This window comes from Rhizobium sp. R711, assembly GCF_002211365.1.
In the GTDB taxonomy this organism is placed as follows: Bacteria; Pseudomonadota; Alphaproteobacteria; order Rhizobiales; family Rhizobiaceae; genus Rhizobium.
In genome coordinates this window covers 1-57,671 of record NZ_LOKZ01000018.1, presented here as the reverse complement: position 1 = coordinate 57,671, position 57,671 = coordinate 1, and the positions used below count along the sequence as shown (strand labels likewise).

The 57,671-nt window shown below is 57.8% G+C and carries 49 protein-coding genes and 3 pseudogenes (1 of these 52 running past the window's edge); 29 read left to right on the top strand and 23 right to left on the bottom strand.

Annotation, left to right across the window (positions count from 1 at the left end; genetic code table 11):
- The 5 genes from ATY80_RS17535 to ATY80_RS17515 form a co-directional block, all read right to left on the bottom strand.
- A protein-coding gene (locus tag ATY80_RS17535; protein WP_088693639.1) for an SRPBCC family protein crosses the window boundary here: on the bottom strand, positions 1–492 show its 5' portion. Its footprint begins 12 nt before the window's first position; the window shows 492 of its 504 coding nt (coding positions 1–492); its start codon is at positions 490–492; its stop codon lies beyond the left edge, outside the window.
- On the bottom strand, positions 485–832 hold the full coding sequence (locus ATY80_RS17530; RefSeq protein ID WP_088693638.1) for a metalloregulator ArsR/SmtB family transcription factor: 348 nt from the start codon (positions 830–832) through the stop codon (positions 485–487). The genes ATY80_RS17535 and ATY80_RS17530 overlap by 8 nt, the downstream gene beginning before the upstream one ends.
- 627 nt (positions 833–1,459) lie before the next feature.
- Positions 1,460–2,161, bottom strand: coding sequence for a response regulator transcription factor (locus tag ATY80_RS17525; protein ID WP_088693637.1), 702 nt, complete (start codon positions 2,159–2,161; stop codon positions 1,460–1,462).
- A gap of 136 nt (positions 2,162–2,297) precedes the next feature.
- Complete coding sequence (locus tag ATY80_RS17520; protein ID WP_245306857.1) at positions 2,298–2,900, bottom strand: DNA starvation/stationary phase protection protein; 603 nt, start codon at positions 2,898–2,900, stop codon at positions 2,298–2,300.
- Between the two features lie 42 nt (positions 2,901–2,942).
- Positions 2,943–5,822 (bottom strand): winged helix-turn-helix domain-containing protein, encoded by a 2,880-nt coding sequence (locus tag ATY80_RS17515; protein WP_088693636.1) that lies wholly within the window; start codon positions 5,820–5,822, stop codon positions 2,943–2,945.
- 218 nt (positions 5,823–6,040) lie between these two features.
- On the opposite strand from ATY80_RS17515, the gene ATY80_RS17510 reads away from it, so the two are divergent.
- On the top strand, positions 6,041–7,006 hold the full coding sequence (locus tag ATY80_RS17510; RefSeq protein WP_210190815.1) for an N-acyl homoserine lactonase family protein: 966 nt from the start codon (positions 6,041–6,043) through the stop codon (positions 7,004–7,006).
- A 31-nt stretch (positions 7,007–7,037) separates the two neighbouring features.
- Here the strand turns inward: ATY80_RS17510 and ATY80_RS17505 are convergent, their stop codons facing one another.
- On the bottom strand, positions 7,038–9,332 hold the full coding sequence (locus ATY80_RS17505; protein ID WP_088693646.1) for a PAS domain-containing sensor histidine kinase: 2,295 nt from the start codon (positions 9,330–9,332) through the stop codon (positions 7,038–7,040).
- A gap of 387 nt (positions 9,333–9,719) precedes the next feature.
- On the opposite strand from ATY80_RS17505, the gene ATY80_RS29025 reads away from it, so the two are divergent.
- The 8 genes and pseudogenes from ATY80_RS29025 to ATY80_RS17465 all read left to right on the top strand — a co-directional run bounded on the left by ATY80_RS29025 (position 9,720) and on the right by ATY80_RS17465 (position 18,873).
- Entirely contained in the window at positions 9,720–9,881 is a 162-nt protein-coding gene (locus tag ATY80_RS29025) for a hypothetical protein (RefSeq protein WP_189637191.1), read from the top strand.
- Between the two features lie 267 nt (positions 9,882–10,148).
- Entirely contained in the window at positions 10,149–11,474 is a 1,326-nt protein-coding gene (locus ATY80_RS17500) for an MFS transporter (RefSeq protein WP_088693634.1), read from the top strand.
- Entirely contained in the window at positions 11,474–13,885 is a 2,412-nt protein-coding gene (locus tag ATY80_RS17495) for an ATP-binding protein (RefSeq protein ID WP_088693633.1), read from the top strand. The genes ATY80_RS17500 and ATY80_RS17495 overlap by 1 nt, the downstream gene beginning before the upstream one ends.
- Before the next feature lie 301 nt (positions 13,886–14,186).
- Entirely contained in the window at positions 14,187–15,047 is an 861-nt protein-coding gene (locus tag ATY80_RS17485; protein ID WP_088693632.1) for an enoyl-CoA hydratase/isomerase family protein, read from the top strand.
- 155 nt (positions 15,048–15,202) lie between these two features.
- Positions 15,203–15,649, top strand: a pseudogene (locus ATY80_RS17480) (aldehyde dehydrogenase (NADP(+))); the annotation flags it as partial.
- 704 nt (positions 15,650–16,353) lie between these two features.
- The gene (locus ATY80_RS17470) at positions 16,354–17,394 is read left to right on the top strand and encodes an alpha/beta hydrolase (RefSeq protein ID WP_088693630.1); all 1,041 of its coding nucleotides are present in this window, start codon (positions 16,354–16,356) and stop codon (positions 17,392–17,394) included.
- 19 nt (positions 17,395–17,413) lie between these two features.
- The gene (locus ATY80_RS29640; RefSeq protein WP_245306855.1) at positions 17,414–17,767 is read left to right on the top strand and encodes an aldehyde dehydrogenase family protein; all 354 of its coding nucleotides are present in this window, start codon (positions 17,414–17,416) and stop codon (positions 17,765–17,767) included.
- Positions 17,707–18,873: an aldehyde dehydrogenase family protein gene (locus tag ATY80_RS17465; protein ID WP_245306854.1), complete on the top strand. Its 1,167-nt coding sequence runs from the start codon at positions 17,707–17,709 to the stop codon at positions 18,871–18,873. The genes ATY80_RS29640 and ATY80_RS17465 overlap by 61 nt, the downstream gene beginning before the upstream one ends.
- A gap of 543 nt (positions 18,874–19,416) precedes the next feature.
- On the opposite strand, the gene ATY80_RS17455 is transcribed toward ATY80_RS17465, so the two are convergent.
- Both ATY80_RS17455 and ATY80_RS17450 read right to left on the bottom strand, forming a co-directional pair.
- Positions 19,417–19,881 (bottom strand): nuclear transport factor 2 family protein, encoded by a 465-nt coding sequence (locus tag ATY80_RS17455; protein WP_088693645.1) that lies wholly within the window; start codon positions 19,879–19,881, stop codon positions 19,417–19,419.
- 14 nt (positions 19,882–19,895) lie between these two features.
- Positions 19,896–20,570 (bottom strand): type 1 glutamine amidotransferase domain-containing protein, encoded by a 675-nt coding sequence (locus ATY80_RS17450; protein WP_088693629.1) that lies wholly within the window; start codon positions 20,568–20,570, stop codon positions 19,896–19,898.
- 318 nt (positions 20,571–20,888) lie between these two features.
- Between ATY80_RS17450 and ATY80_RS17440 the strand changes: the two genes are divergently transcribed.
- Positions 20,889–21,569, top strand: coding sequence for a response regulator (locus ATY80_RS17440; protein ID WP_088693628.1), 681 nt, complete (start codon positions 20,889–20,891; stop codon positions 21,567–21,569).
- Between the two features lie 233 nt (positions 21,570–21,802).
- Here ATY80_RS17440 and ATY80_RS17435 read toward each other — a convergent pair whose 3' ends face one another.
- The gene (locus ATY80_RS17435; RefSeq protein WP_088693627.1) at positions 21,803–22,897 is read right to left on the bottom strand and encodes a nitronate monooxygenase family protein; all 1,095 of its coding nucleotides are present in this window, start codon (positions 22,895–22,897) and stop codon (positions 21,803–21,805) included.
- Between the two features lie 269 nt (positions 22,898–23,166).
- On the opposite strand from ATY80_RS17435, the gene ATY80_RS17430 reads away from it, so the two are divergent.
- The 3 genes from ATY80_RS17430 to ATY80_RS17420 all read left to right on the top strand — a co-directional run bounded on the left by ATY80_RS17430 (position 23,167) and on the right by ATY80_RS17420 (position 25,374).
- Complete coding sequence (locus tag ATY80_RS17430) at positions 23,167–23,892, top strand: SDR family oxidoreductase (protein ID WP_088693644.1); 726 nt, start codon at positions 23,167–23,169, stop codon at positions 23,890–23,892.
- On the top strand, positions 23,886–24,356 hold the full coding sequence (locus tag ATY80_RS17425) for a RidA family protein (RefSeq protein WP_088693626.1): 471 nt from the start codon (positions 23,886–23,888) through the stop codon (positions 24,354–24,356). The genes ATY80_RS17430 and ATY80_RS17425 overlap by 7 nt, the downstream gene beginning before the upstream one ends.
- 67 nt (positions 24,357–24,423) lie before the next feature.
- Positions 24,424–25,374 carry an enoyl-CoA hydratase/isomerase family protein gene (locus tag ATY80_RS17420; RefSeq protein WP_088693625.1) on the top strand — a complete coding sequence of 317 codons (951 nt, stop codon included), beginning with the start codon at positions 24,424–24,426 and terminating at the stop codon, positions 25,372–25,374.
- A gap of 692 nt (positions 25,375–26,066) precedes the next feature.
- On the opposite strand, the gene ATY80_RS17410 is transcribed toward ATY80_RS17420, so the two are convergent.
- The 4 genes from ATY80_RS17410 to ATY80_RS17395 all read right to left on the bottom strand — a co-directional run bounded on the left by ATY80_RS17410 (position 26,067) and on the right by ATY80_RS17395 (position 29,637).
- Entirely contained in the window at positions 26,067–26,864 is a 798-nt protein-coding gene (locus ATY80_RS17410) for a nuclease-related domain-containing protein (protein WP_189637189.1), read from the bottom strand.
- A 225-nt stretch (positions 26,865–27,089) separates the two neighbouring features.
- Complete coding sequence (locus ATY80_RS17405; protein WP_088693622.1) at positions 27,090–27,677, bottom strand: NADPH-dependent FMN reductase; 588 nt, start codon at positions 27,675–27,677, stop codon at positions 27,090–27,092.
- 38 nt (positions 27,678–27,715) lie between these two features.
- Positions 27,716–28,744 carry a D-cysteine desulfhydrase family protein gene (locus tag ATY80_RS17400; RefSeq protein ID WP_088693621.1) on the bottom strand — a complete coding sequence of 343 codons (1,029 nt, stop codon included), beginning with the start codon at positions 28,742–28,744 and terminating at the stop codon, positions 27,716–27,718.
- Positions 28,745–28,827: 83 nt separating this feature from the next.
- Complete coding sequence (locus ATY80_RS17395; protein ID WP_088693620.1) at positions 28,828–29,637, bottom strand: SDR family oxidoreductase; 810 nt, start codon at positions 29,635–29,637, stop codon at positions 28,828–28,830.
- Between the two features lie 495 nt (positions 29,638–30,132).
- On the opposite strand from ATY80_RS17395, the gene ATY80_RS17385 reads away from it, so the two are divergent.
- Positions 30,133–30,801, top strand: coding sequence for a VOC family protein (locus tag ATY80_RS17385; protein ID WP_088693618.1), 669 nt, complete (start codon positions 30,133–30,135; stop codon positions 30,799–30,801).
- 2 nt (positions 30,802–30,803) lie between these two features.
- Here the strand turns inward: ATY80_RS17385 and ATY80_RS17380 are convergent, their stop codons facing one another.
- From ATY80_RS17380 to ATY80_RS17370, 3 genes are all read right to left on the bottom strand, one after another.
- Positions 30,804–31,061 (bottom strand): 4-oxalocrotonate tautomerase family protein, encoded by a 258-nt coding sequence (locus ATY80_RS17380; protein WP_088693643.1) that lies wholly within the window; start codon positions 31,059–31,061, stop codon positions 30,804–30,806.
- Between the two features lie 110 nt (positions 31,062–31,171).
- Positions 31,172–31,885: an SDR family oxidoreductase gene (locus ATY80_RS17375; RefSeq protein ID WP_088693642.1), complete on the bottom strand. Its 714-nt coding sequence runs from the start codon at positions 31,883–31,885 to the stop codon at positions 31,172–31,174.
- 117 nt (positions 31,886–32,002) lie between these two features.
- Positions 32,003–32,956 (bottom strand): LysR family transcriptional regulator, encoded by a 954-nt coding sequence (locus tag ATY80_RS17370; protein WP_088693617.1) that lies wholly within the window; start codon positions 32,954–32,956, stop codon positions 32,003–32,005.
- A 235-nt stretch (positions 32,957–33,191) separates the two neighbouring features.
- Between ATY80_RS17370 and ATY80_RS17365 the strand changes: the two genes are divergently transcribed.
- From ATY80_RS17365 to ATY80_RS17335, 7 genes are all read left to right on the top strand, one after another.
- Entirely contained in the window at positions 33,192–33,827 is a 636-nt protein-coding gene (locus tag ATY80_RS17365) for an MEDS domain-containing protein (protein WP_189637188.1), read from the top strand.
- A gap of 1 nt (position 33,828) precedes the next feature.
- A complete protein-coding gene (locus ATY80_RS17360; protein WP_088693615.1) occupies positions 33,829–36,219 on the top strand; it encodes a PAS domain-containing protein in 2,391 nt (796 codons plus the stop codon).
- Positions 36,216–36,587 carry a response regulator gene (locus tag ATY80_RS17355; protein ID WP_189637187.1) on the top strand — a complete coding sequence of 124 codons (372 nt, stop codon included), beginning with the start codon at positions 36,216–36,218 and terminating at the stop codon, positions 36,585–36,587. Before ATY80_RS17360 ends, ATY80_RS17355 begins: the two co-directional genes overlap by 4 nt.
- Positions 36,588–36,732: 145 nt before the next feature.
- Entirely contained in the window at positions 36,733–39,387 is a 2,655-nt protein-coding gene (locus tag ATY80_RS17350; RefSeq protein WP_088693614.1) for a PAS domain-containing protein, read from the top strand.
- A 467-nt stretch (positions 39,388–39,854) separates the two neighbouring features.
- A complete protein-coding gene (locus tag ATY80_RS17345) occupies positions 39,855–41,150 on the top strand; it encodes an epoxide hydrolase family protein (RefSeq protein WP_088693613.1) in 1,296 nt (431 codons plus the stop codon).
- Positions 41,151–41,212: 62 nt separating this feature from the next.
- Positions 41,213–41,761 (top strand): hypothetical protein, encoded by a 549-nt coding sequence (locus ATY80_RS17340; RefSeq protein ID WP_189637186.1) that lies wholly within the window; start codon positions 41,213–41,215, stop codon positions 41,759–41,761.
- 13 nt (positions 41,762–41,774) lie between these two features.
- Positions 41,775–42,431 carry an isochorismatase family cysteine hydrolase gene (locus ATY80_RS17335; RefSeq protein ID WP_088693611.1) on the top strand — a complete coding sequence of 219 codons (657 nt, stop codon included), beginning with the start codon at positions 41,775–41,777 and terminating at the stop codon, positions 42,429–42,431.
- 287 nt (positions 42,432–42,718) lie between these two features.
- Here ATY80_RS17335 and ATY80_RS17330 read toward each other — a convergent pair whose 3' ends face one another.
- The 4 genes from ATY80_RS17330 to ATY80_RS17320 are packed head-to-tail and all read right to left on the bottom strand — an operon-like array spanning position 42,719 to position 44,190.
- Positions 42,719–42,988: a hypothetical protein gene (locus ATY80_RS17330; protein ID WP_088693610.1), complete on the bottom strand. Its 270-nt coding sequence runs from the start codon at positions 42,986–42,988 to the stop codon at positions 42,719–42,721.
- Complete coding sequence (locus ATY80_RS29635) at positions 42,989–43,591, bottom strand: IS630 family transposase (protein WP_141105569.1); 603 nt, start codon at positions 43,589–43,591, stop codon at positions 42,989–42,991.
- Positions 43,512–43,940: an IS630 transposase-related protein gene (locus ATY80_RS29630; RefSeq protein WP_245306853.1), complete on the bottom strand. Its 429-nt coding sequence runs from the start codon at positions 43,938–43,940 to the stop codon at positions 43,512–43,514. The genes ATY80_RS29635 and ATY80_RS29630 overlap by 80 nt, the downstream gene beginning before the upstream one ends.
- A 28-nt stretch (positions 43,941–43,968) precedes the next feature.
- Positions 43,969–44,190, bottom strand: coding sequence for a hypothetical protein (locus ATY80_RS17320; RefSeq protein ID WP_141105568.1), 222 nt, complete (start codon positions 44,188–44,190; stop codon positions 43,969–43,971).
- Between the two features lie 82 nt (positions 44,191–44,272).
- Between ATY80_RS17320 and ATY80_RS17315 the strand changes: the two genes are divergently transcribed.
- Entirely contained in the window at positions 44,273–44,551 is a 279-nt protein-coding gene (locus tag ATY80_RS17315) for a hypothetical protein (RefSeq protein ID WP_141105567.1), read from the top strand.
- Between the two features lie 171 nt (positions 44,552–44,722).
- Here ATY80_RS17315 and ATY80_RS17310 read toward each other — a convergent pair whose 3' ends face one another.
- Both ATY80_RS17310 and ATY80_RS17305 read right to left on the bottom strand, forming a co-directional pair.
- The gene (locus ATY80_RS17310; RefSeq protein ID WP_088693607.1) at positions 44,723–45,319 is read right to left on the bottom strand and encodes a redoxin domain-containing protein; all 597 of its coding nucleotides are present in this window, start codon (positions 45,317–45,319) and stop codon (positions 44,723–44,725) included.
- A 37-nt stretch (positions 45,320–45,356) separates the two neighbouring features.
- Positions 45,357–47,117 (bottom strand): MOSC and FAD-binding oxidoreductase domain-containing protein, encoded by a 1,761-nt coding sequence (locus ATY80_RS17305; protein WP_088693606.1) that lies wholly within the window; start codon positions 47,115–47,117, stop codon positions 45,357–45,359.
- Positions 47,118–47,523: 406 nt separating this feature from the next.
- Between ATY80_RS17305 and ATY80_RS17300 the strand changes: the two genes are divergently transcribed.
- The 7 genes and pseudogenes from ATY80_RS17300 to ATY80_RS29015 all read left to right on the top strand — a co-directional run bounded on the left by ATY80_RS17300 (position 47,524) and on the right by ATY80_RS29015 (position 54,267).
- Complete coding sequence (locus ATY80_RS17300; RefSeq protein WP_088693605.1) at positions 47,524–48,702, top strand: HlyD family secretion protein; 1,179 nt, start codon at positions 47,524–47,526, stop codon at positions 48,700–48,702.
- Positions 48,695–50,248 (top strand): MFS transporter, encoded by a 1,554-nt coding sequence (locus ATY80_RS17295; RefSeq protein ID WP_088693604.1) that lies wholly within the window; start codon positions 48,695–48,697, stop codon positions 50,246–50,248. Before ATY80_RS17300 ends, ATY80_RS17295 begins: the two co-directional genes overlap by 8 nt.
- A 312-nt stretch (positions 50,249–50,560) precedes the next feature.
- Positions 50,561–51,513, top strand: a pseudogene (locus ATY80_RS17290) (aldo/keto reductase).
- Between the two features lie 34 nt (positions 51,514–51,547).
- Positions 51,548–51,922: a hypothetical protein gene (locus tag ATY80_RS17285; protein ID WP_088693603.1), complete on the top strand. Its 375-nt coding sequence runs from the start codon at positions 51,548–51,550 to the stop codon at positions 51,920–51,922.
- Positions 51,923–51,972: 50 nt separating this feature from the next.
- Positions 51,973–52,581 carry a TetR/AcrR family transcriptional regulator gene (locus tag ATY80_RS17280; protein ID WP_088693602.1) on the top strand — a complete coding sequence of 203 codons (609 nt, stop codon included), beginning with the start codon at positions 51,973–51,975 and terminating at the stop codon, positions 52,579–52,581.
- 282 nt (positions 52,582–52,863) lie between these two features.
- The gene (mug, locus tag ATY80_RS17275; protein ID WP_245306852.1) at positions 52,864–53,421 is read left to right on the top strand and encodes a G/U mismatch-specific DNA glycosylase; all 558 of its coding nucleotides are present in this window, start codon (positions 52,864–52,866) and stop codon (positions 53,419–53,421) included.
- 600 nt (positions 53,422–54,021) lie between these two features.
- Complete coding sequence (locus ATY80_RS29015) at positions 54,022–54,267, top strand: hypothetical protein (protein ID WP_189637185.1); 246 nt, start codon at positions 54,022–54,024, stop codon at positions 54,265–54,267.
- Positions 54,268–54,286: 19 nt separating this feature from the next.
- Here ATY80_RS29015 and ATY80_RS17265 read toward each other — a convergent pair.
- A pseudogene (locus ATY80_RS17265) lies at positions 54,287–57,264 on the bottom strand (Tn3 family transposase).
- Between the last annotated feature and the right edge of the window lie 407 nt (positions 57,265–57,671).

Genomic DNA, 57,671 nt, shown 5'->3' with positions numbered 1-57,671 from the left:
GCTGGAAAGCAATTCGTCGAGCTGCTCCAACTGCTCCGGCAATGCGGCAGCCGAACCCTGTAGTGCTTCCTCAAGCGCCTCCTTGGACGGATAGACTTCGTGGAAATTCAGTAGTGTCCTCCCGCCTTGGTCCTCGAAGGTCACGGTCGTGATCGCGCCCTCGTCGCCCTCGTCGTTGGTCCAGACGATGCGCTCGTTCGGCACCACCTCGAGATACTTGCCATAAAAGACCATGGTGTCCGAACCGCCGGCGCCGAATTCCAGCCGATATTTGCCGCCGGTACGGACGTCCATATCGCACGACACGAGCGAAACGCCGGATACCGATTTTGGCACCCACCAACGCTGGAACAGCTCGGGCTGGCTCCAGGCCCTGTAAACCGTGCTCGGCGGCGCATTGAATGTTCGCGTTACGACGAGTTCGCGATCCCCTCTGCGCTCGACTGACGTGCGGTTCTGCGCACCACCTGCACTGTTAGCCTGCTCAGTCATCGCTTCCCTCCGGTTTCATTTCGCCGATGATTTCGTCCAATGCTTCGAAGCGGGCCTCGAACAGCTTGCAACGCGCCTCGATCCACTCGGCCTCCGCCTTGAGGCCGCGCTTCCCAAGCGTGCACGTTCTCACCCGTCCGACCTTCTGCGTGACGACGAGCCCCGCCCGCTCGAGAACCTGGACGTGCTTCTTCATGCCGGTCAGCGTCATCTGGAACTTATCCGCGAGACTGGTGATCGACGCCTCCCCTCGCCCAAGCTGATCTATGATCCCGCGGCGGGTCGCATCGGACAGCGCTGCAAACGAGAGATCGAGGGGAGGACTTAGATACTGAACCATCTAGTTCATTGTATAACTTGCTCGCGCAGAAAGCGCAAGCGTCGCGAACTTTCCATGCCGTAGACAGATCATCCGAGGTCATTGCACCGGGCGGCGGCAACAAAAAAACGTCTGCCGCGTGTCAGGTGCGGGCCTTGGCCGGTAACGCGAACTGAGCCGGCCGGAAGCCGATAACCTGCCGCCCCGTCCCTCATGTCTTCTATGCTCGCCTTGAACCAACCCGAACCGCCGACACGCGACCCTTTTTGGAAGAGTAGCTGGAGTTATTCGCGATTTGCAGAATATGCGCGTGAAATCGATTAATCTGGCCACCTGAGGTGATTGAGACAAGTCTTCGCTGCTACATCTCTCGCGAAGGCAGCTTAATGAAGCCAGCTGCAATACGAGGCACGAGAGTCAACAGGGCACTGCTATATCGCCGGCTCCGCTAGTACACTATGCTGGACGCACGGTACGGCTAGCATATAGGTCCTGGAGTTGTTGTTGCTTCAAAGCATCTTGCTTAGGCGCGATACCAAAGGTTCGGGAATATTCTCGACTGAAACCCCGGAAAATTCCAGTTCCCGCTGGCCCAAATTCGGGGAGCACTTCACATAAGTGGAAAACTCCAGGTCTGAATGGCCTAATTTAACGGGGGCACGTCAGGTGACCGAGCCTGGAATTTTTCCCATCGGCATCAAGCTTGGCCGCCATGTTGACTAGCTCGGGAAGTGAGCGGGCGTTCATTTTCCTCATCACTTGCCCTCGATGTGCCTTTACAGTGATCTCGCTGATACCGAGTTCATAGGCGACTTGCTTGTTAAGCAGCCCGGAGATCACGAAACTCATTACCTCTGTCTCACGGCGGCTGAGAGATGCGAAACTTTCGCGCAGTATGTCTAGCTCTGCCTCCAGTTCTTCATATCTGGTGCTTGCTTCCAAGGCGCGTTCGATCGCGTCGATCAATGCCTCATTCTTGAAAGGCTTCGTTAGGAAGTCGACAGCCCCAGCTTTCATTGCTCGGACCGTCATCGGAACGTCGCCACAGCCGGTCACGAAGATAATCGGCAATCCACTTCGGCTTTCCGAGAGCAATTCCTGCAACTTCAGTCCGTTGAGATCGGGAAGATTGACATCGAGGATAAGGCAATGCGGAGCAAGCGGCTTCGGTTGCGAAAGGAAGGCACCGGCCGAACCGAAAAGCTCGGGTTGCCACCCGGCGCTAAGGATCAGCATCTCCAGAGACTCCAGGATAGAGATATCGTCATCGACTACAAATACTACCGGACGCGTAATTGTCGATGGAGCCGCATGCGCATAGAAGGCTGCATTCGTTGAGAGATTGTACATTGCGATACCTCCTTGTTTATGCCCTTGAGGGGAAACAATTGGTGGAACCCGAACAAGCGTCGTGCGCAGACAGATCCGTGCCTACCAACATCACCAGTTCAGAAAACTAGACGATCATCCGCGGGGGCAACCTTTCTTATTCGCCATTTTCATCCTGCATGATCGAAAGCAGAACCCAGGCGCGACCTTCAGCGTCATCGGTACAGTCGGAGATCAGATTCAGACTGACAAAGTCCCCATTGTCGTTGCAGAGTTCATATGCCTCCCGAAGCAGATCGACAATTTGACGATTATCGTCGAGGAGTTCTGTTATCATTTGCCGCGGCTCCAGATAGTGTTGGTCGTTGTCCAACAAGCGTTGGAGGCGGGCGACGTGACCGACAGACCGGAGTGTCGTCGCTCCCAATTTGCGTACTCGCGCTGCCATAGGCTCCACCGCGGCTAGAATTTCGGCGGATTGTTCGTCCAGCAGCAGATGGTAGTCGCGAAAGTGCGATCCTGAGACATGCCACCGGAAATTCTTGGTCTTCAGATAAAGTGCAAAGAAGTCTGCGATGAGCGCTGTGAGCGCGGCGGCAATATCCCTTGTCTCAACGGCCTTCAGCCTGCTGCTTTTTTTCCCCGAGGCAACAATCCGCTTCGGTTCTGACCATACCTCCTCCACAGCCGTTCCTCCAACTATACGCGGATCCAATGGAGTCAGTTGTAGCGCATCATTGCAGGACTTTCCTTGAAGCAAACCTGAAGAATCCTGAAGGAGAATTTTCGCTACGGACTGCGATCAACCGTCGCCGCCTCGTCCATCAATCTCCGGCGATGACAGAGATCCGAGCAAGAGGCGAGCCGCTAATAGATCCGCTGTATCAAACCCTTCGGTGAAACGATCATAAACCGGCGCGAGGACTCGGCGCGCCAAATCACGCCGGTTCTGTCCAATATGCAATCGTGCCAGACTCATTGAGGCTCTGAGTTCCCAAGTCAGAGCGCCTTGCACTCGCGAGAGACTTATCGCCTTGTTGAAGCACTCCTCTGCCACCCAATGTGGTTGGGGAAGGGATTGAAGGGCGAGTTGACCTTTGATGCGCAGCAGTTCGCCCACATAGTAAGTCTCTCCGCCCCGTTCCGACCATGCAAGTGCACGGTCGATCGTCGCTGACGCTTCGTCCGTTCGATTGAGTCCAGCCAATCCAGTTGCCAGTGCACCCAGGAACTCCGGATACCACACCGTCCATCCTGTGCTGTCGCAATGATTGAGTGCTGTCGTCAGCAGCGAGACGCCTTTGTCCAGGTCGCCACGCTGGATATGCAGCTTCGCATTCAGGCAATGTGCGGCATTGACCCAGAACGCCGCGCTTCCAGCGGACGCCAAACCCAGTAACCTCTGTACCGCGTGTTCGGCGGCATCGAGATCGCCAGCCATAAGTGCAACCGGGACCGCCGCCAGGCGAAGTACCTCATAGATCAAGGGGCGGCGGTTCGCCGCAGATTCAATACTCTCTCGTGCAGTGACTAGTGCCTGATCAAAAAGCCCTTGCAATGCTAGCACGCGCGCCTGCATCGCCTGCGCGACTGCGTGCTGATCTAGCTGGAGCCAGATCGTGTACCGTTGATCTTTCAGAATCACGTAGTTCCCAAGAACACGCTCCAAATGGCGCCGCGCCTGGCTCTGATCGTCTCCAAAGTGAAGTGCGCTTCCAAGTAGCCGATCAGTAATAAGCGTGATGGCAGGATCGCCGGTCCGTTCGGCAGCGCGCCCGAATTGCAATGCGACCAACCCCGCCATTCGCGATTGCCCGGTATTCAAATGCAGGATCCACAAGGCCCACAAAGCCAACACTTGAACCTTCACATCATCGATCTCTCTGGCACCCTCGAGTGCATTGGATAAAGCCGCCCCACAGCGCTCGGCAGATCTCATCGTAAACATCAACGTGAGCCCGAGAGCGAGATGAAGATGAATTCTGACCGATAAATCGATATTCAGTTCCGGCTCGAGACGGTCAAGCGCGAGCTCCGCGCGGTCGCAACATTCGACCATCAGTCCGAGATACGTCCACACCGGCACATAGGCGACGGTCAGCGCGATTCCGATCGCCACGTCCCCGCCTGAGCCGAAAGACCAACTAAGCGCCGCTCGGACGTTGCTAATCTCCCTCTCGTTCCGGGCCATGTCCTCCTTGGCTGGATCCAACGTCAAGCCAATAGTGGTCGGCGTTATCAGATCACGAAAATACTCGGCATGCCGCCGCGATGCTTGATCAGCTTCATCTTGTTCAACAAGCTTCTCGATCGCGTAGACCCGGATCGTCTCGAGAAGGCGCCATCGGCCACTAGAAATAGATGATTCCAGGGTCACCAGCGATTTCGATACGAGATTTGCGATGCTGTCGGTGATCTCCGAGAGATTCGCCGCGGTCCCATTAAGAACGGTCGCTGCCGCATCGAGCGTAAACCCGCCTGCAAAAACCGCCAGGTGGCGTAGCAGCCGCCTTTCGTTCTCCGGGAGCAGCTCATAGCTCCAATCGAGCGTTGCGCGAAGGGTTTGGTGCCTCGGGAGCGCTGTTCGTCGCCCCCCAAACAATAGGCCAAACCGATCATCAAGATGTTTGGCAACTTGTATGGTTCCAAGAACGGCGGCCCGTGCAGCCGCGAACTCGATAGCCAGAGGAATTCCGTCAAGATGTCGACAAATAAGAGCGACGACAGCAAGGTTGTCGGCCGCCTCCGTGAAGTCCACATCCAAAGCCTTAATCCGCTTTACGAATAGCTCGACCGAGCTGCATTGGAGGACATCGTCTGGGCCAGCCTGATTGTCCTGTGGCACGTCTAGCGGCGGCACGCGGTACACTTGCTCACCCGCAATCCGTAGTACTTCGCGGCTTGTCGCTAAAACAGTGACGTGCGGGCACATTCGTACGACTGTTTCCGCAAACTCGGCGGCTGCGTCCACTACGTGCTCGCAATTATCTAAAACAAGGAGAAATTTTCTTCCACCGATTCCGCGTGCCACAGCGGTAGCAGAAGTCTCGCCGCCTAGTCTTACTCCGATAACACCAGCGACAACGGAGGGAACCAACGAAGCGTCTGAGAGCGAGCCTAGCTCCACGAGCCAGCCTTCACCTTGAATGGTAGGAATTAGGGTCCGCGCCGCTTCCAGTGCAAGCGCGGTTTTTCCGATTCCGCCGGGTCCAGTCAACGTCACCATTCGGTAGGCTGACAAGAGATCTTGCAAGTATCGCATTGCAGCAGACCGCCCCACCACGTCTGACATGGCGGCCGGAAAATTGGAAACGAACGGCTGAGTTGGTACTTCATTATCCAGCGCCGATACATATTCCTGCCGTCTTAGCCACGTTCCCAGCAACTGGTAGCCCCGACCCTTGGACGTCTTCAACATTCCGCGATCTTGGCCAAGCGCTTTTCGGACTGCCGAGACATGAACTTGAAGAGTATTTTCCTCGATAATCATACCCGGCCAGACGGCTGCCATCAGTTCATCTTTACTGACGACCCTCCCCGCCGAGTGAACCAAGACCTCGAGGAGATCAAACGCGCGGCCGCCAAGTGCAATAACAATCCCGCTTTCACGCATCTCGCGCCGTCCGAGATCGATCTCCAGCCCTTCACATTCAAAAATCAATGTTGCCTTTTGAGCTGCCATGCGGTTCCCCAAAATTATTTATTTTCACGAAGAAGAAGCGACGATGTTGATTCCTTGAGAGTTCTTATGCTGACAAGTTTTTCGGATAGTCCGGCACCTCATCCTCGGAAGAAAGTTCAATAAGCAAACGTTCGGCCTTCCATACCTAAGTGCAATTACGCGTCACCGAGGGCTTGGCTAACATTCGTCCATCACTTCGCATGTGGCGAGCCATTTAGATGTACATCACGAATGTTCCGACTACCGCGGTTCCACAGTGGAACCACAACCTCTTTTTGCTGCTAGATCGGAGACAGATAATGAAACTTCGTTTTGCAATCACTCAAGTTATTTTCCTCGCGCTCTTCGCAACAGCAGACGTCCCGCAATTGTCAGCGACGGAAGCAGAAAATCATGCTGCGACGATCGATCGGCTCTACCGGGTCGACTGCGGCCATTCCCTTGCGAATGACGAGTCTGTCTGGACGCCCGGCGAGAACAAGGGCAAGTCAATTGAATTCTCCTCGACATGTTATCTAATCCAGCGGGGGACCGAATACCTCATGTGGGACACTGGGGTCCCCGAAGCGACGATCGGCGACCCCAAGGGGTGGTCCACACTTCCCAGCCTTATTGTATATCACCTCGACAAGACGATTTCCTCGCAGCTTGCTCAAGTTGGACTGAAGCCAGCCGACATCGACTACGTCCTCGTGTCTCATACGCACGGTGATCATATCGGAAACGTTGGTCTGTTTCCGGACGCCACGGTTGTGATGCAGAAGGCGGAATACGAATGGATCAATTCGCCTCCACCTTCGGACCCGAACCTCAACACGCTTGTGCAGCTAGCTCGGAAGCTCCTCGGACACCCTCTCCGTCTTGAACTCGTGACTGGAGACGTCGACCTGTTCCGCGATGGCAGCGTCAAATTGCTGTCGACGCCGGGCCACACCCCAGGAAGCCAGTCGCTGATGGTCCATTTGGCCAAGACTGGTTACGTCATTCTGTCGGGGGACGTGGCACACCTAGAGGATAATTTCGAGCGGGACATCGTCCCCGCGCTGAATGTCGATAAGCCCGAATCCATCTCGTCCATGGACCGGATCAAGCAAATCATGAACGAATACGATGCGCAGCTCTTTATCAACCACGACAAGCATCAGGCCGACGGGCTCAAGCTTTTGCCTGATTTCTATGACTGACACTGGATTGACCTGTCGGCGCCGAAACGCTTCACTTCGAGGCGTTCGGTTCCATCCGAGGGTCTCCACCCTCTCGTACAGGAATCGAAAAGGCGAAAGTTGCGCCATGTGGGTCGTTCGCTTCGGCCCAAAGATGACCGTCATGGCTCTCAACGATCGCGCGGCTGACGGAGAGTCCTACTCCCATGCCATTCGATTTTGTCGTGAAGAACGGGCTGAACAATTTCTCGGACATGGCAGAATCGAAGACAGGCCCTGCATCCTTCACCGATAAGCGGACGCGATCTGCGTCTTCTCGGACCGTGGCAATCTCCATGTCCTTTGAGCGACCAACTGTGCCGTTCATCGCCTCGACGCCATTCTTGATGAAGTTAAAGATAACCTGTTGCAATTGCACGCGATCGCCTCTCACCAGCGGCAGATCTGCGGCGAACCGTGTCCTCAATCTTACGCCATTTTTCCGTAGGTCGCCGTGAGCAAACCCAATCACCTCCTGAGCAATCGCGTTCAGATCCACTGTTTCCACGACCGGATCGCTCTTGCTATAGAGAGCGCGAATTCGTTCGGTGACTTCCGAAGCACGGTTTGCATCTCGAATTGTCCGCCTGACAGTTTCCCGCGCGCTTTCAAGCTGGGGAGGTTCGCTGCTCAGCATGTGAAGCCCGGCGCTAGCGTTGACCAGAATGCCAGAAAGTGGCTGGCTGAGTTCGTGTGCAATGGCAGCCGTAAGCTGCGCCATGCCCATGACTCGAGTCATATGAGCCAATTTCACCTGGGCCTCGCGCAGATCATCCTGGGCAATCTTCCAGTCATGGATATCGACATTGATGCCGAACCACTCAACGCCGCCAGAAGCATCCACGAGCGGATTCCCGCGGCAGATGAACCACCGGTATTCTCCGTCGAAACGACGAAGTCTCGCCTCGCACTCCCCGGGCTCCTTGGTCTCCGCCATTTCCTGCCAGGTTGCCGTCAACTCCGGCAGATCCTCCGGGTGTACCGCCGAAGCCCATCCCCACTCCCGTGCTTCATCCATTGAAAGTCCGAGATAGGTCCGGAAATTGCGGTTGGCAAAGTTACCGCCTCCGTCGGGCCGCGCAGACCAAACCATCCCAGGGATTGTGTCAATGATCAGTTGTAGCCTTCTCTCACTGGAAGCCATCTCTTCCTGAGCGACCTTCCGATCATGGATGTCGATGAGGCTGCCATACCACATGAGGATGTTGCCATCATCATCGAACATAGGAAGCGCCCTGACATCAACCCAGCGGTAATCCTCGTCCACGCGGCGGCGGTACAAGACCTCGACATTGTAGGGTTCACCGGTGGCCACGGAGTGCTGCCACGTACGGATGATCCCGGCAACCTGGTCTGGATGGAGCCCTTCGGCCCACCAAAAGCCGTCCGTAAGATCGGACGCTTCTACGCCCATGAAGTCCAGGCCCTTCTTGTTGAGATATCTGATGGCTCCGTCAGGTGTAGCACTCCAGAGCGCCTGAGGAATGGTTTCGGTAAGCTGGCGCAGGTGGATCTCGCTCGATTGCAAAGCTACGGCCGCACGCTTCCTCTCCTCGATATCTATGTTCAGACCATACCAGCGAACGACGGCACCGCTACTATCCACAAGTGGATTGGTCCGAAAGAGAAACCAGCGATACTCGCCGTCGAACCGACGAAGTCTTGCTTCGGCCTCGCCTCCCTGTCCGGAGGAAAGCATTTCTATCCAGGCGGCTACAAGTCCATCAAGGTCGTCGGGGTGGACGGTGACTGTCCATCCCGTACCTTGAAGGCTCGCCGCATGGTGACCAACGTACCTCAGATAGTGGTCATTGAAGTACTGCGCGGATCCGTCCGGCCCCGCCGACCATGCCAATCCTGGGATCGAAGCTATTACCTCTGTGAGGATCACCTCTCTCGCGGCAGTTGGCCGACTGTCCCCTAGCAGGGTCACAGGCCTTTTCTTAAATCCGGCGCTTGCCTGAAGAACAGCATGGGAAATGATCCGGCGCTCAATCTCAGTCGGAAAACCATTTCGGCAGACGCCAATGACCAGCTCGCCGATAACCCCATCGTGGTCTAGCGGCGTGACAAAGAGGGGCAGCCTTAAATCACCGATGTCCAATTTTTCAGCGTATCGGGAGTTCCCGAGAGCCGCTTGCTTCAATCCCGCTTCGATTTCACTCGCGTTGAGATCTGGCGAACATTGCAGAAGCTCGATAGAGCCATCCTGGGCGTGGCTTCGGAGAGCCACTGCGACGAAATCGACACCCAATCCGCGGAGCGAGGAATCAAGAAGCGCCTCGGCAACGAGGATCTCATACTCCATCTGCGATGAAATCCCCGACATAGGTTGTTGCCCTGCGCACGTTGGATTGCCGAAACGTACAATATCCTATGGCTCGGGCGCCAGCAATTTCACAGCATGCTATCTCGCCTGTCGGCGGGCCATTTTTGGGTCGCACACGAAGACATGTTCTGTCGGAGCCAGATCGTTTGGCCCGATACCATTGGATGACTTGTCGCACGCTTGATCCACTTTTAACTCGCAACATTAGCTTCATTGCGAGAGGGTCCGATGGAAGGCTCCGAACCTCATGCCATGCCGACCAGCGTGTCGTCGAGTACACAGCTGATATGTTCGCGACTGCTTTGCGCGGCCAATTCCAATATTCCCTGTGACTCTAAGGAAGGATTCGGCAAAGGAGGCGGTGGTATGGCGCCCGGCGCGCAGGCCAACTCGGCGATTGCGTCGCTAATACTTTTCGGATCAAGTGCTACCCTCTCGCTTGGTGCTCTGGCCAACATGTTCGACAATATGTGGGCAAAGATCATACGAGAGCTCGTGACGCGACTGCAGACAGGTCTGGGGCTGTAGCCTCGAGAGATACGATCAGTTCACACCCGATGGAAGTGCACATCTGTGTTCGTGTCACGTGTCCTGTGTCAGGACGCGCACAGGCCGCTGGAGGATATATGCCAGGTTAAGCGGCGGTGGCCTTGTCGCTCGCCCTCGACGCCGTCCATTGCACCATGGTGTAGCTCGGCCGAAGTTCTGCCATCAGAGATCAGAGGCAATACCATAGTATAGTGTGCTTGGTGCAAGATTGCGGTAAATTCAACCTCCTGATGGTGAGTACCACCCATGCTTCCAGTCACCGGACGCGAGGCGCTTCCCATCACGTGTGCTGCAAATACTCGGGAAGGTTTATCTGCGGACGATACGGCGAGAATTGACGGAAAAATGAACTGGGGCGGTCTACAAAGTCATCAGACTATCCGCTGGGCGGTCGCCTACGGCTTGTTCGGCGCACCTCGCTCAGGAGCGTCGATAGCCTTCGCATTGGCAGCACTCTCGATCACAGGGAACCCCGCTACTGGGGCAACGGCGCTCGCGGCCATGACAACCGCGCAACTTGTCGGAGCCTTGCCAATTGCCCGGTTGGGGCGGGGTGCGAACTCAATCGCATTCTTCAAGGCTCTCATCTTTATTCGGACGGCAGCACTGTTCGCTTGCGCTATTGCGTGTGGAGTGGGCGCGCCGTTCGCAGTTTTCATCGCTGCGGCAGTGGCCGCCGGCGTCGTCCAAGGTGCGGCCTTCGGCTATCTGCGTGACAGCGCAAACTATCTTGTGGTGCAATCACAGATGACAAGAGCCCTTGCCTTGGCAGCTCTGGCGTCGGACCTCACCTTCCTCGTCACCCCGATTTTGGCAGCCAGTCTTGGATCGGTATCCGCATCATTCTCAATAGCTGCAATCGCAATACTCGGTGGCGTGCCCGCAATGATCTTGCCGTCCACGCGAAGCAACGTAGAGCGGCAAGCGGCGGAAACCCGAACCAAATCGCTGACGCCTGAAGTCCTTCTCTGGCTTGGATGCGCCAGTGCCAGTTCCGCCGCGATCAGCGGCATCGAAGTTGGCGCGGTGTCGCTTGCGATGGGGTTCGACCTGCAAGCGGAGTACGGCGCGATATTCACCGGAACCCTGTGTGGGGCGTCGCTTGTCGGGTCCATGGGAAATGGTCTGCTCAACAAAGCCTATTCGAAGCAGCAGGTCGCCGCGATGTTCCTCTCGATCATTATCGGCATGGCGCTGATACTTCAGAATTCCTTCGGTCTATCGATACTCGGCTGCGCGCTTGTCGGGATATGCGCCCCATCGCTCGGCATCCACTACTCATTGCAGCTCAACAGACTGGTCACGCCAGAAATGAGGGCTGAGGTTTTCTCCGTGCTGAAAATTTCGACTTCATTGGGAACTATCCTAGCCTCGGCCACGCTCGGCTGGACTTCTATCACGCTTACCCTGACCGCTTCGATATGGATGCTCGCTTGCGCGCTGGCGGCAATTCTCTCGAAGGACTTCATCATTGGGCGACGGCTGACCGAGACTCACCTCAGCGGCGGCGCCGGACTAGCGACGGCTCCTGCCATGACAGCGGGGCGACGAAGTGAACGGAACGACCGTTGATGTCAATTTCACTCGACGAGGAGGCAATCGCGTTTGGGTCCAACGACGGCCTACGACTCTTAAACAGCCTGCCCGGCCTGGTGTGGACAACGGACGAAACAGGCGCCCTGTGCTATGCGAACTCGCGCTTCACAGACTTCACTGGCTTGGTGATCGATCAGGGTGGCTCGCGGCAGTGGGCAAGCTTTCTGCATCCGGACGATCATCTCCTCATCGTTCCGGCGCAGAAGGGTGGCGTTCAACTCTTCGCCGCCCGTTTGCGGCGACGGGACGGACAATTCGAATGGTTCAATCTTTCTGCTTCGGCAATGAAAGGGCTCGGAGGGGAGGTCTGTTGGCTTGCGACGGAACGTCTTGAGAGGATCGACAACCAGATTGACAACGCCGATCGTGACTTTCGGAGTTTCCTAGATTCCCTGTCACTCCAGGCGCTTCTACTGACGCCTTCTCTGGAGCTTGAGTTTGCAAATCAGGCAGCGTGGCGGTGGTACGGCTTATCATCAGGCGCTCAGGTGCAAGACAGATCAGCCCACTTCAATCTTAGCAAGCTGAAAGAAATCGCCTTTCATTTGCAGGCGGGGCAGAACGGTAACGAACCAGCTGTCGTGTCATATCAAGCGCTCTCTGCGGACGGAACGCTGCGCTGGCTTGAGGCACAGGTCGTACAAATTCGGACGCAAAACGGAGAGTTGGCGGGCTATTGCGTACTTCAGACCGACGTCCAGGACAGTCGGGAATCCTCCCACCTCCTCGCGCAGGAAATGGAGATACTCGAAATGATCGCGCGAGGCGCACCGTCGGCAAGTGTTCTTCAACGGCTTTGCGATGTCGTCGCGGATCTGGTTCCGGACCTCGTTTGTGGCTTCCTCGAGCTTTCGCTTGACCGCAAACTCTTCCGAATGGGGGCGGTTACTAGGCTGCCAGGCGAGTTCAGGGAGATCTTCGACGGCAAGAGCGTGGTTTCGGACAACAACCCCTGCTCCACGGCCGCTCTGACAAAAAGGACTGTCGAGATCGCAAATCTGGCCGAAAGCGACCAGCGTGAGACTTCGATGGGCGAGATCATGTTGGCCAACGGTCTGAATTACTGCCAGGCCATCCCCATTCTGTCCCCGTATGGGAACACCGCCGGGATATTTGCAATCCTACGTCATCAGCAAAGAAACCTCGAACCTCGCGAGCAGCGAATAATCGATCGAGCGAAGTATATCGCAGCTATCTCCATAGACCGGACGCGTCACGAGGAAGCTCTTGTCAGGCGAGAGACGCAGGTCGAGCGGAGCCAGGCGCAGCTCGTCGCCGCTCAGCGGATTAGTTCAACAGGCAGCTTTACATCTGATATCCAGCGGGATGAGAACATCTGGTCTGAGGAGTTCTACAGAATATTCGACCTCGACCCTGAGCTCGAGCCAAGCATCGATGCGGTCAGGGAGCGGGTCCATCCAGAAGACCTGGAACTCTTCGACTTCGAGATGAAGAGAGGGTTTGCTGGCGAGGATGCCGATTTGGTCTTTCGGATCATCAGGACAGACGCGTCCGTCAGATACATTCGAGGACTTGCCAGGGCAACACACTACATCGGCGATCATCCGGTGTTCATGGGAACGGTACAGGACATCACCGAGACAAGACGAGCTGAAGATGCTCTCCGACGCGGTGAGGAAGCACTGTTAAAGGCGCGAGAAGAACTCGCATATGTCTCCCGCGTGATGACAATTAGTGCTCTGACGACCTCCATAGCACACGAGGTGAGCCAACCACTTTCGGGCATTCTCGCGAACGCCAATGCATGTGTCCGTCTATTGGCGCTCGATCCGCCGAACATCGCCTCTGCAACAGACACTGCCCGGCGGACGATCCGAGACACCATGCGTGCGACCGAAGTTATCAAGCGACTTCGGGCCATGTTCAATCGGCAGTCTCCAGCAATGGAGGAAATCGACCTCAATGAGATAGCTCGCGAGGTGATTGCGTTATCGACGCGAGACATGCGTGAGAAATTTATCGTCCTGGAGGCCAAGCTGACGCCAGAGCTGCCGTCAGTCATCGGCGATCGCATTCAGCTTCAGCAGGTCATTCTGAATATGGTCCTGAACGGGATCGAGGCCATTGCAGAGATCGAGGGGCGACCTCGCCGTCTGCTCGTGCGAACCGTGCTGGCGGGCGAGGGCATGCTCACCTTGTCGATCTTGGATGCGGGCGTCGGCATCGCCGCTGACGCTGCGGACAAGATGTTCGAACCCTTTTTCACGACGAAGCGGAACGGGATGGGTATAGGCCTCTCCATCAGCCGCTCGATCATCGAAAATCATGGCGGCCGGATGTGGGCGATGCCGAACGACGGGCCAGGCGCGACGGTTGCCTTCTCTCTTCCGAGCCTTGGCAAGCCGATTGACCGATCGGCGACGTGAAGCGAGCGCGCCAGGCAGCCGATACCTAAGTCTGGTTTTGCAACACCTCGAAGGCAGCTATTCTTCGATCATCGCCTCCTCCTAGGGCGATACGCTGATGCAGCGACAGCGCTCCCGGGTCCTCCCCTCCGCCGGAGCGCGCGGATCCTCCTGGTCCGCTGAAGGCCGTCTCCACCCGCCCGGAGGCGGCCTTCGTTCGGGCTCACGTTACCCGGGCACAGCGCGCGATACCATTGTGCAATAGGATTCAAGTCTTAGGCACGGCTAGGTGGTTGCCTAGCAGCGACGAGAGGTAATCCGGATGAGCAAGCAAATCGAACTCAGCTTTCCCGCTCCTGGTTTCGCGCGGGCGATATTCAACAATCCGCCGATCAACCTCGTCGATCCGGACACCATCTCCGAGCTTTCCGCTTTGATCGAGCAATTGGAAACCAATCCCGAAATCAAGGTCATCGTTTTCGAAAGCGGTGATCCGGACTTCTTCCTCGCCCACTACGATGTGCTGGTCGACAAAGCCCAAACAGCTGCAATGGCCAAGGGGCCGACAGGCATGCACCCCTGGCTCGACGTCCTAGTGAGGTTGTCCCGAGCTCCAGTCGTTTCGATAGCATCGATCCGCGGCCGAGCCCGGGGCGCAGGGAGCGAGTTCGCCTTGTCGTGCGACATTCGCTTCGCAAGCGTCGAGAAGGCAGTCCTCGGACAATTCGAGGTCGGCGTCGGCGCGGTGCCAGGCGGCAACCCCATGGCGAGGCTGGCGGGCCTGATGGGACGCGGTCGCGCAATCGAAGTGGTGCTCGGCGCCGATGACTTCCCGGGGGCTTTGGCGGAACGTTACGGGTACGTGAACCGAGCCATTCCCGATGCGGATCTCGACGCATTCGTCGATCGCTTCGCCCGGAGGATCGCGGGCTTCGACAAAGACGCGCTTACTGACGCGAAGCGCTTTATTGACGAAGCCTCCCTTCCTGGTGACGACCTCTTTCCACCCGCTCTCGATCAGTTCTTCATCTCGACTAAACGCCCGACAACGAGAGCTCGGATGACGAAGCTTCTGGAAGCGGGACTGCAGAAGCGCTCAGACATTGAGCTGAATCTCGGCCAGCGTGTTGCGTCGACCGGAGTTGGCGGCTTGCCAAGCGAGACTGCCGCACAGGGACGGTGACGGCATCGCCTTTCTAATCGCACTGCATCGCGGGTCATAAGGGCGAGGGCGAGTGAAGGCCCACTCAGCGCACCCGGAAACGTCGGAACTCGTCGGTCGAGCAGTGCAATGCGCCGTGGCGCGCATGGCTCGAGCGACACCCGGAAGTCAGATCCATCGCGTCGGGGAAAACTGGATCTATGTACGAAGGCGCGGCCGCACTCTTCGAATCTTCGGCCGAGGCTTTCCTTGCGAACCACGAACTGCAGGACGAAGTGTTCGGCGCCGCTGGCCTGATCGTTCGGTGCAGGGATCTGGCCCAGCTCAATGAAGTGGTCGACGCGCTGGAAGGTCAGCTAACTGTCGCGCTCCATATCGATGATGGGGATCAGGATGCCACAAGATCCTTCATCCCGCAGCTGGAATTGCTTGCAGGGCGACTGCTCGTAAATGAGTTCGGCACGAGGGTGGAGGTTTCCCCTGCAATGGTCCATGGAGGTCCCTTCCCTGCCACGTCCGACGGAAGATCGACCTCCGTGGGTACGCTTGCGATCGATAGGTTTCTGAGACCAGTTGCCTATCAGGACTTCCCTGTCCTTCTGCTTCCCAACGCCCTCCGGTAGTCGCTAACCCCTGGGTGGCCTTACCGAAATCAATTGGCCACCCCAATTCCGCTTTTCATAAAGGCGCCGTCTGAGCTCTTCTTCGGTGCTCAAGCCGCTCTGATACAGAGCGACCAGGTATCGAGCAGCCTCCTCGGCAACGTCTCCTTGTCTGTCGCATCGACGTTGGGCGCAGTATTCCCTCAGGAGACTGCGCATCATCGCGATTTCTTCGGCGCCGAGCGGCCGCCCACTGATCGAAAAGCTTCCGTACATCGCAACGCCCCTGCCAGTCTTACGCCGGGTCGATCGAATTGCACCGCGGTGCACACATCTCGCCCAAATTGCGGATCGAGTTGCTGACGCCTGTGGATGCTGCGGGAACCCAAACTCGCGCAGTGCGCGCGGGTTGCCTCACGGATACCAAAGCAACGACCAGAGCGGCAATCGCCACAAGGATCACGAAACCGGGGAATGTGGACCCTGCGCGCCTGTAGTCACGCGACATCATTATCTCCTTTCGGCTGTTGAACGCCGTCATGGAGAACGAGTATGTCGAATGCCGTCTTGGGCGGGATTGAACATAGGTATTGCCGATACCTTGGTATGACCAACACCTTCGTTTAGTAGCGGCAAGCGATTCATCTCTCCAAAGTCCTATCGACTTCGTGCTTGGACACCCCGATATCGGAGGGGTCCTAGGCCATATCGAGGAGAGGACAATCATGAGCACCACCGAGCTTGCCATCCTGAGCCGCCGTTCATTCAGTAGCGCGGCTCTTGGCTTGACCGCCACGGGAATCCTCGGCGCCATCGTGGGTACTGCACGCGCGGATCAGACCAGCGGCCCGAAACAGAAGGCAGTACCTCTCACCGCCAGCGAGACCGTCGATGCTGGCGACCTCAAGGTTGCCTACTCAGCGGTCGGCCCGCAGGACGGATCACCCGTTATCCTTCTTCACGGCTGGCCGTACGATATCAACAGCTTCGCAGAAGTCGCCCCGATCCTGGCTGAACGGGGACACCGAGTGGTCATTCCTTACCTCCGCGGATATGGCGGCACCACGTTCCTCTCAAAGGAGACGAAACGTAATGGACAACAGTCCGCGCTTGCCATCGACGCTATCAAACTGATGGACGCCCTTAACATCGATCGCGCCACCATCGCCGGGTTTGACTGGGGCGCTCGCACCGCCGACATCGTGGCTGCGCTCTGGCCCGAACGCTGCAAGGCATTAGTCTCGGTCAGTGGCTATCTCATCGGCAACCAAGCAGCCGGGAAGGTTCCCCTACCCCCGTCCGCCGAGCTGCAATGGTGGTATCAGTACTATTTCGCGACTGAACGGGGGCGCGAGGGTTACGCGAAGTACACGAACGATTTTGCCAAGCTGATCTGGAAACTCGCCTCTCCTCAGTGGAAATTCGACGATGCTACTTTCGACCAGACGGCGACAGCCTTCGCAAATCCGGATCATGTCGAGATCGTAGCCCATAACTATCGATGGCGCCTCGGGCTAACCTCGGGAGAAAAGCGGTTCGACAAATACGAGGCAAAGCTCGCAACAGGTCCGGAAATCTCGGTCCCCACGATCACCATGGAGGGCGACGCGAACGGCGCGCCACACCCCGATCCGAAGGCCTATGCTGGCAAGTTCAACGGAAAATATGAACACCGCCTGATATCCGGCGGCATCGGTCACAATCTTCCCCAGGAGGCGCCCGCCGCGTTTGCGCAAGCGGTCATCGACGTGGATGCCTGGTCCTAGCTGAAGAAGTGACACCACAATGATAGATCTGGCCCACGAATACCCGAAACGCATCCTCGACAGCTTTTTTGTCGGGGGCCACTGGGTGAGAGCTACTGGATCGAAATCGAAGAAGCTTGTCAGTCCCGCTGATGGCAAAATACTAGCCGAAGTGCCGATAGCAACGGCGGACGAAATCGATCTGGCAATCGCGTCCGCGGCAAACGCCTTCGAACATGGGCCATGGCCCAGGACGCACCCGAGCGAGCGCGCAGTACTGATGACCACGTTCGCCGAAGCGCTCGAACGACGCATGTCCCTTTTCGCGAAGCTTTGGACCCACAAGTCGGTGCGCCCGTCTCGCTGGCAAGTCGGCTGGCACCGCTCGCCATAGCTCGGTTGCGATACTTCGCGGGCCTCTCCCTCACCTACGAGTTCGAAAAGGAGCGCAACACGACGTTTGGCTCTGCGCGAATCCTTTCTGAGCCAGTAGGTCCGGCGGCGATCATAATTCCTTGGAATGCGGCTTTTCCGATCCTGATGACAAAGCTGAGCGCCGCACTGGCTGCGGGATGCACATGCGTTATCAAGCCTTCCCCGGAAAGCCCACTAGACGCATATCTGGTCGCCCAGTGCGCTATGGAGGCGGGCATTCCGCCGGGCGTCATTAATGTCGTTCTTGCAGATGCGGATGGGAGCGCCAAACTGGTTGCCGATCGGCGCATGGTCAAGGTCAGCTTCACGGGCAGCGTCGGAACAGGAAAGCTAATTGCCGCCGTCGTTGCGCCGAGGATGGGACGACTCACCTTGGAAATGGGTGGCAAGTCGGCGGCCATCATCCTCGAAGATGCCGACTTAAAGCATGCCATGCCAACGCTTGAGCGCTTTACGATGCCCTTCTCGGGACAATTCTGCTTCGCGCAGACGCGTATACTGGTGCCGAGGTCCCGCGAGAACGAAGTCGTGGAAGCCTACGCTTCGCGACTATCCGCGCTCAAAGTCGGCAACCCGTGGGAATCCGACACGGATGTTGGTCCGCTTTTGAACAAGACACTGTTCGAGAAAGCAGACGCGTACATCGCTCAAGGGCTGAGGGACGGCGCCGAGCTTGTGACAGGCGGAATTCCGAACAAGATCCTGTCTTCAGGAAACTACGTCGAGCCGACGGTCTTCCGCAAGGTGACGAGAGATATGTCAATCGCCAGGGAAGAGATCTTCGGACCTGTCGTTACCGTTCAGACTTACGAGAATATCGACGATGCCATCGCAATCACCAACGACACGGACTTCGGACTGAGCGGCTCAGTATTTGGCGACCGCTCAACGGCATTCGAAGTAGCACGCAGGATCCGGACGGGGCAGGTGCACATCAATGGAATGGAGCTCGCCCCGTCCGCCCCTTTCGGAGGCTTCAAGGAGTCAGGAATTGGCCGCGAGGGTGGCCCGGAGGGGCTCGCCGCATTTCTGGAGACCAAGGCTGTCCTCTTCCCCTCCCCGTGACGGACGACCTTTGAATATCCGCGAGTTTGCTGCGGACGGTGCCGACGCCTCCTTGTTGTGGTTGAGTTCCAGAATGGCCGCTGCTTGCAGCGCTGCCGGATCGTCTGTCTTGGCGCGCAGATATCCGAGGAGAGAAGAGAAGTCCGTGTCGCACATGGTTGCGGGCATTAGATTTCCGGTCGAATTCATTTCGTCCAGGTCGACAGCGCCGTCACCGTCGTGGTCAAGCTTCTCCTTCATGTCGACCGTGGGGCGGCCGTTTTCATCGAGTGCGACGCCTGGTCGGAGAATCTGATCAAAGTTATTGAGCTCGTCCCCGTCAGCTTACTGTCCCCGTCTCTGTCGATTTTGGCGAAAGCCTTGTTCAGGATCTGGGAAAGCGGCGAGGCGTCGGCAGCGACGGTCATCAAAATCGCCTGTGAGCAATGATAATCAATAAAATTCGGTGAGATTCACCGTCACTGAGATATCGCCGTCATCTTGAGCGGCCCTGACTGCACACGGAATTAGGAGAGCGGCGATCTGCACCGCCGCTCTCTGTGCCTATCGGCCAAAAATCAGACGCTGGTAGTCGCGAAGCATATCCGCGTCCTCGACCGAGCCATGGTGATGGAGCTGCCGCCAGGAGTCACCCTGTCTGACGAACCAACGCGTCGTTCGAAACGCGATATCGAGCTTGCCATCCGCCGCAACACAGGTCCCGCGCTCTCTCCCGACAAAAAGATGCCAATCACTCCCTCCCTGACTGGTGAAGTCATGGAAAGTGACATGGACCCTGGCCGGGCCGCTGAAGAGCTTGGAGTAGCCCTCAGCGATAGCCGCCCAGCCTCGTCGGATTCCGCCGATCGGGTTGTCCATGCTTGGGGTGTCTCCTCCTAGCCAGACTGCCTCGAGCCCACGAAGATCGCCGGCGTTAAAAGCCCGGTAGAATTCGATCAGGGACTCGAGAGGGCCGCCGTCTCCGGACTTTTCCTCAACACCTTCAACTTCCTCAAGGCGGGTCTTCATGTTCACCTCTCGCATCAGAGTAAGCCAAGCAACGACTTCGCCGCTGCGGTTGACGACGCGGGATTCTGGCCCGTGACCAGTTGGCCATCCACGATAGCGAAGCTTTCCCAGTCTCCTGCCTTCTCATAGCGCCCGCCAAGCGCCTTCAGATCATCTTCGACCAGGAACGGGACAACCTTGGTAAGTTGAACCGCTTCCTCCTCGGAATTCGTGAAGCCCGTCACTCGCTTACCCTTCACCAGCGGGTTTCCATTGTAAGTCACATGGTGGAAGACGGCAGGTGCGTGGCAGACTGCGGCCACGGGTTTTCCGGAACCGTAGAATTCTTCGATAAGCGAGATCGACTTCCGGTCCTCGACGAGGTCCCACATAGGTCCGTGGCCCCCCGAATAGAAGATCGTGTCAAAATCCTTGGCATCTACGGTTGCAAGACGCACCGTGTTTGCAAGGACCGACTGGGCGTCTTTGTCACCCTTGAACCGGGTCATTGATGCCGTCTGATTGCCCGGCTCGTCGCTCTTCGGATCGATCGGTGGCTGCCCACCCCTGGGCGAGGCCACAGTTAAGCTCGCCCCGGCATCTTTGAAGACATAGTAGGGCGACGCAAATTCCTCCAGCCAAAAGCCTGTTTTCCGGCCTGTATCACCAAGCCGATCATGTGAAGTCAGAACCATCAGAATCTTGCTCATCGTCGTCTCCTTGAATCTGTTCAAGACGTTCGGTGTCTCATCCGGTCTTTGGCGAGCGAGCTCCTATGCCGAGCTGGCACACTCCATTGACCCGACGAGCATGCTCAAGAGATGGCCTGCGTGCCATTGTACGATGGTGTCGTGGCGACCGATGCGATGAGGTGCCGATACTATCGTACAATGGCATATCGACCAAAAACCCGCATGCTCTGCGTCGAGGGGCGGCGGGATATCAATCATCAGCGCAGTATCGTCCGCGCCCACCCGTGATATAGTCTTTGCACTCGATGAGCTTGCGCCCTCTTAAGGAGGCAGCACATGTACCGGATGACCTCGGCGATGACTCATAAGACTACCGCGCTTTTGAATGCCGCGGATGGGCCGACAGTTTTCGTGGTTGACGACGATATTTCTGTTCGGGAATCCTTGGAGCTCCTGATCGGGTCTGCAGGGTGGCGGCCGAGTCTTTTTGATTCTGCTCAGGCATTCCTGACCACCACACCGGATGCAGGACCAAGCTGCCTGGTCTTGGATGTAAACATGCCCGGGCTCAATGGCCTGGATCTGCAGTCCTTGATCACGAAGAGCGGGAACCGAATGCCGATTATATTCGTGTCTGGCTTCGGCGATGTGCCCATGACCGTAAAGGCACTAAGGGGCGGCGCTCTCGATTTCCTAACGAAGCCGATTGATGCGGAGGCCCTCCTCGCGGCTATACAATCAGCTCTCTCACAGAGTGAGGCACTCATTCGCGATGAGGAAGAGCTGATGCGCCTCCAAGCCTGCTACGATGCCCTAACCCCGCGAGAGCGCGAAGTTATGTCGGGCGTGGTGAAGGGCCTCTTGAACAAGCAGGTAGCGTTTGAGCTCGACATCAGCGAAATCACCGTCAAGGCGCATCGCGGCCAGGTCATGCGTAAAATGGGAGCCCGGTCCCTGCCGGATCTTGTAAACATGGCGGCAAAGCTAAGGATCGACGACGGTCGAGAGACCCACTAGCGCTCCTGAGGCTGCGAGAGAAGCGGATCCTGCGAGAACGATCACGAGTTGGTCTGTCACTCGTAGCGACATGCGGGTTCCTCCGACGTTAACCGGTCTGATTACTCGATTGATGTGACTTGGCAGGACTCCTTGGACGACTCGCCAGTTTGGCGTCTCTGCCGTACCGAAAATATGCGCTCGGATCTCTGCCTTGAACCGACGCGCAGGGGGAGGCAGTCTGCCGCGTACCGCTACACTCGTCTGATGGCCGAACCCGCTTCCAAAGCTGCCATCGCGTCGTCGCACAGCTTCACTGTAAGCTCTGCTGAGGGAAGCCGTTTCACCAAACCGAGAGCCTGCCCCGCCCAGAGGTTGGTGAAGTCATTGCATCCCTTCGCCTCCGCCTTCGCGCGGATGGCGGCGAGTGCCACGCCAGCGGTTGGGAACGCGGGCGCCACGCCCGAAAGCGGTCCCAGTTCCCGCATCAAGCGGTTTACAACACCTCTCGCGGGCCTTCCCGTAAAGACATTGGTGATGGCCGTGCTCGCGTCGCCTGCGCGACCTAGAGCGTCAGCGTGCAGATCCGGAATTTTGGCCTCCGGAGTCAGAAGGTAGGCAGTACCGATCTGCACCGCCGACGCTCCGAGCATCAGCGCCGCCGCAACTCCGCGGCCATCTGCGATTCCTCCGGCCGCAATGACCGGAACCTTAATCGCGTCCACGACCTGCGGAACGAGCGCCAACGTTCCTACTTGGGTTGTCATATCCTGCGTAAGAAAGTTCCCGCGGTGCCCGCCAGCCTCGAAACCCATTGCGATCACGGCATCAACACCATGTGCCTCGAGCCAGACGGCCTCGGCAACGGTCGTCGCAGACGACAGCACTTTGGCCCCTGTGGCCTTTACCCGATCAACGAGTTTTCGATCCGGAAGACCGAAATGGAAGCTCACCACCTTGGGGCGGAACTCTTCGATGACCTCGCAGAATTCGTTGTCGAAGGGCGCGCGCCCGGGGCCGCTGACCGGAGCAGCGGGATCAAGGCCAAGTTCGACGTAATACGGCGCCAGGAGTGCTCGCCACCTCATCTGACCAATTGGATCGGCATCAGGTGGCACGTGGCTGAAGAAATTGACATTGATTGATCTCGTTGTTCTCGCAGTGATCCGAGATAGCGCCTCATGCAACTGCTGAACCGAGTACTGTGCGCTAGGCAGCGAACCCAAGCCGCCAGCTTGAGACACGGCAATCACCATTTCCGCAGTCGTCGCTCCAGCCATCGGCGCCTGTACGACAGGAAGCTCTATTCCAAAAAGATCGAGGATTCGGCGGTCATGCCACGTTCTCATTTCGGACTCCGTTCATGATGCACTGCTCTGCCGGGCCTAGTTGAACAGGCAACGGCAGCCGGGGTCTATTAGACCTTGGTGTCCCACAACATCTCCACCGATCCAAAGGTATCGGAGACACTTTGGTACAATAGCTCTGCACGCTCCTTGGCGCGAGAGTCGCCTCCAGTGCCCCACAGGGCAGTCCTTGAATGTCAAAAGCTGCAATTATCCAGCGCCCGTTCGCTGGCCGTTGCCGCTCGCAAAACAAACAAATGGAGGCAGCACGAATGAGTGTGCACAAGACGGTTGTGATTACCGGTGCATCGCAGGGCATCGGTGCCGGGCTCGTGAAGGCGTTCCTGGATAAGGACTGGAATGTCGTTGCAACGTCGCGGCGGATCAGCGAAGCGACATCCTTCGATCGCGCCGGGAGGCTGGAGCTGGTAGACGGAGACGTTGGCGATCCCAAGACGGCAGAGCACGTCTCCCGCGTAGCCATCGAACAGTTCGGCTCCATCGATGCACTCGTGAACAACGCAGGCGTGTTCTTTACCAAGCCGTTTCTCGAGTACACGATCGACGACTTCCGGCAGCTCTCGGCCACCAATCTTGAAGGCTTCGTGCACTTCACGAAACACGCTGTCAGGCAAATGCTCCGACAGAGATCTGGAGGGAGCGTCGTTACGATCACTTCGTCGCTGACCGATCACCCGATCGCAGGCGTCAAAGCATCGCTGCCGATGATCACCAAAGGCGGCCTAAACGCGATCACCAAAAGCCTCGCGCTGGAGTTTGCAAGCGACAACATCCGGGTAAACGCGGTTTCGCCTGGCGTTGTCGACACGCCGCTCCACGCTACGGGCTCACGCGACTACCTTCGATCCTTGTCGCCGATGGGGACAATCACTGCGGTGCAGGAGATCGTGGACGGGGTGATCTACCTCACGGAAGCTTCCAATATCACCGGGGAGGTGCTGCACGTCGACAACGGCGCACATCTCGGCAAATGGTAGCGGCGAGCGCCGAGGCGCGAATTCGGGAGACCGGTCTGGTGCTCCCGCCGCCGCCCACCCCTTTCGGGGCGTATGTCGAAGCCGTTCAGATCGGCTCCCTGCTCTTCCTGAGTGGCATGCTCCCGGTCGTCGGACATACGCCGCTCTACATTGGAAGGGTTGGCAGCGAGCTTTCCGTTGGCGATGGTTACGACGCCGCCAAAGCCGCATGCCTAAGTGGATTGGCCGCCGCGCGAGCGCATCTTGGATCCCTGGATCGCATACGCACCGTGGCCAAACTGGGTGTGTACATCGCCGCCCCCGACGACTTCCGCGAACATCCCAAGGTCGCGGACGGAGCATCCGAGCTCTTGCTTTCGGTCTTCGGCCAAAACCGCCTTCCGCCGCGTATCGTGCTCGGTATCTCGAGTATTCCGCTGGGGATGCCGCTCGAAGTCGAATTGGTTCTCGACATCGCCCCATAGCAATCCCTCTCAACAGCAAATGGAGACCGCAATGAAACCGAGCTCAAATAGATCCATTGGAATCGCAATGTCATCAAGATTCCTGACCGCTGCCGCCTTGCTCATGCTTCCTGCCCTAGCGTTTTCGGGCCAGACCACGGTCGCCGAGACGAAAAATCAGCCTGCGGACATCAAGTCTACATCCGCCAAAGAACGGCCGCAGATCCATGTCGAGAAGCGCACGCCCGCCTACTGGCGCGTAACCTTCGAAAATCCGCCCTTCAACATCTTCGGCCCGGAAACGATCCCGCAGATGGAGAAGGTGGTCAAGGAGATCGAGACAGATCCCGACCTCCGGGTGGTCGTCTTCGACAGCGCGGTGCCCGGATTTTTCCTCACTCACTACAACTTCACGCCTCCGCTCGCCGACTCCACCAGCCTGCCCGCAGGTTCCACTGGCCTGCATCCCCTGCCTGACATGCTGGTTCGCATCAGCAAATCTCCGGTCGTGTCGATCGCATTGATCCGCGGCAGAGCGACAGGCGTCGGCAGCGAGCTTGCTCTTGCGAGCGATATGCGGTTTGCCAGTCGCGAGAAAGCGATCCTTTCGCAGTGGGAAGTTGGCGCCGGATTCGTACCTGGCGGCGGCCCCATGGCCCGGCTGCCGCGTTTGATGGGACGCGGGCGCGCGCTCGAAGTTCTTCTCGGCTCTGATGACGTGAACGGTGACCTTGCCGAGGAATATGGGTACGTCAACCGCTCCTTCGATGATGACAAGCTGGATCCGTTCGTCGACGCACTTGCGACCCGCATTTCTGGCTTCGACAGGCAGGCAATCGCCGACACCAAGCGTCTGGTCGATTTCGCCAGCCTTCCCAGCGATCCTGAAATCGGCGCCGGGTGGGACGCGTTTATTTCGTCTGTTCAGCGGCCGGTTGCACAAAAGAATATCGGCCGCTTGATGGAGATGGGGCTGCAGACGAATACGGACATCGAAGCCCGCCTGGGGCATTACACCGGAACCTTGGCCGAAAAGTAGGCCAAGAGGGCACCCGCGCATGGTACGGCAGGTTGCGCGGGTGCCCACACATTGCCACTGAAATTATATACCTAGACGGAGTCTAGGTCGTGATAGGGTTTTCAGTTCTGGATGCAGGCGTGTCCCATAGCTGTTCACAACCCTCAGCCTGGCCCTGCGTAAGCCGTCGACAATTCGTGCCACCCTGCGCGAGTTCGAGACAATTCCCCCAACCGGAACAGAGTGCGTGCCGATTGGAAGATGGACATTCACAAACGCGACCTTTCCCGCGATCACGAGTATCTCCATATTCGCTGGCAGATGTCCCTGCGGCAACAGGAGGCCGCGATCGAAGAGCCGCTTGTGACTTTGGCGAACGCTCTTGTTCGTCGAGCGTGGCATCGCCAATGTTGTCTGAACCTTCTTGCCAATATTTCGCAAGGCATCTCCGATATTTGCCAGCGACTCGCCAACCCGCAAGCTTCTTCCCCAAGTGGCACCACTTGGTCTCAGCCAGATAACCTCACACATCTTCTCGCTGGCGTCCAAATCGCCGAGGGCAGCAAGAAGCCGATCGAAGTTTCGAGGAAGGTAGGGCGCCCCTGTGGAGGCAGTGAACTCCTTGCCTTCGGACGGAATACTCGCGAGCGCGTCTCGCCATGCATTGGTGCTGTCTGGATTGTTGATAACCAACGAGAAGCGGGTGTCGCCAGTCATACGCTCGAACTCTTGGGCCGCCGTCGACGCCACATCGGGCGCTCCCTGCAGATGCCAAGCGTCACTCGCGGCATCGGTTCATTTAATCCGACTGGCAGATTGTCGAAGCGGAATAGCCGCAGCAGAGCCTTAATTCGTTCTTCCTTGGCAAGCTGTGCCCGATGCTCTCGCCAAATATCCTTCCTGTGAACAAAGAAATCCTCGTCAGTCACGTTGTAACCGTCCCAGCTCATTTTCATTGGCTGGAAGTAGGCCGGATTTCCGAGAACTCTGTCGAAGTCTTTCACGAGCAAATTCGGCTTTAGGTTCTGAAGGGTGACCGAGCCAATCAGCCTCTCGCGATCCATCCTGTTTCCGAGGAGCTTGGCCTCCTCAAGCGTAAGGACATGCTTTCTCTCCTCCTCCGGGAGGAGGTCGCGCGTAGTTGAACCAGTAAATACAACGCGCGAATCGACGTAAAAGCGACCCAATTGCCCTTGGCCGCGGAGAATGCTCTTTCCTTTTTTGGCTTTCTCATTCCCCAGCTGGACGGGAGAGCGTTGCGGCTTTCCGTGAATCCACATGTCACCCTTTGCTGTCAGCGGGCCATGCCAGTCTTTGAGCTCCAACAGGACAACTCGATCGTCCATGACCACAAGGAGATCGATTTCAATAGGGGAACTGTTTTTAGGAAACGCGTTCAGAGAGGCGTACATTAGCCAGTTCACAGGAAATGCTTGAGCAAGGGCATCGACGCCTTTCACCTCGCGGTGATGAATCCCCGCGCTGCTCAAATACCTGACTTTGCACGCCATGGCCCCTCCCGGCCGACCCCGCATGAAACTTACGGCAGTGCGGCGCGAGGAACTTCTTTTGATTCTCGACGGAAGTCGAGAGCGTCGCGACAATTTTAAAGGGAAAGTTCCTGAGCCAGTCCCCCTTGCCTAGAAACCGCAAATTGAGCAAGACGCCCCAAGAGTTTCGCAAATATCTCGCTTGGAGCAGGCGCCGGGGCAGTATCCCCGGCGCGTGCTAGATATCTATTCAGCGCGCGCCGCCATGGTAGCCTTTACCCACCACACCAGTTCGTCCAGCGCGGTCTTGGCCGACTGCAAGAGGTTGGCCTCAATGTCCTCGATCGGCTTATTGCCGCCCAGCGGAGACGTCGCGAAGAAATCGCCGGCGCCGACGTGAACCGCGGCATGAGTCGAAACCATCTGAAGTTCCACACCGATACCTCGGAGGTGTTCGAGCGCCCGCGCGCCGCCCATGCTGCCATAGGCGATTGCCGTGAAAGGTTTGCGGCCCCACTCTACATATGCCTGATCGAGCGCATTCTTCAGAACACCAGTGATTGAGCGATTGTATTCGGAGATCACGAAGATGTACCCGTCATACTTGCCGACCGTCTTCTGCCACGCCACCGCAGCAGCACTCTGGCTCGGAGCCCACGCGTTCGATGCCACCTCGTCGAAGAACGGCAGCGGATGATCGCGAAGGTCGACCACTTCGACGTCGATATCGCCGCGCTGCTGGGCCTGTTTTAGCATCCATTGCGCTGGCTTATCGGCGAACCGCGTCGGACGAGTAGAGCCGATTATGAGGGCAATTATGGGTTTCTTGGACATTATTACCTCGTTGGTTGGTCAATATGGTCGGGTGAGAGTTAGTTGGCAGTGAGAACGTCCGCGTATGCGTAGAGACCGGGCGAACCTCCGGTCATGATGAAGAGCACGTTCGATTGCGGCTCGATTGCTCCGCTTTCTATATCGGACAGCAAGCCAGCGAATGCTTTGCCGCCGTAGACTGGATCGATGAGCAAACCCTCGGTACTAGCAAGGAGTTCGACGGCGTCGACCATGCTGCGTGTCGGCATGCCATATCCGTCGCCCAGTTGGGTTCCACTGATCCGCAGATCGTCCGGGGTTACCCGCGCATTGATGGACAACAGCTCCAGGACCGCGGCGACCTTTGCGACAGTCGCGGAGAGACATTTGTCTGCTGGCGCGAGCACTGTGTGTGCGGCGATTCTCGAGGGATGAGATCCCGCGATGACCATGCCCGCGGCTAAGCCAGCGTGCATGCCGCCGCTGCCGTTAGGGATAACGATCTGGTCGAACGTCACACCAATTTCAGTCGATTGCCGCGATAGTTCGAACGCGCAATCTACATAGCCGAGGCAGCCGACGGTCGTTGAACCGCCGAGGGGCGCGACGAACGCTTTTTTACCTGCGTCGGCAAGCTCCTGCACCCGACGGGTCGCATGTCCACCAGCATCATCGCCTGGATTCAGGATATGAACACTTGCGCCGAACAGGCGGTCCAGGAGGACATTGCCATTCGCCTGGTAGATCTCTGTCGTGCGAGGAACCATCTGGGCGAGAATGAGCTCGCAGGCGAGCCCCGTTCTGGCGCAAGCAGCCGCGGCCAATCGTGCGAAGTTGGATTGAGCCCCTCCGGTCGCGACCAGCGTGTCACATCCTTCCGCCTTCGCCTGCCCTATAAGGAACTCAAGTTTGCGGAGCTTGTTGCCGCCGCCGCCGAGTTCCATGAGGTCATCTCGTTTTGCCCAGATCGATACGCCCCGCCTCCGCTCCCCAAGGACCTCTTCGAGACGTGCCAAGCGCTGTATCGGTGTAGGGCCTTGCATCAGACGCTCGCGAGGAAGGCCATGAAAAGGTTCATGATGGATCATCGGATTCACCCTCGTTTTTAGGGTCTGGGCCCGCCACGCCTCAGGTAGGCCTACGGCGCGGCAACCCCAATTCAGCGCCCTAGCTAGTGCGCAACGGCGGAAAGGTGGTAGCGTGGAGCCGGAACACTGCGGGACAGGTTCGGCATCAATTTCTGACGTGCCGCCTCGTAGGCGTTCCAGTCATCGGCATCCGGTACCGATGGCAGCGTGATCAGCTCTCCCATGTCCAGCCCGGCGAGAGCGGCATCGACGGTGTCGTCCGGCTTCATCACGATGTTGCTCGGAAGCCGTTCCAGGAATCCGCCCGAAGCATCCCAGAACGGCGTCTCCACCGCGCCAGGGAGCACGGCCTGGATCCTGATGTTCGTTTCTGCAAATTCCTTCTGCAACGAGAAGGTCAAGGCGATCACGAATGCCTTTGTCGCTCCGTAGACCCCGTTTAGAATTTCGGGCGCGATGCCCAGAGCGGAAGCCATGTTGATAATGGTCCCGTTGTCGCGAGCGGCAAACGATGGCGCCACGGCATATACGAGACGCGTCAACGCTGTGACATTGACCTTGATCATCTGCTCCATCGCTTCGACATCGGACATGAGGAGGGGCTCAACGGCGCCGACGCCTGCGTTGTTGACGAGCATCGTGATTGTCGGATCACTTCGCAGGATTGCTTCGACCTTAAGCAGATCTTCCCTTTGTCCAAGGTCGGCGCGGACCGTTGCAACTTTGCGTCCGGTCGAGTTCGACAGGTTCTTTGCGAGCTTGTCGAGAGCGTCCTGGTTCCGAGCCACCAGCACGAGGTCGTAGCCTCGGCGGGCAAGGCGGTCGGCGTAAATAGCACCAAGGCCAGACGACGCGCCGGTGATGAGCGCGGTCCCTTTACCGATGATAGTCATTTCGAGTCTCCTGATGTTGAGGATGAGTTGATTGCGGCACCGACGGGAACCGGATTTCCGAATGCCGCTCGGGGGCTTGTCAGGCCATGCAGTTAGACCGAGGCTACGGGCAGCTCATCGAGCTCCTTCTGCGGAATCGCCGCTTTGAAAGGCCGGATTTCGTCTTAGGCGCAGCCGCCCGAACATATTCCGGTAACGGGCTGAGAGCGGCAGTCGCTGCCGTGGCAGCCAGGAGTTCCCGCGGGCTCGGCGCTATGGTCGTTTTGGCGTCGGTGTTGGACATCACGTGCTCCGTCAGTCGGGTGTTGAAGGTCACGGGCTAAAAGACGTCTGGCGGGCGGTCGGGCGCTATTGGACCATGGTATCGGCGATACTTTCGGATCAGTCGGGCGCTCCTGGAGCCAACACCATCGGACAATGGACACGATGCCCTTTGCGGCGCATCGTCCTCCCCGCAGCGAACTCCGCTGCCAGACCTTACCGAGGGAGATTTCGATGAGCGTTCAGGAACCAGCAACAGCGTCACCGGTCACGGCGAACGATTTGGACATGAAGCTGGAAGTCGTGGTCATTCCGGTTTCCGACGTCGACCGCGCCAAATCGTTCTATACCGGTCTCGGCTGGCGGCTCGATGCTGACGTTTCCGGACAGAATGGCTTCCGCGTTGTTCAGGTCACGCCGCCAGGCTCACCGTGCTCCGTGATTTTCGGGTCCAATATCACCTCCGCGCAACCCGGCTCGGCTCAGGGGCTTCACCTGATCGTCTCCGACATAGAAATGGCTCATGCTACACTCGCCTCACGTGGCGCCGAGATGAGCGGCGTGTTCCACGATGCGGGCGGCGTCTTCCATCATCGCGGAACCGAAGACAGGCTGCCTGGCCCTCACCCGACTCGCGCCAGCTATGGCTCATTTGCCTCCTTCAGCGATCCGGACGGGAACGGCTGGGTCTTCCAGGAGATCACAAGGCGCCTGCCCGGTCGCATCGACACCAACGGCGCGGCTTACGCATCTGCGTCGGATCTTTCGAACGCGCTCCGACGCGCAGCCGATGCTCATGGTGAGCACGAGAAGCGCAACGGCGGCAAGCATGATGAGAACTGGCCCGAATGGTACGCAGAATACATGCTCGCCGAACAATCCGGCGCGGCGGCGCCGACCTGAAGCTAACTTGCGGATCGGTTTTCCTGGTGTGCGGTTTCCGCGAACAATTTACGATATTGGGCTGTTGGCAGGCCCCCCCAACCCCAGTTGTCGAGATCGACTTCCTCGATCACCACGTAGGTCGACTCAAGCGGCTTGTTCAGCACCTCGAGCATAACTTGGCTCACGCCGGCGATAATCCTCGCCTTCTCTTCGGCAGTAACAGAGGAACGATCAGGTGTCGTCCCCTCGCGTGTGACTTGGACTGTGACGATTGGCACGGTGTCTACCTTTATCTCTGATGGGTGGCTGGAGTGGTCCGGCAGTCGCGTGCGGACCGACCACGATATAGGAGGAGTGCCGCCCTCGAAGGTCAGCACTCCCGCCTCTGCTACCAGCGGCCTGCGTTCTGTCCGCCATCGACATGGAGGATTTCGCCAGTGACGAAGCCCGCAGCTTCGAGGTAGGTCACGGCATTGACGATGTCCGCGATCTCGCCCATACGGCCGACCGGATGCAGAGTGGACATTGCTGCGTGCGTTTCCGGCGTGTGCATGGGCGTCTTGATGATTCCCGGAGACACGGCGTTGACCCGGATACCGCTCCTAGCGAACTCGATCGCGAGTTCCTTTGTGACCGAGTTCAGGCCACCCTTTGTCAGCGAGGCCAGCGCAGCAGGCACTCCGGCGATCGGCTGGTCAACGAGGCTTGTCGTGATGTTCACGATATGCCCGAAGCCCTGCTTGAGCATCACCCTCGCCGCGCGTTGCGTGACATGGAAGAACCCCGAAATGTTGACACCGAAATTCTGGTCGAAGTCTTCCTGCGTGAAGTCGACGAAAGGCTTCGCCAGGAACACTCCCGCATTATTGACGAGGGTATCGATGCGGCCATATCTGTCGACGGCTTCCTTCACGGCTCGTTCTGCGGTATCCGCGTCGGCGATATCCCCGGCAACGGCGTGAACGCCCGCGTCGGAACTCTGCTTGATCGACCGCGACGTTGCGACGACATTGTAGCCAAGTGCTCGGTACGCTTTCACCAGACCTTCACCGATGCCTTGCGAAGCACCGGTGATAATGGCGACCTTCTGCTGACTGCTCATGATTTGCATCCTTTCAAGTGCTCGGCCAAATCTGGCCGTGCCTACGCGCTTTGGCGTCGGTGCAATTGATTTAGACGCAAACGTTGTTCGGGAGAATTGCCGTCCAGATCACGACAATCAACCGGTTATCGGCATAATCTTCTGCGTGCCATTGGCTTCTGCTGCTATCCGTCCAATGGCTACTCTCAGCTTCGGCGCCGCGAAGTCGATAAACGCCCTGACCTTCGGAACCGCGGTCCTGCCTTGCGGTGTTAGCAGATGCACTGGAAGCGCAGGCGGCTCGAAGTCAGCAAGTACTACCTGCAACGCGCCTTTTCGCACCAAGTCGTCCACGTGGTAGGAATACAGGCGTGTAATGCCCATGCCCTCAGCAGCGGAAGCAGCCGCAGCCCGTACACTATTGACCAAGTAGCGGGGAGAGAAATGGACCGTCCTCGGAATAGTGGTGCCACCCAAGGGGTTGAAACTCCACGACTCTATGCCGAAGTTCGAGAATGCCACGATATCATGGCGCAGCAGGTCTGCGGGATCCACGATCGGAGACCGAGAAGCCAGATAGCTTGGCGAAGCCACAACAACTCGACGGATGTCGCCGCCAATCCGCGTCGAGATGTGTGTCGAGTCTGTAAGGTTGCCAATACGAAGTGCCACGTCGACGCCTTCGTCGACCAGATTGACGAAGCGGTCCAGCATCAGGAGCCGGACCGAGACGTCATGATGTTCTCGCAAAAAGTTGTCCAGGATCGGCCGTAAGACCTCCTCGCCGAGTATTGGCGGCGCCGAGATAGTGAGCACGCCGCGCGGTGACGATCGCTCTCCCCCGGCAATAATGTCGGCCTCCTCTAAGTCGACAAGCACTCTCCGGCAAGCCTCCACGTACCGCTGCCCTGCCTCGCTGAGCTTGAGGCTTCGCGTTGTGCGATGAAGTAGCTCGACCCCCACGTGCTCCTCCAAGAGTGACAGTGCGCGACTGATCGCGGTCGGCGAACGCTTCAGCTTTCGGACAGCCGCAGCAAGGCTCCCCTCCTCTACGGCGGTGACGAAGACTTTCATCGCGTCAATGCGATCCATTGCTCAAGCTCCAACGGACGTTTTAGGCCCGTCATCCTTGCAACACATGCCAGGGCAAAGCCAGCGCTAGCAATCAGTCATCACTCGATACCATTGGACAATAGACAGCAGGACGCCCTTGATACAGCGTTGAACGCATGGGCCATGAATGACGTGCGGATGGACAACGTTGCAGCCTGATAACATCGGCATTTCCGATAAGAAGCGGAGTCACGTGAAGGAGACGCACGATACCATGCGTTTTGCTGGCGCGAGCCTCAGCTGCCATCGGCATATATGTGCGTTCTTCAATGGCTTCGAGGATGCCTTCCAGGTTCTCGGCCCTTTCATCCGCGATGGATTTCTTTGCGACCACAGGGCAATTCATCTGGTTGGCGCGGACAAGCGTGAAGCTCATATCACTCGTTTGCGTTGCGAAGGGATTGACACGGAAGCGTCGCAAATCTCCGGGCAACTCGAAATCCGGACTACGGTCGACGCGTACCTCAAGGACGGACTATTCGACCAGGACCGAATGGTGGAGGAGTTCAGCGCCCTGGCGAGCGGTAACATGAACGGAAACTTTCCCTTGAGCCGTATTGTCTGCGACATGGATTGGGCAGCCAGTAATCGAGAACATCTTAGGGATCTCATTGAATTTGAATCTCGGATCAATGACCTGTGGAACCAGCACGATGACGTTGTGATCTGCGTATACGATCTGACAAAATTCGGTGGCGACACGATCATGGACATCTTGCGGACGCATCCGGCTGTTGTGATCAGCGGAGTTCTCCGGGAAAATCCGTTCTATATCCCGCCAGTGCAGTTTCTCGCGGAACTGCGTGAGAGGCGTTCGGGAAAAGGGGAGCAGTCGGCCGCTGCTGAATGACATGCAAGACATGCTCATGGTGGCGTCGGAGAACGAAAGACTCCGGCGCTGCATGAATGATATCCTGAGTATCACCGCACTTCCGGCAGTTTGGACTGGCGGAACCGTCGATGAGATCGGTGCCCTCTTGCTGGATGCGTTGAGAGCGATCCTCGACGTCGATTTCCTGTTTCTCAGGGTTGCAGGCCAGGCGGATCAGCCCGAAGTGCTAATGGAGCGATCTGGCGAGGGGTCGGCGAGAGGCCGATCGAAGCTCATCGACGACTTGATCGCAACTTTAGGAACAAACGTAAGCGACTGGCCTCGTGAGGCCGACCTTGAGCAAGGTGAATCCTCCTTCAGAATTGTCACCGAGAAGCTCGGTGTCCATGGTAAAACCGGAGTACTTGTCGCCGGATCGATGGTGCGATCGTTTCCCAGCGAGGAGGAACGCATTGTCCTGCACGTTGCCGCCAGTCAGGCTACCATTGCCGTCGCCGAGGTAATGCGATTTCGCGACGATACCCGCGCTATTGCGGCTCGCGAACTCAACAAGGTCGTAGACGCCATCCCGGTGATGGCTTGGTCGACACTTCCCGACGGCTGGGCGGATTTCTTTAACGAGCACTTCCTGACATACCTCGGGATAACCACTGAGCAGGCTGCGGGATGGGGGTGGACGACGGCGCTGCATCCTGACGACTCCGGACCGCTCCAAAGCGTGTGGGCGGGGTTGCTCGCTTCCGGTGCCCCTGGAGAAACCGAGGCGAGGCTGCGGCGATGGGACGGACAGTATCGATGGTTCTTGTTCCGCGCCAACCCAGTTTTCGGCGAAGCTGGTAAGGTCATTCGATGGTACGGCACCAATACGGATATTGACGATCGAAAACGCTTCGAAGAAGAGATGCGTCGGAGTGCGGCATTGATGACTCAGGCCCAACGGCTGACGGTGACAGGGAGCGTGTGGTGGAAACCCGCTACCGGGGAGATTTACTGGTCTGACGAGGCGTATCGGGTGGCAGGACATGACTTGGGAACGACTCCGACCGTGGACATGATGCTGGATCGCTGTCATCCAGATGATTTGCCGACAGTACGGAAGTTGATCTCGAACGCGATGCGCCACGGTGAGAACGTCGATATTGAGCATCGACTGGTGATGCGGGACGGGGCTATAAAATACGTCCACGTCGTTCTTCAGAACATAGCTGCTGACCCGGCGGATCCAGAGTTTATCGGTGCCGTCGCGGACATAACGCAAAGGAAGATCTCAGAGGAGAAACTGCGACGAAGCGACGTCCTTCTCACCGAAGGACAACGAATCAGTCGGACCGGAACATTCTCGTGGAAGGTTGAAACTGACGAGATCGCCTTTTCAGAAGAGCTTAATCGCATATTCGGCTTCGAGAGCGGGCGAGTGGTCGATTTCGATGGTATCGGTCAACGGGTTTTCGAGGAGGATCTGCCTCTTCTCGCAACCAAAATGGCTGACGTCAGGGAGGGAGGCGACAACCCGGACTACGAGATTCGGCTGCTCGTCGACGGGCAATTGAAGTACGTCCGCGTTGTTGGACGGATCATCAAGCATCTCAACGGTACGACCGAGTGCATAGGAGCAGTGCAGGACGTGTCGGCCCAGCGAGTAGCCGAACTCGCCCGCGACAAGCTACGCTCGGAACTGGCGCAACTCGCTAGGACGATGAGCCTTAGCACGATGGCAGCGTCCATCGCACACGAGGTCAACCAGCCGTTATCCGGTATAATTATGAACTCTAGCGCCTTGCTTCGTATGCTATCCACTTCTCCTCCCAACGTTGATGGCGGGATCGAAACGGCAAAGAGAACCATTCGCGACGGAAATCGGGCATCCGACGTAATCATGCGCCTCAGAAAGCTTTTCAAACGAGGCGTGGCAACTGTCGAGCAGTTCGATCTCCACGACGCAGCCCGGGAAGTGATTGGGCTGGTAGCCAACGATCTGCAGCGCGGAAGAATCACCCTTGTTGAGGAACTTTCGGGTGCACCGTCGCTTATCGTTGGTGACCGTGTTCAACTGCAGCAAGTGATGATGAACCTCCTTCGCAACTCTATTGACGCAATGGCAGATGTCGCGCAGCAACAGAGGAAAATTGTTGTTCGTATAGGGTTCGGGCATCACGAAGTCACTGTCATCGTGGAGGATAGTGGAATCGGCCTCGAAAATGCCGATATCGAACGGTTGTTCGATGCATTTCACACGACGAAACCCAATGGAATGGGAATAGGCTTGTCAGTGAGCCGCTCGATAGTCGAGGCTCATAAGGGAAGGATCTGGGCGGAACCCAGTCCTTCAGGTGGCGCAGCTTTTGGCTTCGCTTTGCCAGTCGGCAGGCGAGCAGAAGGTGACTTCCCGCTTTCGGAAGCAAATTCATGATCAAGACACAAGATGCACTCGTTTCAGTTGTCGATGACGACGAGTCGGTTCGGGAAGCCCTCCCCGACCTAATCCGAATCTTCGGATTTAACGTCCGTGCGTTCTCCTCGGCAGCTGAGTTCCTGGATTCAGAATGGCTGAAAAAAACCGATTGCCTAGTCCTCGACGTGGCAATGCCAGGTATGTCTGGCCCTGAGCTTCAGGAGGAACTGGTTCGAAGAGGGGAAAAAATCCCGATCGTCTTCATCACTGCGCACAAGGACGAGAATGAGAGAATTCCGCTGCTTCAGAGCGGCGCGGTGGACTGCCTATTCAAGCCTTTCAGCGACGTCGCCCTTCAGGAAGCGTTGGATCGGGCCTTGAGATAGGTCCGAAAGCAAAATTTTCTGCGATCTCAAGTGAATGAGCCTTAGGTTGCCGCAAGGGCGTGGCTACACCCAACACCTTAGAATAGTATACGACAGGTTGCGGAAATCATACGCTACCTGAGCAGCTGAGTTCGAAAGGACAGTCATGGAGGCGGGACTCGTTCGAGTTCTCGACACGTTGCCGGGTATGGTGTTCAGCATCCGACCCGGTGGGGTAATCGACTTTGTCAATCAAGCTTTGGCGGAATACACCGGTATCCCATTCAATGGTACAAATGACTGGAACTGGCCGATAGATCCTGGACATTTGAGTGCCGCGACGTTCCCCAGCGAATTTCGAATGATGCTGGCACGAAACGAGCCTTTCGAAATGGAGATTCCTGTCAGCCTCCCCCATGGGGCCTGTCAGTCCCTCCAACTTCGTTGCAATCCGATGTACGATGCGGGCGACGTTCATAGATGGTATGGCATCGCAACTGAACGCAACGCGGACCGCCGACCTCGCGGTGATGAAAACGACTTTCAACGCATCGTGGACAGCATCCCGGTTCCTGTGGCGGTGACCACACCAACGGGAGACGTCGAGGCCTTAAATAATCCGGCCCTTGAATATTTCGGCATGACGCTAGAGGAGCTGAAGAACTGGAAGGCGACCGAAGTGGTCCACCCTGAGGACCTCCAGGCGACTATCGAAGACCAGCTAGCTGCCCATCGTGCGGGAACCTTCTACAATGTGGAAAGCAGACATTTACGGAAGGATGGAATCTACCGCTGGCACAACGTTCTCGGTCTCCCCCTGAGGGATATCGATGGGACGATCCTGAGATGGTTCCACCTGTTGGTTGACATCGACGATCGAAAGCGCGCCGAACTGGAGTTGGCAGCCCGCGAACGTGAAGCGACGGCGGTCCTCGAGAGCATCTCGGCCGGGATTGCCGTCATCGGCGTCTCTGGCGAGGTGGAGGCGATCAACGGTCCCTTGTTGCGCTACTATGGGCGAACGCTCGGAGAGCTCCGCGATTGGGAGACAACCGATGTAGTCCATGCTGATGACATGGCCCGGATGATCGATGCTGTTCATCGTGCGATTACTTTGGGCGAACCATACGATCTCGAAGTCCGGCTCCGAAGAGCTGATGGGGCCTATCGCTGGTTTCAAGTAACTGGCTCTCCGTTAATGGATGCCGATGGCCGTATTGTCCGCTGGTACGCGTTGCACGTCGACATTGATGATCGCAAACGCGCCGAGGAAGCACTTGCAGAACGGGAACGCGAATCCCGCTTCATAGTGGACGGTATCGCGGGGATGATCGCGATCTTTTCACCCGAAGCGAAGCTGATCGGTGGCAATCAACAGATAATAGATTATTTCCAACGGCCTATTTCAGAGCTCGATAATTGGGCGACGAATGGGATTACGCACCCGGACGACCTGCAGCTATGTATAGACAGCTTCATGGGGTCAATCGCGACTGGTGAGCCGTACGATTACGAAACCCGTTTCCTGCGCCACGACGGCGTTTGGCGCTGGTTCCAGCTCAGAGGTCTGCCGCTTCGAGATGCGGAAGGACACATCGTCCGCTGGTACGGGCTGCTGACCGATATCGATGATCGTAAGCGTACGGAAGAGCAACTTCGAAGAAGTGAAGCGTTTCTGGCCGACGCACAGCGACTGAGCAAGACCGGGAGTTTCTCGTTGCGCCTGGATCACGGCGATATTGTCTGGTCCGCGGAAACCTATCGGATTTTCGACGTGGAGCAGGGTAGTCCTGTTACATTGCAGACAGTTTTATCCCGCCTCGACCCTGAAAGCGTCCTTACCGTACGCGATGTGATCGAAAGAGCCCGGAGTGAAAGCGCCGATTTTGACTATGATATCAAGCTCGTCATGTCAGATCGGTCCGTCAAGTACGTGCGAGTGCTTGCGCGTAGCGAAAAAAACAAGGATGGCGAGCAAGAGCTTGTTGGTGCAGTGCAGGATTTCACCGAAAGCCGCATCGCTGAAGAGGCGCTCAACGAAGTACGCTCGGAATTAGCTTACGTTACCCGTGTCACCAGCCTCGGTGTCTTGACTGCTTCGATCGCCCACGAGGTCAACCAGCCATTAGCGGGGATCGTCGCGAATGCCAGCACCTGCCTTCGCGTCCTCGCGACCGAGCCACCGAACTTGGAGATCGCCAAAGACACCGCCAAACGGATGGTTCGTGATGCAAATCGCGCGGCAGATGTCATCGTTCGGCTACGAGCTCTGTTCAGTCGCAAACCGCCGCTGGTCGAGCCTGTTGATATGAACGAAGTCGCCAGCGAAGTCATTGCTCTTGCGTTCAGCGATATCCAGCGAGCACGAATACCTGTTATCTCTGATTTCGGCGTCGGCCTGCCTCCCGTTGCTGGCGCGCGGGTACAACTACAGCAGGTAATTATGAATTTGCTTCGAAATGCGATCGAAGCAACATCCGTAGTTAAGGATCGTCCTGGTCGTATTCTCATTAAGACCGTAGCGAGCGGCAATACCGTTCAACTTACCGTTCAAGATACGGGGATTGGCTTCGGCCCAGACGGCACCGATCGAATTTTTGACGCCTTTTACACTACTAAGCCCGACGGAATGGGCATCGGTCTCTCTGTGAGCCGCTCGATAATTGAGAATCATAATGGGCGTCTATGGGCGGAGAGCAACCCTATGCACGGCGCGACTGTCGGCTTCTCCATCCCCAAGCACCAGTCACCGTTGCCAGCTGAGAATTACCCCTCGAGGAGATTTGTACCGACGGACGAATGCACAGGGAAAACAGAATGATGGAACAAGTAAACACATCTCTCTCGTCGATGACGTGAGTCCGTGCGTGATGCACTTCCAGATCTTCTCAGATCATTCGGCTTTAGCGTGGGCTCCTCTGCCAAAGTCTTCCCGAGCGCGCGCGTTCGAGATAGCGATGCATTGATAGAGGCAGGCTCTCCAATGCGAATGTTCGAAGCGTTTACACGATGAAACCCGATGGGATGGCCATTGGGCTCACCATCTTTCGTTCGATCATCGAGGGGCGGCAGACTCTGCGCCAAAGCAAGCGATGACCACGACGTTACAATCCACTTTTCCTTTCCTGCGTACCCGGAAGCAGAAGAGACATCCTCGGTTCTTGGATAGGGGATCCGGGAAGCTCGATCCGATACCAAAGTCTCGTCCATACCTTCGTGCAATAGTGCGATCGCTCCATCAATGGGACCCTCCTGCTCGCAGAAGCAAGCAACAACCAGGAGGATGCAATGTCCCAGATACAGCCGACGGTCACGCGTCGAACCCTTCTCGCAGCAGCCGCGACCGCAAGCGCAATCGGTGTGATCCCGCAGGCATTTGCTGCCACCAGCGCAGCTCCCGGAATTAAACCCTTCAAGTTTACCGCAACTGAGGAGCAACTCGCTGATCTTCATCGTCGCGTCGCCGCCACCCGGTGGCCGGATGAGGAAAACGTCTCGGATGATAGCCAAGGCGTTCGTCTCGACACGATCAAGAAGCTTGCCAAGCATTGGAAGGGCCACGACTGGCGCAAGGTCGAAGGCCGCCTCAATGCGTTCCCGCAGTTCACCACGGAGATCGACGGTCTCGACATTCACTTCATCCACGTGAAGTCGAAGCACGAAAACGCGCTGCCGATCATCATCACCCACGGTTGGCCAGGCTCCGTGATCGAGCAGCTGAAGATCATCAAGCCCCTGACCGATCCGACCGCCTACGGCGGCACCGAAGCCGACGCGTTCGACGTCGTCATTCCCTCCCTCCCCGGCTACGGTTTCTCCGGCAAGCCTCGGGAGACCGGCTGGAACCCACCGCGGATAGCAAAGGCCTGGGCAGTGCTCATGGAGCGTCTCGGCTATACGAAGTACGTGGCACAGGGCGGCGACTGGGGCAATGCAGTGACCGAGCTCATGGCCCTGCAACAGCCTCCCGGGCTTCTCGGCATTCACACGAATATGGCAGCCACAGTTCCGGCCGAGATTTCGAAATCGCTGGCCGCGGGAACACCGCCGGAGGGACTGTCCGCCGACGAAAAGCGGGCCTGGGATCAGCTCGACGACTTCAACAAGAACGGTCTCGGCTACGCGATCGAAATGAACAACCGCCCCCAGACGCTCTACGGCATCGTCGACTCGCCCATTGGTCTCGCCGCGTGGATGCTCGACCACGACATCCGGAGCTACCGCATGATCGCGCGGTCGATCGACGGCGAGAAGGAAGGCTTGAGCCCGGACGACGTGCTCGAAAACGTCTCTCTCTACTGGCTGACAAACACCGCGATATCCTCGGCACGCCTCTATTGGGACAATGCCCACCACCCGAGCGGTGGTTTTTTCGATCCTCGCGGCATCAAGATCCCAGTCGCCGTCAGTGCCTTTCCCGACGAGATCTATCAGGCGCCGCAGAGCTGGGCCGAGAAGGCCTACCCGAAACTCATTCACTACAATCGCCTGCCCAAGGGGGGGCACTTCGCGGCGTGGGAACAGCCCGAGCTTTTCACCTCGGAGCTCCGCGCCTCGTTCAAGTCGCTTCGCGATCAGATCTGACAGCCGGCGGCGCAGCTACCTGTGCCGCCTCCACCGCTTCGACCACCCAGAAATCAAGGAGAATGACAATGCGCGAGAACCAGATCGTGGATTCCAGCTTCACCGCAATCATCAACGCGCCGATCGAGAAGATCGACATCCCGGCCTGGTGCTTCTCGCTGCCGGAAAAGGAATACCAGGGTTGCTCGCCCGCCCATATCGCGGCCGGGTTCACGACCGCTCCTGACGGGACGCGGATGTCGATCAACGTCGAGACGATCGGCGGCTCCCTTATGGTGCAGCACTATCACGAGACCCTCGGGGAGAAGACGCACCTCATCCTGGACTCTGACTCGGACGTCTTCACGCCGACGGGCCGCGTGGTCATTCACGTGACCTGGGAGCTCAGCGTCAAGGCGCTCGACAAGGATCGCTGCGAATTTACCAATCGCGTCCAATCCTTCGCCACCGACGAAATGCTTGCCGGTCTCGACCGTCAGGGCATCCCTTTCGAGATATTCAAGAGCCAGCGGCAGCCGATGTCTATCGCCCATAATAAGGGTGAGACACCGCTGTTCGCAGCCAGTATCGAGCGCTTCGCGCTACGCCAGAACTCTGCCAAGGCGGCTTGAGCAGGAGGCGGATATGACCCATTTGACGATTCCCTACGATACCGCTAACACCGCCCTGCTGGTGGTCGACCCCTACAACGACTTCATCTCCGAAGGCGGCAAGATCTGGTCTCGTATCCAGGCAGTAGCTGAAGCGAACAACTGCGTGCAACACATGGCGCAGATCCTCGAAGCCGCCCGAGCTGTGAAGATGCCTGTCTTCTTTGCCATGCATCATCGCTACCGCGAGGGCGACTACGAAAATTGGAAGTTCATTGCGCCGATCCAGCGCGCTGCTTGGCATCGCAAGAGCTTCGCGTTCGGAACCTGGGGCGGCGAGTACAGGGCCGAGTTCGTGCCTGCAGCTGGCGAGACCGTAGCTCAGGAACATTGGTGCTCAAGCGGCTTCGCCAACACGGATCTGGACAACCTGCTCAAGCGTCGTGGAATACAGCGGGTGATCGTGATCGGCCTGATCGCGCACACCTGCATCGAGGCGACTGTCAGATTTGCCGCAGAACTGGGCTATGACGTGACGGTCGTCAGCGACGCCGTCGCGGACTACTCGGACGAGATGATGCGCGCGGCGCTTGAGATCAACATGCCCAACTACGCGAATGCGATCATCAACACCGATGAAGTTCTCAGCGCGATTTCTTTGGCAGCAACGGCTGCAGTGGCAGCCGAGTAGACGATTCTCCTAAAAAGCGGTCCGGGCCTGAAGTTCCCGGACCAGGGCATCACGGTGAAACGACATTCTGACGACGTCTTCCTTATGCCTAGGCCCTCATTTGCAGGCCGGTCAAAAATCCACGATCGGATAACGGAATGGTTCGTTATCTGACGCGACATATCATCAAATGTATGAAATCACCAATATTACCGGCAGAAGGTCATGATGGAGGCCTGCCTGTGGCACGGGGTCTGGCCGTCACGCTGACCGCAAAAAAGGATCCTGGCCGGATCCCTTTTCTGTTCTCAGTGGTAGGCGCCGAGACGGAGCCACCGGAAATCCAGCTTCTCGTCATAGCCGCACACTTTGAAATGATCTCGCAAGGCGGCATGGAGTTCGTCCTTCGTCTTCCAAACCCGCTCGAACTTTTCCTTCGTCAGCGTCTCCATTTCCGAAATAACGCTAGCCGCGTATTCCTTCAGCTTGGCCGCGGCAGCACAGTGCTCTTCATGGGCGACCTCCTGCTCCTGAGTGAACCCGGCGATGGCACTTCGACGACTTAAAGCTTGTCGCATCTAAATCGCCTCATACCCTGCGGCCTTGAAATAGTTTCGACATTCTTCGACGGAGAAAAGTGCACAGATGTCGGTCAGCGCGTTTGATATTGCGTCGAAACTCCTTGCGGCTTTCTTGCGGAGGAGCGTCTTGAGTTTCGAAAAGGCCATTTCGATTGGATTCAAGTCGGGCGAATAGGCAGGTAGAAAAAGCAGCCAGGCACCCGTTTGCCTGATGAGTTTTTCGGCCTTTTCGCTTTTGTGGAAACGGACATTGTCGGCGACGACGACGTCGCCCTTGGACAGAGTTGGGACGAGTTGCGTTTCGATCCAGGTCTCGAATATCTCGGCATTCATTGGTGCGTTGACGATCCATGGCGCGACCATGGAATGCGATCTGAGGCCAGCGATGAACGTCTGCGTCTTCCAGGATCCGAACGGCGCATGGCTGCGGTAACGGTGGCCCTTTGGCGACCATCCGGAGCGTTTTGTCAGCTTCGTGTTCGTTGACGTTTCGTCGATAAAAGTAAGGCGAGCCAGAGCCTTATCGAAGAATGGCTTGCGTCTTTCTATCCATAGACTTCTCGCCCGAGCGATTTCCGGACGGAGCTGCTCGCTTGCCATGAGGCTTTTTTTTATGGCTTAACCCGAGCCGGTGCAACATGCGTCCAACGCTCGAGCGATGCACAATGACGCCGCGCTCGGCAAGCTCGAGGCACAATTCGTCAAGCGTCAAATCACCCTTCTCAGCCATACGTTCACGGAACCACGCACCCTGGTCGCTCAACTTGCCGCCACCAATATGACCCTGTCGTCTCGGCGACAGAGAGCCCGTCTCACGCTTCAGGATAACAAGGTTATTCACAAATCGAGGCGACACCCGGAAATGACGAGACGCCTCGCGATGGGTGTTCCCCTCTTCAACGAACGCAATAACACGGGAACGCAACTCGATCGGATGTGATTTCCCCATGATCGGTCTCCTTCCAGCTACGAAGGAATCACAAATCGGCCGATTCGAGAACTTGAATCAAAAAACGGGCGACGCGCTTTAGGCTGTTGCGGAACTCATGGGCGAGATAGACATCACGATACCAAGCGCGAGCAGCATCCACGGCTTCAGGATCAAGCTGTGGTGCGGCACCAATCCTGTCGGTAGAACTGCTTGGCGCTCTCCAGCTCATGCGCGATCCGCCAACGTCGACGATTGTGTTCGGCAGCATTGCCGTCTCGTTGTCCACGCGGATACTTGCCGTTCGACGTGGCGAAGCTGCGGATGGGGTTCCAATTCTCGAAGCAGCGATCTTGGATCTTCCCACTGCCCGTTATAAGCTTCTCACGACCACCTTCAACAACGGACTTTCGAACGGACTGGCCGCAATCGGCCGGCCTGGAGAAGCACTGGATTTGATCGACCGTACAATCGGGGAGGTGGAAAACAGCGGCGACGTTTCGCACATGCCGGAACTTTTACGAACCAAGGCGGCCATTCTTCTCCAGATGCCGGACACTCACCGTGAGCAGGTTAATGCGTGCTTCGAACAGGCACTATCCTGGAGCCGCGTGCAAGGGGCGCTATCGTGAGAACTGGCGGTGACGATAGACCTCGCCATCTGGCGGCATGCCACCAGGCAACCCGAAGCAGGCACGGTGCTCCAGTCGGTTTATCTGCGCCTCACCAAAGGTCTCGACACACCGTTGGTTCGGCACGCGGAACGCACTCTTGCCAGGTTGCCGTAAGCCTTTCGCGTTTGCCTAATCCCCGTCGGCCAGCGCCTGAGCGAAGGTTTTGCCGTAGGGAAAGAAGAGCTCCTTGCGGCCCTCCTGCCACGCGGTTCGCAGTTCTGGCCGCGTAATGTCCCAGTCCAAGAAGGACTTTTCGCAAACCACGCGCAGATCCTGACGAAGATCTTCCACTGTCGGTCGACCGAAGAACCAATATCCGTTGTAGACCTTGTAGACGACAAGACCCGGCCCGAGAACGATGACATGGGGGATCATCGGGTTATGCAGCGGGTCCGTGTATTCGGCGATATCAAGGTCCTTCTGGATCGTCCGTCTTGGATCCGACAGAAATGGCCAGTGCGCCCCGACGCCACTGCGGAACTCGTGCGTCTCGGCAATGGTGTCGGTGCTAATCGTCACCATCCTGCAATAGCCGACCTCCATCTCCCGATCGAGTTGAAGCAGGCCCTCGTGCTGGCGGCGGTCCTTGGGGCAAAAACTGCCACGGCTAAGAACCAGCACCATTGGATATATGGACTGCAGGTCGGAGAGCTTTCGACGTTTTCCGGTGTGATCGCTGAGCTCGTAGTCGGGGAAAACGGCTCCTGGTACAATATCGGATCTCATGACTGATTCCTCCGTTTATATGAGGCTTGTGAGGCCGCTAAAGGTCGATCACGATGTCACCTGCAGGCTGCGAGCAGCAAAGCAGTACGTTGTTGTCCGCCGGCCCATCAATCGGTTTTGGCTGGTACGTGACCGACCCCGAGATCATTCCGGTCTCGCAAGTATGGCAGACGCCGGTCCGGCAGGACCATCGCACCGGCACGTCGCATGCCTCGGCCAATTCCAAGAGATTGTGGAGGCCAGGGTTCCATCGCACGTTCAAGCCGCTTCGGGCGAACGAAACCAGTCCTCCGGAGCCGGGTTGACCCTGCGGTTGATGCGGTGACCGCCGCGGTGAGGCTGCGATACCCGGGGTGATGGACGAAGCCGAGCCGAATGTTTCGGTGTGGATGCTGGCGCCCGTCACCCCGAGGCAGGCGAACCCTTCGGTGAGGTCGCTCATGAACTTCGAAGGTCCGCACAGGTAAAAGTCGCTCTCGATCGGCAAATCCAGTGTCCGAAGGGCAGCCGTGTCGAGGTGACCTTGCGCGTCATAGTCGACGCCTTGCCGGTCGGCAGGGCCAGGCGCACTGTAGCAGATATAGCTATGGGTGTGTGGGAGCGACTGAAGAAGCTCGGCGACCTCTTTTGCGAATGGATGTTCCCTCCTGCTGCGAGCGCCATAAAGCCACCACACCTGCCTCGGCGATCTTTCCGCCGCAAGCGCATGCAGCATGCCGAGTACCGGTGTCACGCCGATTCCGGCGCTCACGAGGACGACCGGCCGGTCGCCGGGGATTAATGTAAAGCTGCCACGTGGGGCGCTAACCTCTACCAGATCACCTTCCTTCAGCTCCGCACTCAAATACTTGCCGGCAGCGCCCTGAAGCTCCCGTTTGATGCTCACCCTGAAACGATTGTTGTCTGGCCTACCGGACAGCGAATAGCTGCGTAGCAGAACTGGTGCCGAGCGTGGCTGCAGCCGGAGCACGACGAATTGCCCAGGCAGATAGCTGCTCAGCGAAGTTCCATCCGTGGGCTCGAGTTCGAGCGAGGTGACGCGATCGGCCTCGAACGTCTGGCGAACCAAGCGGAATTGGCGGAAGCCGTCCCACGCCGGATCCGGATGTGCCACACCGGTGAGACCGGCATTCCCTGTCGATTTGACTCCACTGACCGATTGCGTCAGCAAGGCCTCAAAGGAGTGACGCCAGCCTAAACTGAGCGCGGGAATACGCAACGCACGCTGCAATTGATCGTGAGGATTCCCTGGCTTGTAAAGCAGCGCGCTGATTTCCGAGACGGTCATGGCGCCCTCGCCGGAGCCTGTCTTCACGATCTCGGCGTACGGTTGGACTTCACCTTCCTCAAGGACGCGAAGATAAAAGCCGGGCCTGTCATGGGAGACCAGCAGCGCCGCCATTTCGGGGACGTCCATTCGAATGCCGAGCCGATAGCAGGTGACACGTGGCTGCGTCACCTCGAATAGGGCGCCACCGATGCGGTAGCGGTCGCCGATGCAAACCTCCGCGTCCGCCAGCCCCTCCACTGTGAAGTTTTCGCCAAACTGACCGTAGACGAAGTCGCTTCGTCCAAGATGCCTTTCCCAGAACTGATAGGAATCGATCTGGTAGACCAACACCGCCCGCTGCTCGCCGCCGTGCCCAGCACGGTCCGCCTGCCCGTCGCCATCGATGTTGAGTTTCCGGACCATGCACGGACCATCGACTGGAACTTTCCAGACGGCGGTGTTGACGACCCTGCCCTGCCATTCGGCGTCGCGCGGCTGGCCGACGTTGATCGAAAGAAGTCGAGCCATAAGACAGTCTCCCGCTCGCAAGGTTTCCTCAGGGAGAGAACATCAAAGGTGGTTCCTATTCTATTATACCTAGGTCTGGGCGATACCTTCGTTGGATAGCCACCTACTGACGGTGCTGCTCTAACTTTTCCAACGGGATTTCTCGGGCCATCGCAACGTGAACAGGCGCGCTAGGCCAATTTCGGCGACTGGACCTTGTCAAAACGATACGTATCGTTTATATAAGGCATCGGACACGCGAAAGCCTCTTCGGAGTGTCCTTGGACGTGATCTTACGGGGGGATGCAGATGACGCTATTCGCCAGCCCGCCTTCCCGGCGGAAGACTGGAGACGGGCCGCGGAAAATCTCCCGGACGCCAAGCGCGTGACGAAATCGACATCGTACCAACCAAACGGATGAAGAAAATGGACTGGTTGCGAAACAAGAACCAAGCGGACGAAAGATCTCTAGCAAACGTTACCGCATTGGTGCCGGCCTCCCCGGAGAACGCGCCCGCGCCTGCTCCCTCACCTGTAACCTCGCCCAACAGGACGTCACCGTCCTCGTTCGTCGTGCCAGTCACTGCGATTGTGATCGCGCTTTGCGCCGTGATCGGCGCCGGGGCCAATTGGGATTGGTGGGTCGCCAGCCGGGCGGTGCAGACAACCGACGACGCGGCCGTCTATGCGGACGTCTCATCCGTCAGCGCCCGCGTTGGCGGCACCGTCGAAGCGATCTCTGTTGGCGACTATGCCCGCGTCAAAGCCGGAGACCTCTTGTTCTCGATCGACCGAAAGCCATTCGAAGTCGCCCTTCGGGCCGCGAAGGCACGGCTCGAAGCCGCGCGTGCGCAGCTCGAAGACAACGACACACAGCGAACGTTCCAGCTCACCCAGATCGATGTCGCCGTTGCAGAGCAGCAGGCTTCCGCCGCCGATGAAATCCAGGCAAGCAAGGAGCTGGAGCGCCAGACGCGACTTGGCCTCGACGGTCGGGCGAGTTCGGTGCAGACGCTCGAGAAGGCCACCGCAGCCCACGAACGGGCGCTGGCGAACTCGAAGATGACGGATGCGACCGTCCTCGCCCAGCGGGTAAAGCTCGACGTCATCGCAAAACAGCGCAACGTGCTGAAAGCAAACCTCGACACTGCGGCTGCCGACGTCGCCGCGCGCGAGCTCGATCTCGACTACGCCGATGTGCGCGCCCCGGTCGACGGGGTCGTGGCCAAGAGAAACGTGCAGCTTGGAAACTATGTCGCCACGGGCACCAGCCTGATCTCGATCGTTCCACTTCCCAGGATCTATATCCTTGCCAACTACAAGGAAAACCAGTTGGCGCTCGTTCGCGAGGGGCAGAGGGTCGACATATCGGTCGATCTCCTGCCGGGAGAACGCCTCCACGGGACCGTCTCGAACATATCGCCGGCAACTGGATCGACGTTTGCGCTTTTACCTCCTGACAACGCGACCGGCAACTTCACCAAGGTCGCCCAGCGTCTGACGGTGCGCATCGAGCTCGACCCGGACCAGTCGAACTTCGACCGTCTGCGTCCGGGCATGTCTGTCATAACGCGCATAACCACGAAAGCCGAACACCATGTCTAGGAGCGCAGCAAGCGAGCTTCCGCGGCAGGGGTATGTCGCCGTCGCCATGATCATGGCCTCGATATTGACGGCCTTCGACGTCCGCACAGCAAGCATTGGCCTGGCGGACCTGCGCGGGGCATTCGGATTGAGCTTCGACGAAGGCGCGTGGCTGAGCACCTTCGCCACGGCACCGCAAATCCTTGTCGCACCGAGCATTGGCTGGCTGATCGCCGTCTTTGGCGTAAAGAAGGTGATGATTTGGCCGACCATCCTTTATTCGGTTATCTCGATCGTCATTCCGTTTGTTCGCGGCTTCGAGCCTCTCATTGCATTGCATGCGATGAGAGCGATGGTGCTCGGCATCTTTGTCGGAGCGACACTGCTTGTCGCCTTTCGCAACCTCGATCGAAAGTACTGGATCTTCGCCCTCTCCTTCTATGTCCTGCGAATTCCGTTCGCACAAAATCTCGGGCTTTACACCGCCGGGAGCTATACCCAGACCATCGGGTGGCAGTGGCTTTACTGGCAAGGCGCGATTGTCGCCCCCTTGATCGGCCTATTATTCTGGTCTGGCGGCAAGCCGATGCAGACCGACCGCGACCTTCTTGGCCGTGCCGACTGGGGTGGGATGGCGCTCTTTGGCGTGGCCTTGACGACGCTTTATTTTGCGTTGGATCAGGGCAATCGGCTCGACTGGTTTCGTTCCGGCTATGTCATTTCGCTCCTCATCGCGACGGCTTTTCTCGTCTGCGTCTTCCTGTGGCACGAAACCCGCGTCAAAGAACCATGGGCTCACATTTCGATCCTCTATCAGAGGAACATAGGGCTCGGATTTGCCGCCATTGCATGCTTCATGATCGCAAGTCTTGGAAGTTCACTGCTGGAGCCGAACTTCCTGATCAGTGTGGCTCGCCTGCGTCCAGAGCAGATCGGGGACTTTACGGCGCCATACGCCATCCTGCTTCTCGTGGCGGCCACCGCCACCGCGGTGACGCTCGTGCGCACGGTCAAGCAACGGGCCACTTTGACCATCGGGTTCACCTGTTTTGCGCTGTCGGCATGGCTTGGCACGCAGTTGACCAGTCTTTGGTCGCTGCCGGAGTTCCGGTTGATCGTGATCCTGCAGACATTCGGTGAGGAGATTGTGTTTCTTGCCGCGGTGGCGACCCTATTCAGCAACGTGAACCCGGCACGCGCCATATCTCTCGTGGCTTATGTCCAGGTCATGCGACTGATCTGTTCTGAAACGGTGTCGACATCGATGACGACGTGGGTTCGCCAGCGCGAACAACTGCACTCCAACCTGATCGGTCTTCACGTCACCGGGGCGACGCCCGGATGGACTTCGATGATAGTTCAACTTGGCTCTGGCTCGACGCCGGCCGCGTCACAAGCCGAAACGGTGAAGCGCGGCATCGGCATCCTCGCGAGCCTCGTTCAGAGGGAAGCGAACGTGCAGGCCTACATCGACGGCTTCTGGATCACCTTCATGGCGGCGATCGTCGGGTTGATCGTGGTGTCACTGATGAAGCCCTCCCCGGCGCATCCGCTGACAACGCGATGACGCGATACCCTTGGGCGGTCGAGGAAAAGCCCGCAATAGGAGTTGCTGGTAACCCATGCCGCATGAAGGAAATCATTAACTCTAGTGCAGTCCGGGCTGAAGGGGCTGCCGAAACCACCCCTGCCTGGTGATTTTGCGAAAATTGCTTGGACCCCGGTACTCCCTGTCTGTCGTGTCACCGAAGGCTGTCGACACCAAGGTACAATAGGCCCGGAAACCGTGCCGCCTTAGAAGAATGGGATGCACGATGATCGGAGGGTTGTCTCGCCGAAAGGCACTGAAGAATTATCGCTAATACGAAGGAATTGGCAAATGGAAGCTTCGGACATGCTCCGCTACAAGAAAATCCCTCTCTTACACGGCGCTGGTACGATCCCGGCCGTTGGCTTCGGGACCCTGATTCCCGATCCGATCGCGACGAAACAGGCGGTGAAATCTGCTCTTTCCGTCGGCTTTCGTCATTTCGACTGTGCCGAGCGATACCTCAACGAGGGAGCGGTGGGTGAGGCGTTCAGCGAGTCGATCGCCGCGGCAACGCTGCGCCGGGAGGACCTTTTCGTCACCACGAAACTGTGGAACACAAATCATCGCCCGGAACGGGTGAAACCTGCCTTCGAAGAAAGCTGCCGTCGCCTGCAGGTCGACTACCTCGATGCCTATCTCATCCACACCCCCTACGCCTTCCGTCCCGGCGAGGAAAAGGATCCGAGAGACGAACAAGGACAGGTCATATACGATCCAGACGTCACGTTGATCGAGACATGGCGCGCGCTGGAGGAGCTCGTGGAGAGCGGACGGTGCAGGTCCATCGGCCTTTCTGACGTCACGCTCGACAAACTCAAGGAGATCGTCGAAGCGTCGCGGATCAAGCCCGCAATCGTGCAGGTGGAGTCGCATCCATACCTGCCCGAGTGGGAGCTCTTGGATTATTGCCGGCAACAGGGAATTGTCCTGCTTGCCTTCGCCTCTCTCGGCCACAAAATGGTGCCGAATCTCCTCGAGCATCCCGTCATTGCCGCGATAGCCGAACGCCTTGGCAAGACGCCTGCTCAGGTTGTCCTGGCCTGGGCGGCACAACGAGGAACGGCCTTCCTGACCACCTCGGTGAATCCAAGAGGATCCAGGAGAACTTCGATATCTCCAGCCTGCCCGAGGACGCGATGCAGCAGATGCGCGAGCACATAACGACGAACATCCGCTTCAACAGCGTCGTCGATACCGGGGTTCCTGGCTTCATCCCTCGCGTTAACGAGGCCGCGAAGTGAGTTTCAAGAAACTTCGTCAAAGGAGAAATCCGAGATGGAAGACGACGAATTCCGAACTGCACTCGAACGACATTGGGCCGCTTCGGACGCCGGGGATTTCGAGCTCGAACATGAAATCTACCGGGAAGATGCTTTGCTTGAATATCCGCAGTCTGGTGAGCGGATACGTGGCCGTTGGAAGATTCGGGAAGGCCGCTTTCTCCAGGTCAACAAGAAGCGCTTCAGCGTCAGCCGGATCGTAGGCAGCCACGGTCTCTGGGTCACGCAATTCATCCTTACCTACGACGGCGTGCCTTCCTACGCGGTAAGCATCATGGAAGTCGCGAATAGTCTTGTAGCGAAGGAAACGCAGTACTTCGGAAATCCTTTTGATCCCGCACCGTCGCGCGCGCACCTGGTCGATCGGTGATGGGTGGTCGCTGTTGATCGGAGGTACGAAGTTGGGATACGTCTTTGTTCATGACCACGAAGCCGAAATCCGCCCCCGCGCAGAAACGAACGTCCATTGGATCGCGTCGCAATCCGGAAACCGAGATAGCAGTACTCGCCGCGGCCAGAGAGCTGATTTCGGAAAAGGGGTATGCCGGGTTCTCGGTGGACGAGGTCGCGCGTCGGGCTGGAGCAGGAAAGACGACCATCTATCGCTGGTATCCGACGAAGGCCGACCTTTTCATCGCGATCTACACGACCGAGCGTTCGACCTTCGTACCTGTTCCAGACACTGGCAACCTTGTCGAGGAACTGGTGCAGTACACCACGAGCCTGTGGCGCTTCTGGGCGTCGCATCCGGCCGGGGCGGCGCTTCGCGGATTGATCGCCGAGGCGCAGGGCACGCCGGAGGCGTTGAGCGCTTTGCGGGACAGGTTTCTGCCAGATCGCACGGCCGACGTCAGGCGGTTGGTGGCCAGCGCTGCCGCCCGCGGCGAGCTACGCGGCGACGAGGTGAGCGATAAAATTTCGCTCTGGGTGGGGTTCAGCTGGCTGAAGCTGCTGCTTGGCGAGTTGAATGACGAAGGCGTCATCCGGCCGGTGATGATGCAGATCGCAGGTGTTCCACGCGACGGGTAGCGCCGAGCAATAACTATCGGAGCGTCGCCGGGTATCGAGGCGAAGGTTGGTAGCATTGGCCGCAAATGACGCCGGATTGGCCGTTTTCGTCGTCAGATCAAGACTTCGGACGAACATCACGCGCCTAAAGTGCGTACGCTTTTCGATAAGCCGCGGCTGGGCCCCATCGTTGTCCGCCAGGGGGAAGGCGCGGCCCATGCGCGGAAGGCGCCGCGCGATCGAGCGGAAAGGCGGGCGTCGTTCTCGTCGGGCGCTGGTGTGATTGTGCCTGAAGGTCCAACAATGGTTGCCGAGATGGATTGCAAAGATAATCTGGTGGCAGGGCGAAGGACCGCGCTGTCTGACGTGCTGGCAGTTGGCCTTGGCGTTGTGTTCTGCGGCCTCAATCCAGCGCTGACCGCTCAACGAGACGGCCATAATTTCTCGTCACCCAGCAACCGTTTCTGGCGGGTTCTGCATTTGGCGGGCTTTACCCCCGTTGTGTTGCGGGCGAGCGATGAACGGGAGCTACTGCAATATGGCTGCGGCATTACGGCCGCCGTATGGCGGGCGACGAGAAGGGCAGCCGACCTGACAGCCAAGGATTATTTGACGGCTGCGCCCGAGCTGGAAGCAAAGATCGGCAGGTTTGCGCCAGCCAATCTTGCCTTCCTCGGCAAGGCCGCGTTTGCTGCGATCAATGGTCGAACCGATTGCGACTGGGGCGAACAGAGCGAACTATTCGCCGGTGTGCGGACGTGGGTCCTGCCAAACCCAAGCGGGCTCAACCGGGCGTTCACCTTGGATCGTTTGACCGGACACTACCGAGAGCTAAGAGCAAAAATCCAGCAAAGCTCGTAGGTTGCGGCGGCCCGCGGACAAAAACTGTCGCGGACTCGCTGGGAAAGATTGCGGGCGTCCTTGAATGCAAGGTTTGCGAACTTCTTGCGGAACCCGCTGAAGGAGAGCAGCCTCCTGCAAACCTGCGTCCCGGACGTCGAGGCTGACGCCATTTCAATTGATTAAGTTAATCTCGCGGTCGCCTGGAGGGATACGAACCTGCGACTCGAGCTTAGGTAAGTGCGCTTAATTAATGACGACAAACGTTTCACTACAACAACCTCTTCTCGGCAAGTAGATCAACAGCATCGCTCGTCCCTCAACAGGCGGCGCAGACTCGACGCCAATCGAGCGTGCGCGGGTCACGGCAATTTTCATTCGTTAGGCCGAAGATTTGAGCAACCAGAGGTGTTGCAAAACAAACACGTCACTCCAAAAAGGCGGGCACCCTATGAAGACGCTTAAACTACTTCCTGTTGCATCCATGAATCTCTGCTATGCATCGGAATAGCCGATGACCGGCCGCACGCAAGGACGTGCTGTTTCAGATATCTGTTTAAATCTGATCGAAGAGCGGGCTCGCCCGCTCGGGTGAAGGGCATTGCTTCCAGGATAATTTGCATGACGTTTTCGTCATTTTCCATCAGGATCCTCGCATCGGCGGTCCTCTTCTCCTCGGCCTTTTGCGCAGCCTCCATCCAAGCTCAGGAACAACGGGGTGCGGTGCCGGCGAGCCCGGATGTCCGTCAAACGCCAGCGGTCGCCGATGAGCAGCAGCCGGCTCAGCCGGCGCGCGTGCAGAAGTTCGACGATTGGTACTATCGCTGCATGGGGTCGGAACAAGAGCAGTCCGAAATCGTACGCTAAGGGCGAACGGAATGAGAACTTATGCGACCCGCTGCAGCCCAGCTGGAAGACGGAGCGATCGGAAATCCGTTCGGCATCTGATGTTCAGCATCCCAGGTGTAGATGCCGGTAAGATTGATATGTTCCCAACTCAGCGGCGAGATGTGCTTCAACAGAGTATCAGGAATATCTCGACCCGCTCGTTTCAGCTGTGTGATTGCGCGGTCAAGATAGACTGTATTCCAGTGGACGATCGCACTGACGACGAGGTTGAGACCAGAGGCACGGAACGCCTGGCTTTCCAACGACCGGTCGCGGATCTCGCCGCGCTCGTGGAAGAAGACAGCGCGTTTCAGCTTATGGGCGGCCTCACCCTTGTTCAGGCCGGCCTGACAGCGCCGCCTTAGTGCCGGGCTTGAGTACCATTCGATCATGAAGAGCGACCTCTCGATACGGCCGAGTTCGCGGAGCGCCCTCGCGAGATGGCTTTGCTTCGGAGATGCGGACAGTTTCTTGAGTATCGTAGAAGGCACCACGGACCGCGTCGTGATCGACGCGGCGAGATGGAGCAGATCGTCCCAATGATCGAGGATCAGACTGGCATTGATCGGCGCCCCGATGTGGTTCGACAGCGCCGGATATGCACCGCTCTTTTCGAACGTGTGGAACTTCCGGTCTTTGAGATTGCGCAGACGAGGTGCGAATCGCTTGCCGATCAAGGCGAACAGCCCGAAGATATGATCACTCGCACCGCCGGTGTCAGTAAAGTGTTCCTGGATGTCGAGGACCGTGTCCTGATCGTATAACCCGTCGAGCACATAGGCCGCCTCGCTTTCGGTCGGACTGATGGGCAGAATGCTGAAGTAGCCGTACTGATCCGACAGATGGCTATAGAATTTCGATCCGGGTTCGCTGCCGTTATGCAAATTGATGTCGCCGCGCTTTGCGGCTCGGTCGCTCGCTCGGAAGAATTGACCATCTGAGGAAGATGTCGTGCCGTTGCCCCATAGGCGGGAGTGCGGATGGCGGGTGTGTGCATCGGTAATAGATGCTTGCGCAGCACGATATGTCTCGGATCGGGCGTGGAAAGTGCGCATCCAGCCTATCTGGTGAGCGCTGATCCCCTTGGATGCGCCAGCCATTCGCTTCGGCCCGAGATTGGTCGCATCCGCCAGCACGCCCGCGAGCATGGCAGAGACATTTTTTGGGATGTCGCCAGTGCGAACATGCGTGAAGAAATCTGCAAAGCCGGTCCATTCATGCACTTCTCTCAGTAGATCGGGAACCTCCACCAGCGGATACATCTCGCTGATCTCCACATTCAGTTCCTCGGCGGCCGCAGGGACTTCGCCGGCGGTCGGTGTGACGATCAAGGTTCCCGCCTCAAGACGAACTCCGTTGAGTTTTCCGGATCGTGCTCTGTGCGCCAGACGCGTCAGGTTGAAGTCGAGCATCTGACGCGCTTCGGCAAGCCATTGCGCGCCATCAGCTTCGACGCCCAATCCGAGACGATCTTCCTCCTTCAACGTGATGAATGTCGACCGCGGCATCAGATGCTCGTCAATCGGCCGGAAAGATCGGCTGCCGTCGACCCAAATGTCCGCAGATCTAAGCCGGTCTCGCAAAGCCGCTAGCGTGGCGATCTCGTAGAGACGGCAATCAGGTTTCCCTTGTTCGAAGATAAGCCGTCGATCAGTTTGGCTGAGGTGGGTGAGCGGCACGCGATCCGGGAGTGTCCGCCGCTTCTCGGCATAAAGCCGTTTCAGCAGCGCAATTGCCGCCAGAAGCGGGTCGTGGCGATGCGCCGAGCGGAACGTGAAGGCCTGAAGGAATGCACCAATGTATTTGTGGACGGTCGCGTATTGCTCGGCTGCCACGGTCAACGGCGGTGCCTCGTTGTCGTCGACCATCGACTCAAGCTCAGGCTTCATCCGAAGCAGCCGGTCCCAGCCGACTCTTTGGTCGAGAACATCCAATGCGTTCCGACCATAGTCGTTGGCGGACTGCAGGGCGGTGATCGTATCTAGAAACATGCCCAGCGCTTTGGCGGTGTTCGCTCTGCAGTCCATCTGTCGCTGCTTCTTCCGATTGTTGGCTTGCGAGAACAACTTCCCTATCAGCTTGATGAACATCGTCACCGCATCGTCCGTGAGCTTCTGGCAAAGCTTGATGACTTGAGCCACGATCAGAGCGTGGCGACGGCTGGCGTTGAAGTCGTTGGCAAGCCAGGCCGGCGTTGCGTTGCCCTCCCGGATCATCTGGTCCCACCGTCCGGATGATACGCGCGCCTGAAGTTCCGTATCGATCTCCAGCCGCCGCAGAAAAGCTATCCGCTCGGTCAGCCCGACGAGGTTCGACGCAGCCGGCGCTTCTGGCGGCGAGCGCAGCCAATGAAAGCGCGTCTGGCCGATCGACGGGTCAACCTCTAACAGCCTATCCAGTGATTGAAGTCTATCGAGTGGGATGTCTTCAATCAGAGTTCTTTCTGCCCGGCGCCGGGCTATGGCACGGCCGGCAAGGCCGATCCGTTCGATCGTGTCGATCGCCGGCAGAAGAGTTCCGCGTTCGCGAAACGTTGCGACAAGCGAACTGGCTATCGCAGCACCGTCGTCGGACGTGGTCGCCGCTTGAATTGCCGCCAATAGCGCGGCGCGGCGATCTTGCAGCGTCGCGCTTCTCTTATCCATGTACATCATTAGCCGCGCCATGTGATCCCGACGGGTTTCTTCACGGCGTGCATAGGAGGGCAAATTCTTCTGGGGTGGCTCCGATCTGGTCAGCAACATACTTCAGCATGGCCCGAGGCGGAGTTTCTTCTGCCCCCAGCACTCGACCTGGGTATCGCATCAGACATAGCTGGATGGCAAAGCCGAGCCGATTGTGATTACGTCTCCGCAGTTCGATCTCCAGGCGATCCGCTAATGACAACGAATAGTGTCGGATTAAGCTGTCCTCGTCGACTGGGATATCGATAAGCTTTCGGCGATCTTGATCTTTGAGAAGCTTGCGTTTTGCCATCGCCCGACTCCATTCATGACCAATCTGCGTCGAGCGTTGTCGAGTCGGGCCGGACAGAGAAATCAAAACTGGCGCATGTCGATAGCAATCCACAGAGATCGGATGTTGCACATCCGAACTACGACATCGTTCCTGTTCCGTTCGGCCTTAGAGTACGATTTCGGACTGCTCTTGTTCTGACCCCTACTCCGTTTCAGTCCCCGTGGATTGCTTCCAGAGAAATGACAATTGCGACCTCTTCCTCGTCCAGCCCCCCAAGATAGCGGTAGCGAGCCGTGTCGTGACGTTGTCTAATCGCCACCTGTCCGTCAAGAGAATTCCTGCCATTGCGCATCCTTGCGGGTTGCGGAATAGCAACCCGATTCAAATTGATTGGCGCCAGCGATCGTGGCCGGCTGGCTGGGCCC

What these genes read in the sequence shown, in the direction of transcription:
- ATY80_RS17530 (WP_088693638.1), bottom strand. Translation starts at nt 832, where the DNA reads ATGGTTCAGTATCTAAGTCCTCCCCTCGATCTCTCGTTTGCAGCGCTG.
- ATY80_RS17525 (WP_088693637.1), bottom strand. Translation starts at nt 2,161, where the DNA reads ATGTACAATCTCTCAACGAATGCAGCCTTCTATGCGCATGCGGCTCCA.
- ATY80_RS17515 (WP_088693636.1), bottom strand. Translation starts at nt 5,822, where the DNA reads ATGGCAGCTCAAAAGGCAACATTGATTTTTGAATGTGAAGGGCTGGAG.
- ATY80_RS17510 (WP_210190815.1), top strand. Translation starts at nt 6,041, where the DNA reads ATGTACATCACGAATGTTCCGACTACCGCGGTTCCACAGTGGAACCAC.
- ATY80_RS17505 (WP_088693646.1), bottom strand. Translation starts at nt 9,332, where the DNA reads ATGGAGTATGAGATCCTCGTTGCCGAGGCGCTTCTTGATTCCTCGCTC.
- ATY80_RS29025 (WP_189637191.1), top strand. Translation starts at nt 9,720, where the DNA reads ATGGCGCCCGGCGCGCAGGCCAACTCGGCGATTGCGTCGCTAATACTT.
- ATY80_RS17500 (WP_088693634.1), top strand. Translation starts at nt 10,149, where the DNA reads ATGCTTCCAGTCACCGGACGCGAGGCGCTTCCCATCACGTGTGCTGCA.
- ATY80_RS17495 (WP_088693633.1), top strand. Translation starts at nt 11,474, where the DNA reads ATGTCAATTTCACTCGACGAGGAGGCAATCGCGTTTGGGTCCAACGAC.
- ATY80_RS17485 (WP_088693632.1), top strand. Translation starts at nt 14,187, where the DNA reads ATGAGCAAGCAAATCGAACTCAGCTTTCCCGCTCCTGGTTTCGCGCGG.
- ATY80_RS17470 (WP_088693630.1), top strand. Translation starts at nt 16,354, where the DNA reads ATGAGCACCACCGAGCTTGCCATCCTGAGCCGCCGTTCATTCAGTAGC.
- ATY80_RS29640 (WP_245306855.1), top strand. Translation starts at nt 17,414, where the DNA reads ATGATAGATCTGGCCCACGAATACCCGAAACGCATCCTCGACAGCTTT.
- ATY80_RS17455 (WP_088693645.1), bottom strand. Translation starts at nt 19,881, where the DNA reads ATGAAGACCCGCCTTGAGGAAGTTGAAGGTGTTGAGGAAAAGTCCGGA.
- ATY80_RS17450 (WP_088693629.1), bottom strand. Translation starts at nt 20,570, where the DNA reads ATGAGCAAGATTCTGATGGTTCTGACTTCACATGATCGGCTTGGTGAT.
- ATY80_RS17440 (WP_088693628.1), top strand. Translation starts at nt 20,889, where the DNA reads ATGTACCGGATGACCTCGGCGATGACTCATAAGACTACCGCGCTTTTG.
- ATY80_RS17435 (WP_088693627.1), bottom strand. Translation starts at nt 22,897, where the DNA reads ATGAGAACGTGGCATGACCGCCGAATCCTCGATCTTTTTGGAATAGAG.
- ATY80_RS17430 (WP_088693644.1), top strand. Translation starts at nt 23,167, where the DNA reads ATGAGTGTGCACAAGACGGTTGTGATTACCGGTGCATCGCAGGGCATC.
- ATY80_RS17425 (WP_088693626.1), top strand. Translation starts at nt 23,886, where the DNA reads ATGGTAGCGGCGAGCGCCGAGGCGCGAATTCGGGAGACCGGTCTGGTG.
- ATY80_RS17420 (WP_088693625.1), top strand. Translation starts at nt 24,424, where the DNA reads ATGTCATCAAGATTCCTGACCGCTGCCGCCTTGCTCATGCTTCCTGCC.
- ATY80_RS17410 (WP_189637189.1), bottom strand. Translation starts at nt 26,864, where the DNA reads ATGGCGTGCAAAGTCAGGTATTTGAGCAGCGCGGGGATTCATCACCGC.
- ATY80_RS17405 (WP_088693622.1), bottom strand. Translation starts at nt 27,677, where the DNA reads ATGTCCAAGAAACCCATAATTGCCCTCATAATCGGCTCTACTCGTCCG.
- ATY80_RS17400 (WP_088693621.1), bottom strand. Translation starts at nt 28,744, where the DNA reads ATGATCCATCATGAACCTTTTCATGGCCTTCCTCGCGAGCGTCTGATG.
- ATY80_RS17395 (WP_088693620.1), bottom strand. Translation starts at nt 29,637, where the DNA reads ATGACTATCATCGGTAAAGGGACCGCGCTCATCACCGGCGCGTCGTCT.
- ATY80_RS17385 (WP_088693618.1), top strand. Translation starts at nt 30,133, where the DNA reads ATGAGCGTTCAGGAACCAGCAACAGCGTCACCGGTCACGGCGAACGAT.
- ATY80_RS17375 (WP_088693642.1), bottom strand. Translation starts at nt 31,885, where the DNA reads ATGAGCAGTCAGCAGAAGGTCGCCATTATCACCGGTGCTTCGCAAGGC.
- ATY80_RS17370 (WP_088693617.1), bottom strand. Translation starts at nt 32,956, where the DNA reads ATGGATCGCATTGACGCGATGAAAGTCTTCGTCACCGCCGTAGAGGAG.
- ATY80_RS17365 (WP_189637188.1), top strand. Translation starts at nt 33,192, where the DNA reads ATGCGTTTTGCTGGCGCGAGCCTCAGCTGCCATCGGCATATATGTGCG.
- ATY80_RS17360 (WP_088693615.1), top strand. Translation starts at nt 33,829, where the DNA reads ATGCAAGACATGCTCATGGTGGCGTCGGAGAACGAAAGACTCCGGCGC.
- ATY80_RS17355 (WP_189637187.1), top strand. Translation starts at nt 36,216, where the DNA reads ATGATCAAGACACAAGATGCACTCGTTTCAGTTGTCGATGACGACGAG.
- ATY80_RS17350 (WP_088693614.1), top strand. Translation starts at nt 36,733, where the DNA reads ATGGAGGCGGGACTCGTTCGAGTTCTCGACACGTTGCCGGGTATGGTG.
- ATY80_RS17345 (WP_088693613.1), top strand. Translation starts at nt 39,855, where the DNA reads ATGTCCCAGATACAGCCGACGGTCACGCGTCGAACCCTTCTCGCAGCA.
- ATY80_RS17340 (WP_189637186.1), top strand. Translation starts at nt 41,213, where the DNA reads ATGACAATGCGCGAGAACCAGATCGTGGATTCCAGCTTCACCGCAATC.
- ATY80_RS17335 (WP_088693611.1), top strand. Translation starts at nt 41,775, where the DNA reads ATGACCCATTTGACGATTCCCTACGATACCGCTAACACCGCCCTGCTG.
- ATY80_RS17330 (WP_088693610.1), bottom strand. Translation starts at nt 42,988, where the DNA reads ATGCGACAAGCTTTAAGTCGTCGAAGTGCCATCGCCGGGTTCACTCAG.
- ATY80_RS29635 (WP_141105569.1), bottom strand. Translation starts at nt 43,591, where the DNA reads ATGGCAAGCGAGCAGCTCCGTCCGGAAATCGCTCGGGCGAGAAGTCTA.
- ATY80_RS29630 (WP_245306853.1), bottom strand. Translation starts at nt 43,940, where the DNA reads ATGGGGAAATCACATCCGATCGAGTTGCGTTCCCGTGTTATTGCGTTC.
- ATY80_RS17320 (WP_141105568.1), bottom strand. Translation starts at nt 44,190, where the DNA reads ATGCTGCCGAACACAATCGTCGACGTTGGCGGATCGCGCATGAGCTGG.
- ATY80_RS17310 (WP_088693607.1), bottom strand. Translation starts at nt 45,319, where the DNA reads ATGAGATCCGATATTGTACCAGGAGCCGTTTTCCCCGACTACGAGCTC.
- ATY80_RS17305 (WP_088693606.1), bottom strand. Translation starts at nt 47,117, where the DNA reads ATGGCTCGACTTCTTTCGATCAACGTCGGCCAGCCGCGCGACGCCGAA.
- ATY80_RS17300 (WP_088693605.1), top strand. Translation starts at nt 47,524, where the DNA reads ATGGACTGGTTGCGAAACAAGAACCAAGCGGACGAAAGATCTCTAGCA.
- ATY80_RS17295 (WP_088693604.1), top strand. Translation starts at nt 48,695, where the DNA reads ATGTCTAGGAGCGCAGCAAGCGAGCTTCCGCGGCAGGGGTATGTCGCC.
- ATY80_RS17285 (WP_088693603.1), top strand. Translation starts at nt 51,548, where the DNA reads ATGGAAGACGACGAATTCCGAACTGCACTCGAACGACATTGGGCCGCT.
- ATY80_RS17280 (WP_088693602.1), top strand. Translation starts at nt 51,973, where the DNA reads ATGACCACGAAGCCGAAATCCGCCCCCGCGCAGAAACGAACGTCCATT.
- mug (WP_245306852.1), top strand. Translation starts at nt 52,864, where the DNA reads ATGGTTGCCGAGATGGATTGCAAAGATAATCTGGTGGCAGGGCGAAGG.
- ATY80_RS29015 (WP_189637185.1), top strand. Translation starts at nt 54,022, where the DNA reads ATGACGTTTTCGTCATTTTCCATCAGGATCCTCGCATCGGCGGTCCTC.